General features: G+C 65.9%; 52 protein-coding genes. 24 read left to right on the top strand and 28 right to left on the bottom strand.

Going from position 1 to position 56,951, the window contains the following annotated elements:
* Positions 1–100 precede the first annotated feature (100 nt).
* From tolQ to VGV07_RS23825, 12 genes are all read left to right on the top strand, one after another.
* Positions 101–805, top strand: a complete 705-nt coding sequence (gene tolQ / locus VGV07_RS23770; RefSeq protein ID WP_326871262.1) for a protein TolQ — start codon at positions 101–103, stop codon at positions 803–805.
* Positions 805–1,272: a protein TolR gene (tolR, locus tag VGV07_RS23775; RefSeq protein ID WP_326871210.1), complete on the top strand. Its 468-nt coding sequence runs from the start codon at positions 805–807 to the stop codon at positions 1,270–1,272. Before tolQ ends, tolR begins: the two co-directional genes overlap by 1 nt.
* 4 nt (positions 1,273–1,276) lie before the next feature.
* Positions 1,277–2,359, top strand: coding sequence for a hypothetical protein (locus tag VGV07_RS23780; protein WP_326871211.1), 1,083 nt, complete (start codon positions 1,277–1,279; stop codon positions 2,357–2,359).
* Between the two features lie 35 nt (positions 2,360–2,394).
* Entirely contained in the window at positions 2,395–3,702 is a 1,308-nt protein-coding gene (gene tolB, locus VGV07_RS23785) for a Tol-Pal system beta propeller repeat protein TolB (protein WP_326871212.1), read from the top strand.
* 334 nt (positions 3,703–4,036) lie between these two features.
* Positions 4,037–4,528, top strand: a complete 492-nt coding sequence (gene pal, locus VGV07_RS23790; RefSeq protein WP_055999663.1) for a peptidoglycan-associated lipoprotein Pal — start codon at positions 4,037–4,039, stop codon at positions 4,526–4,528.
* Between the two features lie 210 nt (positions 4,529–4,738).
* On the top strand, positions 4,739–5,800 hold the full coding sequence (gene ybgF, locus VGV07_RS23795; RefSeq protein ID WP_326871213.1) for a tol-pal system protein YbgF: 1,062 nt from the start codon (positions 4,739–4,741) through the stop codon (positions 5,798–5,800).
* Positions 5,785–6,810 carry a tRNA lysidine(34) synthetase TilS gene (gene tilS / locus VGV07_RS23800; RefSeq protein ID WP_326871214.1) on the top strand — a complete coding sequence of 342 codons (1,026 nt, stop codon included), beginning with the start codon at positions 5,785–5,787 and terminating at the stop codon, positions 6,808–6,810. Before ybgF ends, tilS begins: the two co-directional genes overlap by 16 nt.
* Positions 6,811–6,954: 144 nt before the next feature.
* A complete protein-coding gene (gene ftsH / locus VGV07_RS23805) occupies positions 6,955–8,889 on the top strand; it encodes an ATP-dependent zinc metalloprotease FtsH (protein WP_326871215.1) in 1,935 nt (644 codons plus the stop codon).
* Positions 8,890–9,155: 266 nt separating this feature from the next.
* Positions 9,156–10,499, top strand: coding sequence for a phosphoglucosamine mutase (gene glmM / locus VGV07_RS23810; RefSeq protein WP_326871216.1), 1,344 nt, complete (start codon positions 9,156–9,158; stop codon positions 10,497–10,499).
* Positions 10,500–10,806: 307 nt separating this feature from the next.
* Positions 10,807–11,553 carry a hypothetical protein gene (locus VGV07_RS23815; protein ID WP_326871217.1) on the top strand — a complete coding sequence of 249 codons (747 nt, stop codon included), beginning with the start codon at positions 10,807–10,809 and terminating at the stop codon, positions 11,551–11,553.
* Between the two features lie 104 nt (positions 11,554–11,657).
* Positions 11,658–11,930 (top strand): hypothetical protein, encoded by a 273-nt coding sequence (locus VGV07_RS23820; RefSeq protein ID WP_326871218.1) that lies wholly within the window; start codon positions 11,658–11,660, stop codon positions 11,928–11,930.
* A 35-nt stretch (positions 11,931–11,965) separates the two neighbouring features.
* Entirely contained in the window at positions 11,966–12,658 is a 693-nt protein-coding gene (locus VGV07_RS23825; protein ID WP_326871219.1) for a pentapeptide repeat-containing protein, read from the top strand.
* A 212-nt stretch (positions 12,659–12,870) separates the two neighbouring features.
* On the opposite strand, the gene VGV07_RS23830 is transcribed toward VGV07_RS23825, so the two are convergent.
* From VGV07_RS23830 to VGV07_RS23840, 3 genes are all read right to left on the bottom strand, one after another.
* On the bottom strand, positions 12,871–14,007 hold the full coding sequence (locus tag VGV07_RS23830; protein ID WP_326871220.1) for a winged helix-turn-helix domain-containing protein: 1,137 nt from the start codon (positions 14,005–14,007) through the stop codon (positions 12,871–12,873).
* A 222-nt stretch (positions 14,008–14,229) separates the two neighbouring features.
* Positions 14,230–16,278, bottom strand: coding sequence for an ATP-dependent helicase (locus VGV07_RS23835; RefSeq protein ID WP_326871263.1), 2,049 nt, complete (start codon positions 16,276–16,278; stop codon positions 14,230–14,232).
* Between the two features lie 115 nt (positions 16,279–16,393).
* A complete protein-coding gene (locus VGV07_RS23840; RefSeq protein ID WP_326871221.1) occupies positions 16,394–17,143 on the bottom strand; it encodes an alpha/beta hydrolase in 750 nt (249 codons plus the stop codon).
* Between the two features lie 213 nt (positions 17,144–17,356).
* Between VGV07_RS23840 and VGV07_RS23845 the strand changes: the two genes are divergently transcribed.
* Positions 17,357–18,301, top strand: coding sequence for an AraC family transcriptional regulator (locus VGV07_RS23845; protein ID WP_326871222.1), 945 nt, complete (start codon positions 17,357–17,359; stop codon positions 18,299–18,301).
* Between the two features lie 31 nt (positions 18,302–18,332).
* On the opposite strand, the gene VGV07_RS23850 is transcribed toward VGV07_RS23845, so the two are convergent.
* The gene (locus VGV07_RS23850; RefSeq protein WP_326871223.1) at positions 18,333–18,557 is read right to left on the bottom strand and encodes a hypothetical protein; all 225 of its coding nucleotides are present in this window, start codon (positions 18,555–18,557) and stop codon (positions 18,333–18,335) included.
* A gap of 35 nt (positions 18,558–18,592) precedes the next feature.
* The gene (locus tag VGV07_RS23855; protein ID WP_326871224.1) at positions 18,593–18,967 is read right to left on the bottom strand and encodes an iron chaperone; all 375 of its coding nucleotides are present in this window, start codon (positions 18,965–18,967) and stop codon (positions 18,593–18,595) included.
* A 169-nt stretch (positions 18,968–19,136) separates the two neighbouring features.
* Here VGV07_RS23855 and VGV07_RS23860 point away from each other — a divergent pair, with 169 nt between their 5' ends.
* On the top strand, positions 19,137–19,406 hold the full coding sequence (locus VGV07_RS23860; RefSeq protein ID WP_326871225.1) for a protein usg: 270 nt from the start codon (positions 19,137–19,139) through the stop codon (positions 19,404–19,406).
* Here the strand turns inward: VGV07_RS23860 and VGV07_RS23865 are convergent.
* The 4 genes from VGV07_RS23865 to VGV07_RS23880 all read right to left on the bottom strand — a co-directional run bounded on the left by VGV07_RS23865 (position 19,403) and on the right by VGV07_RS23880 (position 23,521).
* A complete protein-coding gene (locus VGV07_RS23865; protein WP_326871226.1) occupies positions 19,403–20,116 on the bottom strand; it encodes a TfuA-like protein in 714 nt (237 codons plus the stop codon). The genes VGV07_RS23860 and VGV07_RS23865 overlap by 4 nt on opposite strands.
* Positions 20,113–21,231 carry a YcaO-like family protein gene (locus tag VGV07_RS23870; protein ID WP_326871227.1) on the bottom strand — a complete coding sequence of 373 codons (1,119 nt, stop codon included), beginning with the start codon at positions 21,229–21,231 and terminating at the stop codon, positions 20,113–20,115. Before VGV07_RS23870 ends, VGV07_RS23865 begins: the two co-directional genes overlap by 4 nt.
* Before the next feature lie 90 nt (positions 21,232–21,321).
* Positions 21,322–21,540, bottom strand: a complete 219-nt coding sequence (locus VGV07_RS23875; protein ID WP_326871228.1) for a hypothetical protein — start codon at positions 21,538–21,540, stop codon at positions 21,322–21,324.
* Between the two features lie 19 nt (positions 21,541–21,559).
* On the bottom strand, positions 21,560–23,521 hold the full coding sequence (locus tag VGV07_RS23880; RefSeq protein WP_326871229.1) for a BTAD domain-containing putative transcriptional regulator: 1,962 nt from the start codon (positions 23,519–23,521) through the stop codon (positions 21,560–21,562).
* 224 nt (positions 23,522–23,745) lie between these two features.
* On the opposite strand from VGV07_RS23880, the gene VGV07_RS23885 reads away from it, so the two are divergent.
* Positions 23,746–24,201, top strand: coding sequence for a MucR family transcriptional regulator (locus VGV07_RS23885; protein WP_326871230.1), 456 nt, complete (start codon positions 23,746–23,748; stop codon positions 24,199–24,201).
* Between the two features lie 225 nt (positions 24,202–24,426).
* On the opposite strand, the gene VGV07_RS23890 is transcribed toward VGV07_RS23885, so the two are convergent.
* The gene (locus VGV07_RS23890) at positions 24,427–25,602 is read right to left on the bottom strand and encodes an acetyl-CoA C-acetyltransferase (protein ID WP_326871231.1); all 1,176 of its coding nucleotides are present in this window, start codon (positions 25,600–25,602) and stop codon (positions 24,427–24,429) included.
* Positions 25,599–27,539 carry an acetoacetate--CoA ligase gene (locus VGV07_RS23895; protein WP_326871264.1) on the bottom strand — a complete coding sequence of 647 codons (1,941 nt, stop codon included), beginning with the start codon at positions 27,537–27,539 and terminating at the stop codon, positions 25,599–25,601. Before VGV07_RS23895 ends, VGV07_RS23890 begins: the two co-directional genes overlap by 4 nt.
* Before the next feature lie 68 nt (positions 27,540–27,607).
* Here VGV07_RS23895 and VGV07_RS23900 point away from each other — a divergent pair, with 68 nt between their 5' ends.
* Both VGV07_RS23900 and VGV07_RS23905 read left to right on the top strand, forming a co-directional pair.
* Complete coding sequence (locus VGV07_RS23900) at positions 27,608–28,198, top strand: helix-turn-helix transcriptional regulator (RefSeq protein WP_326871232.1); 591 nt, start codon at positions 27,608–27,610, stop codon at positions 28,196–28,198.
* On the top strand, positions 28,198–28,935 hold the full coding sequence (locus tag VGV07_RS23905) for a 3-hydroxybutyrate dehydrogenase (protein WP_326871233.1): 738 nt from the start codon (positions 28,198–28,200) through the stop codon (positions 28,933–28,935). The genes VGV07_RS23900 and VGV07_RS23905 overlap by 1 nt, the downstream gene beginning before the upstream one ends.
* A gap of 62 nt (positions 28,936–28,997) precedes the next feature.
* Here VGV07_RS23905 and VGV07_RS23910 read toward each other — a convergent pair whose 3' ends face one another.
* From VGV07_RS23910 to VGV07_RS23935, 6 genes are all read right to left on the bottom strand, one after another.
* Complete coding sequence (locus tag VGV07_RS23910; protein ID WP_326871234.1) at positions 28,998–29,423, bottom strand: DUF1284 domain-containing protein; 426 nt, start codon at positions 29,421–29,423, stop codon at positions 28,998–29,000.
* Positions 29,423–30,004 (bottom strand): biotin transporter BioY, encoded by a 582-nt coding sequence (locus tag VGV07_RS23915; RefSeq protein ID WP_326871235.1) that lies wholly within the window; start codon positions 30,002–30,004, stop codon positions 29,423–29,425. Before VGV07_RS23915 ends, VGV07_RS23910 begins: the two co-directional genes overlap by 1 nt.
* 369 nt (positions 30,005–30,373) lie before the next feature.
* The gene (locus VGV07_RS23920) at positions 30,374–31,006 is read right to left on the bottom strand and encodes a GntR family transcriptional regulator (RefSeq protein WP_326871236.1); all 633 of its coding nucleotides are present in this window, start codon (positions 31,004–31,006) and stop codon (positions 30,374–30,376) included.
* A 161-nt stretch (positions 31,007–31,167) separates the two neighbouring features.
* The gene (locus VGV07_RS23925) at positions 31,168–31,980 is read right to left on the bottom strand and encodes an ATP-binding cassette domain-containing protein (RefSeq protein ID WP_326871237.1); all 813 of its coding nucleotides are present in this window, start codon (positions 31,978–31,980) and stop codon (positions 31,168–31,170) included.
* A gap of 10 nt (positions 31,981–31,990) precedes the next feature.
* On the bottom strand, positions 31,991–33,394 hold the full coding sequence (locus VGV07_RS23930; protein WP_326871238.1) for a sugar ABC transporter permease: 1,404 nt from the start codon (positions 33,392–33,394) through the stop codon (positions 31,991–31,993).
* Positions 33,395–33,541: 147 nt separating this feature from the next.
* Positions 33,542–34,585, bottom strand: a complete 1,044-nt coding sequence (locus tag VGV07_RS23935; protein ID WP_326871239.1) for a substrate-binding domain-containing protein — start codon at positions 34,583–34,585, stop codon at positions 33,542–33,544.
* Between the two features lie 301 nt (positions 34,586–34,886).
* Between VGV07_RS23935 and VGV07_RS23940 the strand changes: the two genes are divergently transcribed.
* From VGV07_RS23940 to VGV07_RS23950, 3 genes are read left to right on the top strand one after another with little or no spacing between them, the layout of a single operon-like run.
* The gene (locus VGV07_RS23940) at positions 34,887–36,203 is read left to right on the top strand and encodes a vanadium-dependent haloperoxidase (RefSeq protein WP_326871240.1); all 1,317 of its coding nucleotides are present in this window, start codon (positions 34,887–34,889) and stop codon (positions 36,201–36,203) included.
* Between the two features lie 4 nt (positions 36,204–36,207).
* Positions 36,208–37,803, top strand: coding sequence for a CRTAC1 family protein (locus VGV07_RS23945; RefSeq protein ID WP_326871241.1), 1,596 nt, complete (start codon positions 36,208–36,210; stop codon positions 37,801–37,803).
* 14 nt (positions 37,804–37,817) lie between these two features.
* On the top strand, positions 37,818–38,954 hold the full coding sequence (locus tag VGV07_RS23950) for an SEL1-like repeat protein (RefSeq protein WP_326871242.1): 1,137 nt from the start codon (positions 37,818–37,820) through the stop codon (positions 38,952–38,954).
* 294 nt (positions 38,955–39,248) lie between these two features.
* On the opposite strand, the gene VGV07_RS23955 is transcribed toward VGV07_RS23950, so the two are convergent.
* Genes VGV07_RS23955 through phnA form a run of 6 tightly spaced genes read right to left on the bottom strand, consistent with a single transcriptional unit; the run spans position 39,249 to position 46,720 of the window.
* Entirely contained in the window at positions 39,249–40,862 is a 1,614-nt protein-coding gene (locus VGV07_RS23955; protein WP_326871243.1) for an ABC transporter ATP-binding protein, read from the bottom strand.
* Positions 40,859–41,788 (bottom strand): ABC transporter permease, encoded by a 930-nt coding sequence (locus VGV07_RS23960; protein WP_326871244.1) that lies wholly within the window; start codon positions 41,786–41,788, stop codon positions 40,859–40,861. Before VGV07_RS23960 ends, VGV07_RS23955 begins: the two co-directional genes overlap by 4 nt.
* A complete protein-coding gene (locus tag VGV07_RS23965; protein WP_326871245.1) occupies positions 41,785–42,642 on the bottom strand; it encodes an ABC transporter permease in 858 nt (285 codons plus the stop codon). Before VGV07_RS23965 ends, VGV07_RS23960 begins: the two co-directional genes overlap by 4 nt.
* 24 nt (positions 42,643–42,666) lie before the next feature.
* Positions 42,667–44,178, bottom strand: a complete 1,512-nt coding sequence (locus tag VGV07_RS23970; protein WP_326871246.1) for an ABC transporter substrate-binding protein — start codon at positions 44,176–44,178, stop codon at positions 42,667–42,669.
* A 17-nt stretch (positions 44,179–44,195) separates the two neighbouring features.
* Positions 44,196–45,470: an alkaline phosphatase family protein gene (locus tag VGV07_RS23975; RefSeq protein WP_326871247.1), complete on the bottom strand. Its 1,275-nt coding sequence runs from the start codon at positions 45,468–45,470 to the stop codon at positions 44,196–44,198.
* Complete coding sequence (gene phnA / locus VGV07_RS23980; RefSeq protein ID WP_326871248.1) at positions 45,467–46,720, bottom strand: phosphonoacetate hydrolase; 1,254 nt, start codon at positions 46,718–46,720, stop codon at positions 45,467–45,469. The genes VGV07_RS23975 and phnA overlap by 4 nt, the downstream gene beginning before the upstream one ends.
* A gap of 96 nt (positions 46,721–46,816) precedes the next feature.
* Between phnA and VGV07_RS23985 the strand changes: the two genes are divergently transcribed.
* From VGV07_RS23985 to serA, 3 genes are all read left to right on the top strand, one after another.
* Positions 46,817–47,737, top strand: coding sequence for a LysR substrate-binding domain-containing protein (locus tag VGV07_RS23985; RefSeq protein WP_326871249.1), 921 nt, complete (start codon positions 46,817–46,819; stop codon positions 47,735–47,737).
* A 117-nt stretch (positions 47,738–47,854) separates the two neighbouring features.
* Entirely contained in the window at positions 47,855–49,039 is a 1,185-nt protein-coding gene (locus VGV07_RS23990) for a phosphoserine transaminase (protein ID WP_326871250.1), read from the top strand.
* A 110-nt stretch (positions 49,040–49,149) separates the two neighbouring features.
* A complete protein-coding gene (serA, locus tag VGV07_RS23995; RefSeq protein ID WP_326871251.1) occupies positions 49,150–50,736 on the top strand; it encodes a phosphoglycerate dehydrogenase in 1,587 nt (528 codons plus the stop codon).
* Between the two features lie 188 nt (positions 50,737–50,924).
* Here the strand turns inward: serA and VGV07_RS24000 are convergent, their stop codons facing one another.
* The gene (locus VGV07_RS24000) at positions 50,925–52,073 is read right to left on the bottom strand and encodes an epoxide hydrolase (RefSeq protein ID WP_326871252.1); all 1,149 of its coding nucleotides are present in this window, start codon (positions 52,071–52,073) and stop codon (positions 50,925–50,927) included.
* Positions 52,074–52,289: 216 nt separating this feature from the next.
* Complete coding sequence (locus VGV07_RS24005; RefSeq protein WP_326871253.1) at positions 52,290–52,670, bottom strand: hypothetical protein; 381 nt, start codon at positions 52,668–52,670, stop codon at positions 52,290–52,292.
* Between the two features lie 118 nt (positions 52,671–52,788).
* On the opposite strand from VGV07_RS24005, the gene VGV07_RS24010 reads away from it, so the two are divergent.
* Positions 52,789–53,595: a helix-turn-helix transcriptional regulator gene (locus VGV07_RS24010; protein WP_326871254.1), complete on the top strand. Its 807-nt coding sequence runs from the start codon at positions 52,789–52,791 to the stop codon at positions 53,593–53,595.
* Between the two features lie 188 nt (positions 53,596–53,783).
* Here the strand turns inward: VGV07_RS24010 and VGV07_RS24015 are convergent, their stop codons facing one another.
* The 3 genes from VGV07_RS24015 to VGV07_RS24025 form a co-directional block, all read right to left on the bottom strand.
* Entirely contained in the window at positions 53,784–54,233 is a 450-nt protein-coding gene (locus tag VGV07_RS24015; protein ID WP_326871255.1) for a GNAT family N-acetyltransferase, read from the bottom strand.
* A complete protein-coding gene (locus tag VGV07_RS24020) occupies positions 54,233–55,180 on the bottom strand; it encodes a DMT family transporter (RefSeq protein WP_326871256.1) in 948 nt (315 codons plus the stop codon). The genes VGV07_RS24015 and VGV07_RS24020 overlap by 1 nt, the downstream gene beginning before the upstream one ends.
* Before the next feature lie 95 nt (positions 55,181–55,275).
* Positions 55,276–56,661, bottom strand: coding sequence for an FAD-binding oxidoreductase (locus tag VGV07_RS24025; protein WP_326871257.1), 1,386 nt, complete (start codon positions 56,659–56,661; stop codon positions 55,276–55,278).
* Positions 56,662–56,951: the final 290 nt, after the last annotated feature.

Below are 56,951 nucleotides of genomic sequence, written 5' to 3' on the forward strand. Positions count from 1 at the left end.
CGGGCTTTTCTCTTAAATTTGACAAATTTGAACCGCATCGACCCGACGATCAGGTTTCGGTCGTCGGGGCCGGACTGAGAAGGACCCTTACATGGAAGCCATGGATGCAGTCGGCACGGTCGCTCCGCATGCCGACCTCTCGATCTGGGCGCTGTTCTGGCAGGCTGACCTCGTCGTCAAGACGGTGATGATCGGGCTGCTCGCCGCGTCGGTCTGGTGCTGGGCGATCATCGTCGACAAGTCCATGCTGTATGCGCGCGCCAAGAACGAGATGAATCGTTTTGAGCGGGTATTCTGGTCGGGCCAGTCGCTCGAAGAGCTTTACCAGCAGATGAGCGAGAAGCCCTCGATGGGGCTGGGCGCCGTGTTCGTGGCGGCGATGAAAGAGTGGAAGCGCAGCCACGAGCAGAACGCATCGTCGTTCGTCGGCGTACAGGGCCGTCTCGACAAGGTGCTGGACGTGGCGATCAGCCGCGAGAGCGAAAACCTCGAGAAGCGCCTCGGTTTCCTCGCCACCGTCGGGTCCGCCTCGCCCTTCATTGGCCTCTTTGGTACGGTATGGGGCATCATGAACGCATTTACGGCCATCTCGGCCGCGTCGAGCACCAATCTCAGCGTCGTCGCCGGGCCGATCGCCGAAGCGCTGTTCGCCACGGCGCTGGGCCTGCTCGCCGCCATTCCGGCGGTGATCGCCTACAACAAGCTTTCGGGTGATGCGAACAAGCTGATCGGCCGACTGGAAGGCTTTGCCGACGAGTTCTCCACCATTCTCAGCCGGCAGCTCGAAGCGCGGGGTGCCCGCTGATGGCAATGGCAGTATCCAGCGGCGGGGGCGGTGGCGGGCGCCGTCGCGGCCGGCGGCGGGGCGGTGGCTCCAAGCCGATGAGCGAAATCAACGTCACGCCGATGGTCGACGTGATGCTGGTGCTGTTGATCATCTTCATGGTGGCGGCGCCGCTGATGACGGTCGGGGTGCCGATCGAGCTGCCGCAGACGCAGGCCAAGCAACTCAACACCGAGCAGAAGCCGATCACCATTTCGGTCACCAACGAGGGCGCGATCTTTCTCGGCGACAACCCGGTGACGCTCGAGGACCTGACCACACAGGTCGCCGCGGTTGCCGTCAACGGCACCGAGGACCGCATCTATGTGCGCGGCGATCTGGCAGCAAACTACGGGTCGGTGATGCAGGTGATGGGGGCGCTGTCGGGCGCCGGCTACGCCAAGATCGGCCTCATCACGGAACAGGCCGCGCAGCAACAGGACCAGTGAGCTGATGCGCACCGGGTTCACGGTTTCCACCATCGGGCATGTCGGACTGATCGTTCTCGCGGTCGTCGGCATCGGCATGGGGCGACCGATGGATCCGACGCCGGTGGATTCGATTGCCGTCGACCTGATCTCGGTCACCGACTTCGCCAATATCCGCATGGGTACGCTCGACAGCAAGGTGGTCGAAACCGAAGCGCCGTCGATCGTCGAGGCCGAGAAGCCGCCCGAACTGGCGCAACCGACCGGCAACACCGAAGAAGACCAGCCGACCCCGATGGACAATCCGGACCCAACGCCGGCGCCGACCGAGCAAACTGCTCCGGCCCCCGAGGCGGCTGCCGAACCTGTGGTCGAGCCGGAGCCTGAAGTTGCGCCGACCCCGGCGCCGCGTCCGGTGGTCGAGCCGCAGCCCGAGCCGGTGCCGGAACCGGTCGAAGAACCGACACCGGCGGAGCCCGCTCCGGTCGCGACCCCCGAAACGCCCGATCCGGCCGAGAGCGCGCCCAAGCCCAGGACGCACACGGCTTCGCTCGACCAGAAGCGCGCCGAGTTCAAGAAGCAGCAGCAGGCCGAAAAGCAGAAGCAGGCGGACGAAAAGGCCAAGGCCGAAGCCGACAAGAAGAAGGCCGAGGACGAAAAAAAGCGCAAGGCCGCAGAAGAGAAAAAGCGGATCGAACAGGCCAAGGCCGACGAGGCGAAGCAGCTTGCCGACGAGGTCGCCAACCTCATCAACAACGAGGAGTCGCGCGGTGCCACCACCGGCACGGGCGGCCAGCCGACGCTCGGGCGCGAGGATGGCCGCTCGGCGACGCTGAGCCAGTCCGAGATCGGTGCGCTGGTGGCACAGATCCGCTCCTGCATCACGCTACCGGCCGGCGCCGAGGATGCCGATGCGCGTGCCGAATTCACCTTCTCGATCGGCGCTGACGGCATGGTCAGCGGGCGCCCGCAGATGATGAGTTCGCCGACCAATCCGATCGAAGATGCCTATGCCCGTGCGGTGTCGCGTGCGCTGCAACGTTGCGGCCCGTTCACCGTGGCCGCCGGGCAGGATGTCCGAGCCCAGTTTGCAGCGCGGGAGTTCTGAGTGACCCCGACGCCCGAGAAAGATGGAGACGTAAGATGACCCTGATCACCCGGCGCAACGCGCTCAAACTCGGCCTTGCGGGCGGCGCAGTCGCGCTTGCCACCCCGTCGCAGGCGCTGGTCGAGATCGTCGTCACCGGCGGCAATTTCACGCCGCTGCCGATCGCCATTCCGGATTTCGCCTCGTCCGATCCGGCGTTCGGCGCCGAGATTGCACAGATCGTGCGCGACAACCTGAAGCGCTCGGGATTGTTCGTACCGCTCGATCCCGCATCGCTGCCGATCCGCGTCGGCGACGTCACCAACGAGCCGGATTTCGCCGCCTGGCGCGCCGCCACCGTCGACGCCCTGGTGATGGGCTCGGTGGAGCGCGGGGCGGAAGTCGCCTCGCAGGTGCGCGTCTGGGATACGCAGGCCGCTGCCCAGGTGGTCGGCAAGTCGTACAAGACCGACGCGCAGAACTATCGCCGCATTGCCCATATCGTGTCGGACGCCATCTATGCCTCGCTGTCCGGCGGCACCGGCTACTTCGATACCCGCATTCTCTACGTCGCCGAGAGCGGCCCCAAGGCCAACCGGGTGAAGCGCCTCGCCATCATGGACCAGGATGGCTTCAACGTGCAGTACCTGAGTTCGGGCAAGGCGCTCACCCTGTCGCCGCGGCTGTCGCCGGATGGCGCCTCGGTCACCTTCACCTCTTATGAGGATGGCAACCCGCAGGTCTATGTCGCCGGGCTCGGCGGCGCCTCGAGGAAGCTCATCAACGGTGCGCCCATGTCGTTCGCGCCACGCTACTCGCCCGATGGCGGCACCGTGGTGTTCTCGGTGTCGAATGGCGGCACCACCAACATCTACGCGGCCGGCGCCGGCGGCGGTAACCCGACGCAGCTGACCAGCGGTGCGGCGATCGATACCTCGCCGTGCTACTCGCCGGATGGCTCGCGCATCGTATTCGAGAGCGATCGCGGTGGCAGCCCGCAGCTCTACATCATGGGGGCCGGCGGCGGTGGCGCACAGCGCATCTCGTATGGCGAGGGCAGCTATTCGACCCCCGTATGGTCGCCGGCCGGTGACCTGATCGCCTATACAAGGCAGTCCGGCGGGCAGTTCCATATCGGCATCATGAAGCCCGATGGGTCGGGCGAGCGGATCCTGTCGTCCTCCGGGCAGGTGCAGGAAGGCCCGACCTGGGCGCCCAACAGCCGCGTCATCGGCTTCTTCCGCGATCCGGGCGGCGACGCCGGCCCGAGCCTCCACTCGATCGACATCTGGGGCCGGAACGAGCTCAACCTCAAGACTGAGAGCTTTGCTTCCGACCCGGCATGGTCGCCGCTGAGGGGGTAGTTTCACCCAAATGGAGAACGTGGTGCGGGAAGAATACCCCCGCTCCTGTCCCCTCCCCGCAAGGGGGAGGGAGACGCTCCAACCAGCGGCAGTGTTTTGGTCGCCTCCCCCTTGCGGGGGAGGGGACAGGGGTCGGGGTATTCTTCCCGCACCGATCTATTGGTCGAATACGCCTCCCCCTGCCGTGTCTTCACGGCAACACCACGGAAAAGCCCGGTTTCCGGCCACATTCGCGCCTGAATGACCAACAATTAACCACTGACGACAACCCCGCCTTAAGATTACCAACGGTAAAAAAGGCGTCTCAAATCATTCCTATCAGGAGTCAACCCGGATGCGTTCAGTTACGCCCCTTCTCGCCGTGCTGCGTGCTGCCGCGCTGGTGGTTCTCGTGGTCGCCGTGGCGGCCTGTTCGCGCAATGGCGCCGGTGGCACCGGGGTCGGCAATCTCGGGCCGGGCGGCGGAGCTCCGGGCAGCCAGCAGGAATTCCTGGTGAGCGTCGGCGACCGCGTGTTCTTCGAGACCGACTCCTCGAACCTGACGCCGACCGCGATAGCGACCCTCGACAAGCAGGCGGCCTGGCTCAACCAGTACCGCAACTACCGCATCCTGATCGAAGGCCATGCCGACGAGCGCGGTACCCGCGAATACAACATCGCGCTGGGCGCCCGCCGCGGTTCGATCGTGGTGAACTACCTGGTGTCGAAGGGCGTCGACCAGCGCCGCATCACCACCAAGTCGTTCGGCAAGGAACGTCCTGTGGCCATCTGCAACGATATTTCGTGCTGGTCACAAAACCGCCGTGCTGTGACGGTGGTACAGTAAGCGTCGAGCGGGTTTCGGGGCGGAGGCCGCGGCTACGCGGTGTCTCGCGCGTAATCCCCGAAGCTTTATCGACTGGAGGCATAAGCGCCGGGCGCCGCGTAATTGGGCCCGGCGCTTTCTTTTTGTCGAAATCCTGCGCTAATCCAACATCGTGCGGCTGACGGCCGCTGGTGATCCCACTGAACCTCTCCCGGACCCGACGGAGCTTTGATGGTGAAACTGCCCCCCATTCGTGGATCGGCCTACCGACCCGCGATCTATGCCGCCCTTGTCGCCGCGGTGCTGGCCGCGCCGGCGCTTGCTGCCACCAGCCCGCTGCCGGCCGAGGTGCTGATGCCGGCAACGGCCATGGCCGAGACGCGCATCCATGTGGCCCAGAACCAGCAGTCGAGCGCGCAGCTGCTGGTGCGCATCCAGGAGCTCGAGGACCTGATCCGCACGCTGACCGGTCGGGTCGAAGGACTTGAGTTCCAGCTGACGCAGATGCAGACGCAACTTGCCAAGCAGGCCGAGGACAACGAGTTCCGCTTCCAGGAACTGGAAGGCGGTGCTGGGGGAAAACCGCAGGCGGCAGCGCCAACTGACGGCGTGACGCCGTCCGATACGCTGCCGCAGTCTCCGGCCCAGGAGGCGCCTGCCGTCGCCGCAACACCCGATGCATCGGTCGCGGCCCCACCGGCGGATGATCTGCCGTTGGCCGATCTCGACGGTGAGCCGATGGAGGGCGAGCCGATGGACGCCCTCGGCGATTCCTCCGACCCGTTGCTGAGGGGGGGCATCGACCAGCTCGGCACCCTCCCTGAGGGCGCCGACACGCTCGGCCTCGATGGTGGGCGACCGCTGGATCTGACGCTCGGCAGTGGCGGTGAGATCTCCAGTGGCGACGCCAAGGCGCAGTACGACGCCGGCTATGACGCGATGACCCGCGGCGACTATGCCTTTGCCGCCGACCAGTTCCAGCAGTTCGTCGCGCTCTATCCCGACGATCCAAAGATGCCCGACGCCATCAACTGGCTGGGGGAGGCGCTGATTCAGCAGGGTCAGTTCACCGATGCGGCGCAGGCGCTGGCCGACGGCTACACCAGGTACAAGGACAGCAACCGCGCTCCGGACATGATGCTGAAGCTCGGCGTGGCGCTGGTCGGCGCTGACCAGGTGGATGTCGGTTGCCGCACCTTCTACACGCTGAAGCAGCGCTATACGCAGCTTACCCCCGCCTTCACGCAGCGCCTCGAGCAGGAAGCGCAGAAGGCGAAATGCCCGGTGAGCTGATCGACAGCGAGGCGATCTTTGCCCCGCTCGCCGCGTTTCGGCGAGTGGGGCTTGCCGTCTCCGGTGGACCCGACAGCCTGGGGCTGATGTTGCTGGCGGCCGAATTCGCCGGCCGGCATGCCGTGCATGATCGCTTCATCGTCTATTCCGTCGATCATGGCCTGCGGCCTGAGGCGGCAGGCGAGGTGGCTTACGTTACCGAAGCTGCCGGCAAGCTGGGGTTCGCCGCCCGCGCGCTGCGTTGGGAGGGGCCGAAACCGACGACCGGTGTGCAGCAGGCGGCGCGCCGGGCGCGCTACGGGCTGATTGCCGATGCGATGCTTGCCGATGGCGCCGAGATCCTCGTTACGGCACATCATCTGGCGGACCAGGCCGAGACGGTGCTGATGCGGCTGGCGCATGGCAGCGGCCTCGAGGGGCTGCGTGGCATGGACTACTTCGCCGATGTGGCCGGGTTGGTGGTGGTGCGGCCGCTGCTCGACATCGATCCGGCAGATCTCGCCAGGCTGGTCGCGGGCTCGGCGTTCCGGCCCGCGCACGACCCCAGCAATCTCGATACGGACTACGAGCGGGTGCGCTGGCGCCAGCTGTTGCCGCAACTGTCGGCCCTCGGGCTCGATAGCCGCCGGCTTTCGCGTTTCGCCGAGCGGATGCGCGATGCCGACCAGGCGCTGGCGCAGCTTGCCGCAGCCACGGCAACGAGCCTCGATCCGGCAACCGGCACCCGAAAGATCGCCCGCGCCGTGCTGGCGCGATTGCCGCGCGCGGTGGCGACCCGGGTGGTCGCGGGGTTGCTGGACGACGTGGGCGGCAGGCAGAAGCCGCACGACCTGCAGCCGGTGGAAGCGCTGACCGATCGATTGCGCATGGAACCAGCCCTGAAGCGGACAAGTTTGCATGGTTGTCTCGTCAGCAGCGATGGCGTGACAATTGTCGTTGTGCGGGAGGCCGGCCGGAAGGCGGCGCGTAACTCTCGAGTGAGGACCGAACCACCCGTGACGCGGAATTAACCGGAAAAGCGCAAGCTCTCTCGACTTTTCGGCCAAACCGCCGCACCAGTTTCGGCCCGCCGATACCTTGTAAGGCCCAGGAGCGAGGCCTACATTCGCCCCAACTATCCGGCCTTTCCCGTGCCGGACTTCAGGACAGGATTGATGAACGTCAATTTCCGGAATTTCGCCATCTGGCTGGTGATTCTGTTCATGCTGATGGGCCTGTTTCAGGTCTTTCAGTCGTCGACCAAGTCTATTTCGACGACGGACAAGAGCTACAGTCAGTTCGTCTCCGACGTGGATGCAGGCAGCGTCCAGTCGGTGACCATCACCAATGACGTGGTCTCGGGCGTGCTGAACAACGGCACGAAGTTCCAGACTGTGTTGCCGCCGCAGGGCTCGGACATCATCTCGCGGCTCGAGCAGCGCGGCGTGCAGATCACCGCGCAGCAGCCGGAATCCAGCCCGTTCTGGGGCATGCTGCTGACCTCGTGGCTGCCGTTCCTCGTCATCATCGGGGTGTGGTTCTTCTTCATCCGGCAGATGCAGGGTGGGGGACGTGGCGGCGCCATGGGCTTCGGCAAGTCGCGCGCCAAGCTCCTGACCGAGACGCAGGGCAAGATCACCTTCGAGGATGTCGCCGGTGTCGACGAGGCCAAGCAGGACCTCGAAGAGATTGTCGAGTTCCTGCGCGATCCGGGCAAGTTCCAGCGGCTGGGCGGCAAGATTCCGCGCGGCGTGCTGCTGGTCGGCCCGCCGGGTACCGGTAAGACGCTCATCGCGCGCGCCGTCGCCGGCGAAGCCAATGTGCCGTTCTTCACCATCTCGGGCTCGGACTTCGTCGAAATGTTCGTCGGCGTGGGTGCCTCGCGTGTCCGCGACATGTTCGAGCAGGCCAAGAAGAACGCCCCGTGCATCATTTTCATCGACGAAATCGACGCCGTCGGCCGGCACCGTGGCGCTGGCCTCGGCGGTGGTAACGACGAGCGCGAGCAGACGCTGAACCAGCTGCTGGTCGAGATGGACGGCTTCGAAGCGAACGAGGGCATCATCCTCATCGCCGCGACCAACCGCCCCGACGTGCTCGATCCGGCGCTGCTGCGTCCCGGCCGCTTCGATCGCCAGGTCGTGGTGCCGAACCCGGATGTGCAGGGTCGCGAGAAGATCCTCAAGGTGCATGTGCGCAAGGTGCCGCTGGCGCCCGACGTGGACCTCAAGGTGCTGGCTCGCGGTACGCCCGGTTTCTCCGGTGCGGACCTGATGAACCTCGTCAACGAGGGGGCGCTCCTGGCGGCTCGCCGCAACAAGCGCTTCGTCACGATGAGCGAATTCGAGGATGCCAAGGACAAGCTGATGATGGGCGCCGAACGCCGCACCCTCAGCCTCACCGAGGAAGACAAGAAGCTCACTGCCTATCACGAAGCCGGGCACGCGCTGCTCGCCATCAAGATGGACGCGTCCGATCCGATCCATAAGGCCACCATCATCCCGCGCGGTCGCGCGCTGGGCATGGTGATGCGCCTGCCGGAGCGCGATCAGGTGTCGCTGACCCGCCGCAAGGCCTATGCCGACCTCGCGGTCGCCATGGGTGGCCGCGTCGCCGAGGAAGAAATCTTCGGCTATGAGAAGGTGACTTCGGGCGCTTCCGCCGACATCAAGATGGCAACGGGCCTCGCCCGCGCCATGGCGACCGAGTGGGGCATGTCCGACAAGCTCGGCCCGCTGCTCTATGGCGACGCACAGGACGAGGTGTTCCTCGGCCGCTCGATGATGCAGCGCAACACCCACATGTCGGACGAGACCCAGCAGGTGGTCGATGCCGAAGTGAAGCGCTTCGTCGACGAGGGGTACCAGACGGCGCAGAAGGTGATCCGCGACAATATCGACGATCTGCACACCATCGCCCAGGCGCTGATCGAGTACGAGACGCTGACCGGTGACGAGATCCGCGGCCTGATGGAGGGCAAGATGCCGCTCCGTCCGTCCGACACCGATCCGCCGGTGAAATCGACCGGCGTGCCGACCGCCGGCAAATCGGGCAAGAAGCGCCCCGATGCCGAGCCGGGCGCCGCGCCCGAGCCGCAGCCGGGCAGCTGACGTCTCCCAAGTCCACTGCGGGGCCGCTCTTCGGAGCGGCCCTTTTGTTTATGGTTGTTTCAAGATTGTGGTTGGGGGACCCGCTGGCTTGCGGCGTGGAAGGACGCTGATCGAGATCTGCTCGGGTATTGCGGCAACACTCTCCGCCCATCCGCCGCCCAGCCGCATATCCGCCCCGATTGGCCGGTTAACGAAACGGCACCAATCTCTTTCGTATGCTTGGTGCTTGGCGCTAGATTGGCGCCATCCCAATTCGAGGGCTTCTCATGGCGCGCAGGTATTTCGGCACGGACGGTATTCGCGGGCTGGCGAACGGCGAAAAGCTGACGCCGGAGCTGGCGATGAAAGTCGGCATGGCGGCGGGCCTGAAGTTCGTCAATGGCGACCATCGCAACCGCGTCGTGATCGGCAAGGATACCCGCCGCTCCGGCTACATGATCGAGAGTGCGCTCACTGCCGGCTTCACCGCCGTGGGTATGGACGTCTACCTGCTCGGCCCGATGCCGACGCCTGCCGTCGCCATGCTGACCCGCTCGCTGCGCGCCGACCTGGGCGTGATGATCTCGGCTTCACACAACCCGTTCGACGACAACGGCATCAAGCTGTTCCGTCATGATGGCTACAAGCTTTCCGATGCGCTCGAAGACGATATCGAGCAGCTGATGGATTCCAACATGCTGAGCCAGCTCAGCACCGGCCGGGACATCGGCCGCGCGCATCGCGATGAGGCGGCCCAGACCCGCTATATCGAGTACGCCAAGCGCACCATGCCCAAGGGCATCGATCTGACGGGCCTGCGCGTGGTGCTCGACTGCGCAAATGGCGCCGCCTACAAGGTGGCGCCGACGGCGCTGTGGGAACTGGGCGCCGAAGTGTTCGTCATCGGCAACGAACCCGATGGCTTCAACATCAACGACAAGGTCGGTTCGACCGCCCCCGAGGCGCTGATCGCCAAGGTGAAGGAACTGCGCGCCGATATCGGCATCGCGCTCGATGGCGACGCCGACCGGGTGATCATCGTCGACGAGAAAGGCGAGATTGTCGATGGCGACCAGTTCATGGCGGTGATCGCGCAATCCTGGCACGCACGCGGCGAACTCAAGGGCGGCGGCCTCGTCGCCACGGTGATGAGCAATCTGGGGCTCGAGCGTTACCTCGGCGGCATCGGGCTCAACCTCGAGCGCACCCAGGTGGGTGACCGCTACGTGCTCGAAGCGATGCGCGCCAAAGGCTTCAATGTCGGCGGCGAGCAGAGCGGGCACATCATCCTCACCGATTTCACCACCACGGGCGACGGCCTCATCGCCGGACTGCAACTGCTGGCGGTGGCCAAGCAGGCAGGGCGAGCCGTGTCCGAGATCTGCAAGCGCTTCGACAAGGTGCCGCAACTGCTGCAGTCGGTGCGCTATAAGGAGGGCAAGCCGCTCGAGCACAAGCTGGTGCAGCAGGCAATCAAGGAGAGCCAGGCCCGCCTCGGTGATGCCGGCCGCCTGGTGATCCGCCCTTCCGGCACCGAACCGGTGATCCGGGTCATGGCCGAGAGCGACGACGAGGGCCTGGTGCTGGCGGTGGTCAACGAGATCGCCGCGACGATCAAGAAGGTGGCGTAGCTCTAACCGCTCACAGCCGGCCCCCTCCCATCCTCCCCCACGAAGGGGAAGGTGCCCCACCGGTGCATTAGGCACGATCGAAGACACAAGCTCGACTCTTCACCTCCCCCTTCATGGGGGCGGCCGGGAGGGGGCCGTCTCTGTCAGTCGGCGTACAAGTAAACCGTCCACCCCCGCAAAGACTTCGTTAACGCATCTCCTTCACCGGGCATTAGGGTTATCCGTTAGGGTTAAGTGGGTTTTAAGAAAAGGCAGGCAAGGTGGAGTCAGTCGACTGGTGTCGTCGTGGCAACAAGGACCCTGCATTATGCGTAGATATCTTGCTTCAGCGGCTGCGGTAGGAACCGCCCTGCTGCTCGCCGGCCCCGTGATGGCGGCCGATATGCCTGAATATCCCGAGATCCCGGAAGTCGATTACGACATCGGCGGCTCGTTCTACCTGCGCGGCTCGGCCGCGCTGAATATCCATTGGGCGCCGGAAGTGAAGCACCCGTGGGATCCCGCCGACATCGATCCGATCGTCGAGTATGGCTACGGCTATAGCTGGGGCGCCGGCTTCGGTTATGAAACCGGCACAGGGCTGCGCTTCGACGGTACGATCGACTCGGTCGAAACCAAGGGCCTGAAGATCACTAAAGATGACGGTGGTCTCGACGATGGCGATTACACGCTGATGCTGCGTTCCACCGTCGCGCTGGCCAACATCTACTACGATTTCGGCCTTGGCGGCGACTTCAGCTATTCGTCGGGGGCTGGTGGCGCCTTCGGCTATGTCGGCGCCGGCGCCGGTCTCGCCTGGAATCACGCGGAAACCAACTCGCCGTGGGGCGTTCCCACCCCGGTTCCGACCGGCGGCAATGTCAGCGCTGCGGCGGCCGTCATGGTCGGTGTCGGCTACGACATGGGCAGCTGGGTGGCGGATGTCGGCTATCGCGGCCTCTACATCAACCAGATCAACAATGCTCCGACCGACCCGACGCAAGAAGGGTACTTCGAGATCGACAACAACTGGATCCACGAGCTGCGCGGCACGGTCCGCTACCGCTTCAACTAAGCAGCCGTTGGACGACACCAGTCCGACCCGGAACGGCGCCCAGAAGGGCGCCGTTCTTGTTTGTTGTCAGCGAACTGTCAGGTTCGATTGCATAGCTTTTCGCTATGCAAATCAACGGTATCGGCAAACTCCACGCGAATGGCGAAGCGCTCGCGGAGGCGGAGTTCACTCTGTTCACCACACCGGGGTTCCCGACAGGGCGAGGAGAACTGCGCTGCGCAAGATCGGCGCTGCACGAGGCCTATGGTGCGGCCCGGGCGGCCCTATCGTTCGCCAGCCATGGCGACCCGATCGAGATCATGATCGTCGGATCGCCAGACGGCGAGGTAGCGGATTTCGTTGCCATCGGTCAGTCGCCGCGCCTCTGGGGTAACTAGCGCCGGCCCGGTCCGACTCGGGTACACTCGGCAGTATGAATCCTCCCGCCATCACCATCGAAGACCGCACCCTCGCCCGGGCTGACGTCACCGCGCTGCAGGGCGATGATCCGGTGCGTCTCGTCGGCTGTACTCTCGACGAAGCCAAGCTCGCCGATCTTGATCTGACCGGTTGGGTGTTCGAGCGCTGCAGCTTCGCCCGCACCGATTTCGGCAAGGCGGAACTCGAGCTCGCACGCTTCCTCAACTGCCGCGGCGCCTTCGCGCTGTTCCGGGGCGCCAACCTCGAGGATGCGGCGTTCCGCTCGTCGGATTTCAACAATGCGAGCTTTCGCGGCGCGACGCTGTCAGCGGTCTCGTTCGAGGATTGCAAACTCACCGGCTGCGACATGGCCGACGCCAGGTCGATGGGCGTGCGCTTCACCAACACGCTGCTGGTCTCGGCCAAGCTCCCCGGCTTCAATTTTCGCAAGGACACGCTGGTCGGAGTGGATCTGAGCTCGGCCGACCTCGCCAGATGCGATTTCCGCGAGGCGAGCTTCGAGAACTGCTCTCTCCGTGAAGCCAATATCGAAGAGGCGCGGTTCCAGGATGCGGACCTCAGGGGTGCTGATCTCGGCGGGCTGTCGATCCTCGCACAAGCCGGTCGCTTCAAGGGCGCGGTGGTGTCGGCGGCGCAGGCGGAACTGATCCTGAGCCAGACCGGACTCAAGGTGCGGGCGCGGTAGAGTGGAGAGCAGCTTGGACGGCATGGGCTGAGCAACGCCGTCCCCTCGCCCCTCTGGGGAGAGGGTTAGGGTGAGGGGCAGCCAAGCACACCGGACGTGCTGTTGTCGCCTGCCTAACCGCACTGAACGAGCGCTTGGCGCCCCTCACCCCGACCCTCTCCCCAGAGGGGCGAGGGGGGCGCTGTCCGTGGTTCGCGGAAGGCGTGAGATGCCTATTCCCCCAGCTGGAACCGCTCGAACCGCCCCAGTTCTTCCTCCAGCATGGCCTTGTGTTCGGCTGCGTTGCCCTTGCCAACCCAGTGCCAGGCTTGGATCAGGACCTTGCCGGCGGCCCGGTCGGTCTTCAGGTCGAGGGCTGCGACGATCTCGTCGCCGGCCAGCACCGGCAGGGTGAAGTAGCCGAACTTGCGCTTCTGCTTGGGCACATAGGCTTCAAATACATGATCGTAGCCGAAGAACAGGCTGGTGCGGCGGCGCTGGATGGCCAGCGGGTCGAACGGCGAAAGGATGTGCACCAGCGGCGGTCCCTCGGGCTGCGGCGTGTCCAGCGCTTCGGGTGTTGCATAGTGCAGCGTCGGATCATCGCCGATGGTCACCGGGACCAGCGTTTTCTTCCGCCGGCGGGTCTCGATCTGTTTGCTGAGTTCCGGCGTGAAGCGAAGTTTTGGATGCATCACCGAGGGACCGCTGATCAGCCCCTGCGACGTCAGCGCGCGGTCGAGCAGGTAGGCGTCGATCTGCCGCGATGTCGCCGCCCTGGGCAGCTTGCCGAAGTGCCGGCCCATCAACTCGTAGGTCTTCACCATGCCGATGCGTTCGGAAATGGTCAGCTCGCCCGAAAAGAAGCCGTATTGCAGCACGCGCTTACTTGGTTTGCGGCTGCCCCAGGGGTGGTCTTTTTCCACCAGCTCGTCGGTATCGATATCACGGATCGAGATGGCGCCGTCCTTCCTGATCTGGCGCAGCAGCTTTTTCAGATCGTTCGGATCGGCATCAGCGTACCAGCGCATCGGTTCGCTGCGGTGGTGCTTCATCTCGTCGAGGTAGAACGGCAGATCGCGCACCGGCACATAGGCCAGGGCGTGCGTCCAGTACTCGAACACCGATTTGTCGACCGACTGGGCGTGCGCGAGGTCGCTGCGCCGATAGTTCGGGATGCGGGTGAACAGGATGTGGTGGTGCGCCCGCTCGATCACGTTGATGGTGTCGATCTGCACGTAGCCGAGGTGTTCCACGGCCTTGCGCGTCGCCTCGGGTCCGGCGCCGAACGGTGCGCGGCTATCGAGCCGCTGGGCATGCAGCCAGATGTGGCGGGCCTGGGGCGGGGTGAGGTTGAGCGGCTTTTTCACTTCTTCACCTCTCCCTTGGGGGACGCGGTAGCGCCCCGAGGGGAGAGGTCGGCGCGCAACGCCGGGTCAGGGGGCCTTGCGTCGGGTGCGGGGCGTGGGGCAAGGCCCCCTCACCCCAACCCTCTCCCCCACAGGGAGAGGGGGCGCTGTTGCTCTGTCGGTGCTCGAATTCGCTCATGCCTGACACACTAAGCCAAAGCTCTGCCAGCGCATGTCAGGGTTTCATTTCTTCCACATCGCCAGCAGCCCCGCGCCGACGTCGATGCGCGGCGCCGCAGGCGCAAGGCCGCTGATGGCGGCCGGTTTCACCGCCGGCCAGAACATGTCGTCGAACAAGGGCAGCATGGCTTTGGTGATGAAGCGGCTGCGCTGGGCATAGACGTGCTTGTCGCCATAGGGCGTCTGCTGGTGCACGTAGAAGCGCTGCGGCACCATCAGGTGCAACTCGTCGCGGGCGCGAGTCATTGCCACATAGAGCAGGCGACGCTCCTCCTCCAGCTCATGGGTTGAGCCGGTGCCGAGGTCTGACGGGATGGCGCCGTCGACGACGTTCAGCACATGTACGTTCTTCCATTCCTGCCCCTTGGCCGAATGGATGGTAGAGAGGATCAGAAAATCCTCGTCGAGCAGCGGTACGCCAGCCTGGTCCGAGGTGGCATCGGGCGGGTCGAGCGTCAGCTCGGTGATGAAGCGCTCGCGGCTGGGGTAGCCGGCAGCGATCTGCTCGAGCTGGTAGAGATCTTCCTTCCGGACCTCTGCATCCTCGTACACCGCCTCCATCAGTGGCTCGTACCACATGCGGGCCCGCAGCAACTCGGCCGGCCAGCCGCCACCGCCCTTGCCCAGATGCTCGACCACTTCGAGCAGCGCCGGCCAGGCCTCGGAGCCGCGCGGCGGGGGAGGAGCGTTCAGCAGTTCGACCAGCGGGTCCGCCGCTTCGGCCATGCGATCGAGCACCTTGCCCGCGGCGCCCGGGCCGATGCCCGGCAGCAGCTGCAGCACGCGGAAGCCGGCGACGCGGTCGCGCGGATTGTCGACGAAGCGCAGCAGCGCCAGCATGTCCTTGACGTGGGCGCTGTCGAGAAACTTCAGTCCGCCATATTTGACGAACGGGATGTTGCGCCGGGTCAGCTCGATCTCGAGCTCTGCCGAGTGCGAGGAGGTGCGGAACAGCACGGCCTGCTGCTTCAGCGCCGTGCCGCCCTCCCGGCAGGCGAGCACGCTCTCGACCACGTAGCGGGCCTGGCTCGGCTCATCCTTCACCGTCACCAGCCGCGGCCTTTCGGTCGCGACGCGCTCGGTCCAGAGGTTCTTGGTGAAGCGCTCCTTGCTCTCCGAAATCACCGCATTGGCAGCCGCGAGGATCGGCTGGGTCGAACGGTAGTTGCGGTCGAGCGTCACCATGCGGGCCGGCGGAGTGAAGGCGGCGGGAAAATCGAGGATGTTGCGCACCGTCGCGGCGCGGAACGAGTAGATCGACTGCGCGTCGTCGCCGACCACCGTCAGCCCCTCGCCCGATGGCTTCAGTGCCAGCAGGATCGAGGCCTGCAGCCGGTTGGTATCCTGATACTCGTCGACCAGCACGTGGTCGAACCGCCCGCCGAGATCTTCGGCAATCGTGGGCTCGCGCATCATGGCGGCCCAGTAGAGCAGCAGGTCGTCGTAATCGAGCACCTGCTGGCGCTGCTTTGATTCCACATAGGCGGCGAACAGCTCGCGCAGCTGCGGCCCCCACATAGCGACCCAGGGGAAGGCCTCCTTCAGCACCGCATCGAGATCGTCCTGCGCGTTGACCACGCGCGAGTAGATGGCGAGACAGGTCCCCTTGGTCGGGAAGCGCTTCTTCGCCTCCGAGAACCCCATCTCGTGCCGGATAATGTTGATCAGGTCGCCGGAGTCTTCGCGATCGTGGATCGAGAAGCCCGGGGTGAGCCCGATCTGCTCGGCGTGTTCGCGCAGCAGCCGGGCGCCGATGCCGTGGAAGGTGCCGGCCCAGCTCAGGGCATCGGTGATGACGCCGGACTTGGCGCCCATCACCTGCGCCACCAGCCGCTCCACCCGGCGCTGCATTTCGCTGGCGGCGCGGCGCGAGAAGGTCATCAACAGGATACGACGCGGATCGGCGCCGTTGACGATCAGGTGCGCCACCCGGTGGGCCAGGGTGTTGGTCTTGCCCGAACCGGCGCCGGCAATCACCAGCAAGGGCCCGCCCAGGTGCTCCGCCGCCTGTCGCTGCTCGGGGTTGAGCTTGTCGAGATAGTGGGGGGCAATGGCAGTCTGCACGCGAATCGATCCGGAAAGAGTTCCGGATCAGGAAGCATCATTCCTGCTTTGTTCGCAATTGACGAGGCGCCGGAGCTGGTACCGGCGCCTCGTGGTGCGATCGTCACTGCGCGGCAGCTTCGATCACTTTGGCAACGTCCTCGGCTTTCGAGATGAGGCCCGAGTGGCTGGCGACGATCTCGGTGGCCTCGGCCTTGAGGCGGCCGGCGAAGAAGCGCTGCGCGTCGGCCGGCAGCATCAGGTCCTCGGTGGTGACGACGTAGAAGTTGGGCTTGTCGTGCCAGGCCGCGACTTCGGCCACGGCCTCGAAGTTCGCCGGATTCGAGGGCAGCTGCTGTGCCGCCATCGCCTCGGCTTCCGCCACCGGTACGTCGCCGGCGAACAGCTTGGGGAACTGAAGGGGATCGAGGATCAGGCCGCCCTCAGCGTTCGGGCGGATGGCCTTGACGCCTTCGCTCGGCTCGCCGCCGGCCAGCAGCTTGGTCAGCGTCTCGCCCTGATCCGGCGCGAAGGCCGAAACATAGACCAGTGCCTTGACCTTGGGATCAGCACCGGCCTCGCCGATCACCACCCCGCCCCAGGAATGGCCGACCAGCACGGTCGGGCCGTCCTGGGCATCGAGAGCCGCCCGGGTCGCCGCGACGTCATCGGCGAGCGAAGTGAGCGGGTTGGCCACCTGGGTCACATGATAGCCTTTGGCCGACAGGATCTGGGCCACCTTGTCCCAGCTGGTTTCGTCGGCGAAGGCACCGTGAACGAGGACGACATTTTTCGCGGGTTCAGCGGCAAGGGCGGCGCTACCGGCACCGACAGCAGCGGCGCCAAACACCAGGGCGGACAGTACGGACTTCATTTTTCATCTCCATTTTTGCGGGCGAGGTTGGACGATCGGCAAAGTCGAGTTGCCGCCGGACGATGCCGAGCAGGGAAAACTGGATCTTGCGTTTCGGCCGAGGATTGTTGAGCTTCCTCGCCAAGTGATGCGAGAGAGATAGAGGTTGAGGCGGTGAACGACCATGATCGGGTCTCCGAAACACATGCCCTAGAATCCGGTGTCGCCTTTCCAATGCTGGCGTCGCGCGTCGACCTGCTGTCGCAGGTGCTGACGTTGATCCGGCTGCGTGGCGAACTGATCTTTTCAGCCGAGCTGACTGCGCCCTGGGGGCTCGCGTTCGATGCGGGCTCGGCCTATTTCCACGTGGTGCTGGAGGGGGCGGTGGAGGTTACGGCCAGCGACGGCAGGCGGGTCCTGGCTGAAGCCGGTGACCTGCTGGTGCTGCCACAAGGCAGCGGCCACAATATCGGGATCGGTGGCGTACCGCCGGTGCCGATCCGCGAAGTGCTGGAGGCGCAGATGCGAGACGAGCAGCTTGCCATCCGGCTCGGCGGCAACGGTGCGACGACCCACCTGATCACCGGCGCCTTTCGCTTCGAAGGCGACAATATGCCGACGATGCTCGCGGTGCTCCCGGCGCTGATCCACATTTCGAAGGCGCTGCGCAGCCAAGAAGAGGCCTGGGTCGAAGGCATCGCGCATTTCCTCCTCGCCGAAGCCCGGGAGCCGCACCCAGGCGCGTCGCTGATGATCTCGCGGCTGATCGACATTCTGGTGATCCGAGCGATGCGTACCTGGGTGCGCACAGCGCCGCCGGAGAAACGCGGCTGGCTCGGCGCGCTGGCCGATGCACGGATCAGCCGGGCGCTGAAAGCCATCCACGACGAGCCGTTCCGCCGCCGCACCGTGGCCGAGCTCGCCGGCATTGCCGGGATGTCGCGCTCGAGCTTTGCCGAGCGCTTCGCTACGCTGATCGGCGCCGCGCCACTGCATTACCAGACGCGCTGGCGGCTGCTGATGGCCAACGAGATGCTGAAGGCACCGGACACACGGGTCAGCGAGGTCGGACGTCGGGTCGGCTACGATTCCGACGCGGCCTTCAGCCGGGCGTTCAAGGCGCAGTTCGGCTATCCGCCGGCGCAGGCCATGCGCGGTGGGTTCGCCGGTTCGCCGTGACAACCTTCGGTCGCCAGCTGGCCCTTGTTGTTCAGCCCGAAAGGTCCTCGGAGCGTCCGAGTTCGCGCTGCTTGAGGATGAACGCGACGCCTTCGGTGTAGCGGTCATGCAGTTTGGCAAAGCGGCTGAGCGTGTCCTTAGGGATGCCGATCTCGATCAGCTCCTCATGCATGTCCTTGAGCCGCTTTTCCATTTCCTCCATGCCGACAATCAGGCGTTCGATCTGTTCCTCGGTCAATCGCACCAGAGTTGCCATTGCTGCCTCCTTTGAGGGCTGGCCGCGGATCCAGTCTATCGCTTCTTCGCCTTGCGCGCTGCATTCTCGGCAAGCCGCGCCTGTACCAGCCGGATCACCAACTCGTCGGGGAGCGGACGCTCCGGCGCGAAGCGCACCGTGCCCTTCGAGGTATCGAGCCCGGCCAGTTCGGTCGCATAGGCCTCCATCACTGCCGGGCTCTGTACATAGAAAGCGCAATGCGCCTTGGCGGCGCCGAACGATACCAGCGCCCCATCCTGCCGAAACGCCGGGATGCCATAGCCGACATACTCTTCGGCGTTCGGCGCTGCGGCGATGATCACCTGCCGCAGGTGTTCCAGCGCCTGCCGCTGCGCCACGGGCAGGGCAGTGAGGAAGGCACTTGTGGTCTCGGGCATTGGCGATGTCATGGCTGTTCCCCCTCGCACCATAGCCTCGCACGGCGGCAAGAGCGCTGTCAGCACTCTCTGGTGGTTGCTGCTATGCGATTGAAATCGTTAAACTATTCGTGTCACGCTGTTGGCATGCGGGCGATTTCGCCTCATGCTCATCCGGTCGCCCGCCCATCGGAGGTGCCTGATGTCGCTGTTGACCCGCCCCGAGACCGACACGGAAGGTTTCGGCCTCACGACCGCACAGATCATCTATCGCGTGCCTGATCATCTCGAGCTGCTGCAGGATTTCGTCTGGCAGCAATATGACGTGTTCCCGCAGTTCCCGAGCCTCAGAAAGTTCCTGGCTTTCTGGGAAGCAAAGATCGAAGGGCCGCTGCACTCGGTGACCGTGGCGCATGCCCGGCTGATCCACCCGGTGGAACTGCGGGGGCTCGGCAGCGCCCGGATCCACTAGGCTGCGGTTTCGGCCCGGCCTGCCGCCTGGTGGAGTTCGCCCAGATAGAGGCGCCAGGGTTCGGACTCGACGAACGCCCACTCGGGGATCGGGTCGCGACCCGGTGGCAAGGACCGGAGCCGTTCGACCAGCAGCAGCGCGTCGGCAGTCTTGGCCCGGACGCGCGCCATGCGGTAGCGGTCGGCAAAAGTTGGGTCGAGACCGGCGGCGGCGACCATTGCATCGACTGTGCGATCGGCGAAATAGAGCGCATTGGCGGCGAGCCGCAGGGCGATGGCCTCGGCGGGCGTCAGGTCCATGACAGCGATCGTCGCCTCGGCATCGACCAGCGGCTCGCTCAGCGGCATGAAGTCGAGCTCCGCCGGGGCGTGTGCCAGGCAGACATCGGCATCCTCGCCACGGGCGCCGGTTGCATAGCTCTCGGCGATCGGCCCTACCGGCACCATGCCATAGGCCGCGCATTCCGCCGCGCGCAGCGCCCCGATCGAGGCGGCGCCGAGCACCGGGATGCCCTGCTTCAGCGCGAACAGGATCTCCTTGTGCCAGACCGAGGCCACGAACCCGAACACCCCATCGACCAGCCCGATGGCATCGGCGCCATCGCATACCGCGCGGTAGAGGTCGCCCTTCCGGGCCGGCGGGCGGACCTCGATCCCGCTGCGATCATAGTCTTGCCCGGAGAGCGAGGGGCCGGCGAACAGGACTTTCACAGGAACCCCAGCATGGCAGCCGTGGCGCGCGGACCCGGGCGCCAGTTGGCATTGGTGAGCCGGTCTTCGAGACCGGGAACATAGATTTTGGCAACCTCGATGCCGAACTGCTGGCCACCGAGCGGAATGACCACGACGCGCTTGAGGCCGGCTTTGGCAAGCCCGGCTTCGAGCGCCGCGATCAGGGCGTCCTCGCTGCTGTCCGCCGGCAGGCCGCCGGGGGCTGCGCGAGTGGCCGGCATATCCTCAGTCAGTACCGCGATGCTGCGACCGAGGGCCTGATCGTACTCGTCGTCGACAATATCGTCGCGGGCGCCGGCAATATTGGTGATGCGCGTCTGCGCCGCCTCGACGATGGCACGGCGGGCCGCGATAGCGGCCACCGGGTGGCAACTGGCGCCGGTAGTCAGGTCGAAATGCTTGTCCGCGCCATCGGCGGGAAACAAGGCGGCGTAGATCACCGGCACACCGATATTGGTGGTCTGGTCGAACAGCCGCAGCCTGAAGCCGGCGCGGGTGATCTTGTCGACGAGCGCATCGATCGTGGGATCGGCAAAGTCCGCCGGGGCGACGGCGCTGGCCTGGGCAGCGGCATCGGGCTTGTAGCTCCACAGGCACACCGCATCGCGCTCGATCACTTCACACAAGCCGTGGAGGATGGCGCCGGAGAGGTCCGTGCCGGCGGCGATGCCGTTGGTCGATTGCTGCAGGCCGACGAAATCGCGGGGCGCGGTGCCAAGCACCACGGCATCATAGGGCACCAGCACCGGCGCGCCGGTGGCGAGCGCATATCCCTCGACCCAGCGCAGCGACGCGGTCTCGTCGATCACTGCGCCGCGCGGCAGCAGGTGGGTGACGTCGAGCAGTTCGAAGCCCAGGGATCGCGCCTCGGCGACGCTTAGAACTCGCTGCGGCGTTTGCGGCGCCTCGGCGATGGCGTATTCGGCGGCTTCCATCACCGCGGAGATCTGTGCCGACAGGTCGTCGATGCCTTTGCCCTGGTGTGTGGCGAGCGTCGCCGAGTTGGGCCGGATCGCCGCGTAGCAGGGGATGCCGAGGCGATCGAGGCCGGTCTGGCGCGCCAGTCGGGTGATGCCGAGATCGGCAAAATGCAACGACAAATCCCGCAGCAGGGCCGCGGGATTTCGAGTGCCGCCTGGAGCCGGGTCGGCCGCCGGGCGGAGCTGGGCTCCGAGAAGCAAGATTTATTTGGAGGTGTAGAACCAGGCGCCGCTGCCATCGGCGCGATTGCCGGCAGCCACGGCGATATCGATACCGTCAACGAGAGCGTTGCCGGACTGCAGTGCGGAGCGAACGTTGGCCGGAACCACACTGTCCTGGTCAACGGGGGTCACAGTCATCAGCTGGGTGTCGACAACCAGCAGCTGCTCAGAGTCTTTCTGTCCGATGATCACGTAACGCATAAGTACATCTCCTTGCGGCCTACTTGAAACCGGCCTTGTGCAATGCGTCTATATACAGATCGACATCAGAGGGATCGCGCTGTGGCACTCGGGATAGCCAACGAGAGGTTGTGAAATCCGGTTGCAATCTAAGCGCTTGCAACCGATAGCGGCGAGCCAGCTCCATTTGCCCGGCCATGGCCGCGGCGGCGGCCATCAGGCGATAGGCAGGTTCCGGATTGCGCATCTGGCCGAGGTTGACCAGCGCCTCCTCGAAGCGCCCGCGAAAGAAGTTAATGCCGCCCAGCGTCCACAGGTACTCGTCGGGAGGGATCGGATTGAGCCGCATGGCCGCCTCGATCTTGTCCTGGGCCTCGCGGTGGTTGGAGTTGTGGGCCAGGGTGTCGGCATAGTCGGCGAGGATGTCGGCATGGTTCGGCGCCAGTTCGGCGGCCGTCGACATGTGGACGAGCGCCTGGTCGAGGTCACGGTCGAACAGCGCGACGCGGCCCAGCTCGCGATAGGCCGTGCCGTCATTGGGGTCGATCGACACGGCGCGCTCGGCATGCAGCTTCGCCTTGTCGAGCAGGGCCTTGTCCGAGCCTGAGCGCAGCACCCATTCCACCACATAGGAGCGGGCCAGCGCACTCTCGATCGATGCCTGTTCGGGTTCGATATCACGGGCGATGCGCAGCGACTTGCGGCCGCGCCGGATCTTGGGCAGATCGAAAGTCCTGAGGTTCTGCCGCCCGGCGAGGTAATGCGAATAGGCATTGGCATCGCGCAGGGTGCGCTCGCGCTGCAGCTCGGCCGTCTCGATCGATTCGGCGAGAGCGCGCGCCACGCCGTTGGTGAAGTCCCAATAGCGCTCCGGGGCGGTCAGCGCCGAAAAGGCGAACTTGTCGGCCCAGACGATCTCGCGTCCGGCGGCACGCACCAGGCGGATGGCGAGAGACAGCCCGTCGCCGGCGAAATGCGGGGCGATGCGGCTTTCGACGGCGTAATCGATCTGGTGCGCCCGCACCTCATCGAGCGCGGTGAACGGATCGAGCTGCCAGGCGGTGTGCGGGGCGATCACCGACAGCGTCTTCAGCCGGGACAGGCCGATGGTCACGTCCTCCACCAGCGCCGGCGCCAGGTGCTTGGGAATGCTCGCTTGCTTGAAATCCTGCAGCGGCGGCAGCAGTACGACGCGCGGCACGAAGCTCACGCGGGCGCGGTCTTCGTCGCCGGTCGGCCGACGGCGCTCTATGCCCCTCGGCTGTGCGGGAGTTGCGGCATCTCCTTCGGCCCCGAACAGGTCGGCGGTTTCCGCCGCCGGCTCCATGCCAAGGCCATGTCGCAGCCGGTTGCGGAACGCCGCGAAGGCGGCGCGGGCGCCGCTCTCGTTGTTCTCGGAGCGGAACAGTTCGACCGTGGCGCGGCACACCACGTCGGAATAGGGCAGGCGCTCGGCGAGGCGGAACAGCGCCGCATGGGCGCCGCGACCGCCGATGCGCAGCGCAGCTTCGGTCGCCTGGGTGGCGAACTGATTCTCGATGCGAGTGCGTTCGAGCGCCACCCATTGATCGAACTCGTTGCCGACGCCGCTGATGCCCGCCAAGAGTTCGCCGCGATAAAGTCCGATCAGCCGCTCGAGTTCTGACGCGTCTTCGGCACTGCGGACCCGGCCGATCTCGCGCAGATCGAGCACCACGTCTCGATTGAGCTCTATTTCAGTGGCGTCGGCGTCGAACAAGTCGAACCCGTATTTGCCCTCGAGTTCACGCGTATGCAGCAGGGTTTGCCGCAAATTGGTCATCGCCTGTTCGGCGGTGCTGCTTTCCCAGGTCCGCTCTGCCAAAGCCGACCGTCGCGCCCGGTTGGAAAAGTCAAGATACAGCACAGCTGCAAGGGCATAGGCCTTTTGGCGCAGCTTTACTGCCGAACCATCCGCCAAGCGGAGGACCGGGGTCCCCAAAAGCTGCAGGGTGACCGTTTCACGCATAGAAGTGATCGGCATTGCTCAGTTGATCCGACGAAATTGGTGGAAGTTTACTTGACGAAGTAAAGGGCAAAGCGTAGCGACGTAACGGCTAGATAACGCGTTGAAGTAAGCTACCCATGCGCGAAGCGCTAGCATAATAACTGCGAGGAGGCGCGGAGGGTGGGCCGCAGTGTCCCGCATATAGGACCCGAAACCTAGGCAACAATATCGAGGGACGAATGGAATCAGGAACATCGAACTTGGCTGCAGCAGCAATCGCGGACGCCAGAGGTTCCCAACTCATCGAACTGAGCGCCGACATCGTCAGCGCCTATGTGAGTCATAACGCACTGAGCGCCAGCGACATTCCCAAGTTGATCGCTACCGTGCATGCAACGCTGAGTGGCCTGGGCGGTGCGCCCGAGCCGGAAGCAGTGGTGGAGCTCAGGCCGGCAGTTCCGGTGAAGAAATCGATTACGCCGGACTACTTGATCTGCCTGGAAGATGGTAAGAAATTCAAGTCGTTGAAGCGGCACCTCAGGACCGAATACGACATGTCGCCGGAGGAGTATCGGGCGAAGTGGGGTCTGCCGGTGGATTATCCGATGGTGGCGCCGACCTACTCGGAGGCGCGTTCGCGCCTCGCCAAGACCATTGGTCTCGGCCGCAAGCCCAAAGCGACGGCAGCCCGCGGGCGCGCCAAGATCGTTTCCTGACATCACCGGCGAGAGACTACACAAAACCGGCGCTTTGTGCGCCGGTTTTCGTTCCGTGGATTCGCGTTGGCGCGAACCCCCGGCAATCAAAAACTGCCCCCTCCGCTTGGTGGGGGAGGGGGCAGCAGGGCACAGGACCCGAATTTCCTATGCATCATACCTTTTAGGCCCGGCTTCGTGACGCCGGCGTTATGCACGCTGTCAGCCAGATGTCAGCCGGCGCCCTTATCGTTCGATGCAGATGGCGACGCCCTGGCCGCCACCGATACAAAGCGTGGCGAGGCCGCGCCGGGCATTGCGCCGCTGCATCTCGTGCAGCAGCGTGACCACGACGCGGCAGCCGGAAGCGCCGATCGGGTGGCCGAGCGCAATGGCGCCGCCATTGACGTTGAGCCGCTCGAGGTCCCAATCCATCACCTTGATCACAGCAAGCGCCTGCGCTGCGAAGGCTTCGTTGAGCTCGATCAGATCGAGATCGGCCGAGCGCCAGCCGACCTTGTCCAGCGCGCGCTGCGCTGCCGTCGCGGCGCCCAGCCCCATCTCCATCGGCTCCAGCGCAGCCGAGGCGCAGGCGGCGATGCGTCCAAGTGAGGTGAGCCCCAGTTGAACCGCCCTCGCCTCCGAGGCCAGCAGCACCGAGGCCGCGCCGTCGTTGAGGCTGGCAGCGTTGCCGGCGGTCACGCTGCCCGCGGCGTCGAAGGCCGGCTTCAGCTTCGTGAGCGCCGCCAGGGTGCTGTCGGCGCGGGGCTGCTCGTCGACGCCAACGTGCCGGGTCTGGGGTCGCTCAGTGATGGTCACCGGTGCGATCTCGCGCTCGAACCGGCCGGCGGCGGCCGCAGCGACGGCCTTCTGGTGCGAGGCCAGCGCGAAGCTGTCCTGCGCCTCACGACTGATGCCGAACCTTGTCGCCAGCCGCTCGGCGGTGATCCCCATGGCGACGTGGTTGAAGGCGTCGACGAGACCATCGACCATGATGCTGTCGACGGCCGCGATGTCGCCCAGCTTGCTGGCGCGGCGTCCGGCGAGCAGGTGCGGTGCCTGCGTCATGCTTTCCTGGCCACCGGCGACGATCAACTCGGCATCGTCCGCGCCGATCGCCTGTGCACCCAGGTGAATGGCCTTCAGCCCGGAACCGCAGACCTTGTTGACGGTGAAGGCCGGCACGCCGATCGGCAGGCCAGCTTCGAGTGCCGTCTGGCGGGCCGGGTTCATGCCGGCGCCTGCCGTCAGCACCTGGCCGATGATCACCTCATCGATGGCGGCAGGATCGACGCCGCTGTCGGCCAGCAATCGCCGCACGGCGACGGCGCCCAGTTCGGTCGCGCTGAGCTCGGCGAAGCTGCCGACGAAGCGTCCGATCGGGGTACGGCGGGCCGCGACGATGTGAACGGGGTTGGTCATGTGCTGAGCTCCGCGAGGTTCTCGAACAGCTTCAGGGCTTCTGGGTTGGCGAGCCCCTCGACATTGCGGACCGGACGACCATGCACCACGTCGCGCACCGCCAGTTCGGTCAGCTTGCCTGAACGGGTACGGGGCAGGTCGGCCACGGCAATCAGCTTGGCCGGCACATGGCGTGGACTGGCGCCGCTGCGGATGGCGTGGCGGATCCTGAGCCTGAGGGCCTCGTCGAGTACTGTCCCAGGCGCCAGCTTGACGAACAGCACCACCCGAGTGTCGTTTTCCCATTCCTGGCCAATGCAGAGCGCGCTGTCGACTTCGGGCAGTTCTTCCACAACCGCATAGATTTCGGCGGTGCCGATGCGCACGCCGCCGGGGTTGAGCGTCGCATCGGAGCGGCCATGGATCATGATGCCCTGGTGCGCGGTCGGTTCGGCATAATCGCCATGGGCCCAAACGCCCGGAAACCGCGAGAAATAGGCGGCGCGATAGCGCGAGCCGTCCGGATCGTTCCAGAAGCCGAGCGGCATCGAGGGGAAGGGCGCCCGGCATACCAGCTCGCCTTTGCCGGTGGCTATCTGCACCCCGTTCTCGTCGAACACGTCGACGGCGAGGCCGAGCCCCGGTGCCTGGATCTCGCCGCGCCATACCGGCAGGGTCGGCACGCCGAGCACAAAGCACGAGACGATGTCGGTGCCGCCCGAGATCGAGGCGAGATGCACGTCGGCCTTCACGTTGGCATAGACGTAGTCGAAGCAATCCGCCGCCAGCGGCGAACCGGTGGAGAGGATGGCGCGTACCGAGGTGAGATCATGCGTCTCGATCGGCTTCAGCGCGAGCTTGCGCACTGAGTCGAGGTAGCGCGCCGACGTGCCGAACAGGGTGAAGCGCTCCTGTTCCGCATAATCGAACAGTTGCACCGGTGCGGGGTGGAAGGGCGAGCCATCATAGAGGCAAAGCGTTGCGCCGCAGGCCAGCGCCGAGGCCAGCCAGTTCCACATCATCCAGCCGCAGGTGGTGAAGTAGAATACCCGGTCGCCCTCGTGCACGTCGCAGTGCAGCCGGTGTTCCTTCAAATGCTGCAGCAGCGTGCCGCCGGCCGAGTGGACGATGCATTTTGGTTTGCCGGTGGTGCCGGACGAGAACAGGATGAACAGCGGGTGGTTGAATGGCAGTCGCGCGAAGCGCACCGGTTCGGCGGAGAAGGGCGCGAGGAAGGATTCCAGCGTCACGCCTCCATCGATGCGCGCCGCGCTGTCGGTGGCACGGCCGAGCAGGTCGATCACCACGGTCCGGGCCGGCGCCAGTGCCGCCGCCACCTCGGCAATGGTCGGGCCGATATCGATGAGCTTGCCGTTATATTTGTAGCCATCAACCGTGACGAACAGCTTTGGGCTGATCTGGGCGAAGCGGTCGAGCACGCCGCGCGGCCCGAAATCCGGAGAGCAGGACGACCACACCGCGCCGATCGATGCGGTTGCCAGCATCATCGCCACGGTCTCGGGCATGTTGGGCAACATCCCGGCGACGCGGTCGCCCTGGCCGATGCCGAGCCCCAGCAGCGCCTGCTGCATGCGGGACACCGTCTGGTGCAGCTCGTCCCAGCTCCAGCTCCGGCGCGCGCCGGCCTCGTCACGGAAGACAACGGCATCGGTCCGCCCCTCGAGCCGCAGCAGGTTCTCGGCGAAGTTCAGCGTCGCATCGGGCAGGAACCGCGCACCGGGCATCAGCTCGCCATCGATGACCTGCCGCTCGCCCTTGTCGCCGATTACGCCGCAGAAATCCCACACGGCGCTCCAGAACGCACCGCGCTCGGTAATCGACCAGCGGTGCAGCCCCCGGTAATCGTCGGGCGCGCAGCCGTGGCTGGCGCGGGTCCGTTCACTGAACTGCCACAGCAAGGTGGCGCGCTGGCGCGCCGGATCCATCTGCCAGAGAATTTCACCCTCCCGTTTTGAGGCGACGCTATTGCTTGTGCCGTCTCGACAAGGAGTCGTATTTCTACTCTATGCACCCTCTCCCTCCCCGTCTTGGCAAGGTCGACCCCGGTGCGGCAGGCTTCGGCTACTCGCTCGCCGATATTCCGGTGCCCATCGTGTTCGCCGCCCATCGCATCATCAGGGACTGCAACGCCCCGTTCGCGGCGCTGTTCGGCTATGACCGCGCCGAGATGCTCGGCGCCAGTTTCCGGCAGCTGTACCAGGATGTCGGCGACTTCGTGCGAGTGGGCGAGCTGTGGCGCAGCCACCTCGCCGCGGGAGCCATCTATTTCGACGAGCGGGTAATGCGCCGCAAGGATGGCAGCACGCTGTGGTGCCGCGTGCATGGCCGCTCCAATACGCCGGACGACCCGTTTGCCGAGGCGATCTACTGCTTCGAGCCGATGCAGCGCGGCATCCTGCCGACCGAGCACGTGCTCACCGGCCGGCAGCGCCAGATCCTGATGCTGGTGGCGCAGGGCCGCACCAGCGGCGAAATCGCCGTCGAGCTAACGCTGTCGCGACGGACGGTCGAGGCGCATCGCGCCCGGCTGATGAAGACCATCGGGGTGCGTAACGGCGCCGAGCTGATGGCGTGGTTCAACGAGAGGGAAGGCTGATGGCCGAACAGAAGACGGCGCTGGTCACCGGCGCATTGGGCGGCATCGGCTCGGCCATCTCGGCGCGGCTCAGTGCCGACGGGTTCCGCGTCGCCCGGCACGACGTGGTCGAGCGCGTGGCCGATGACTATTTCCGCACCGATCTCACAGAGGAGGGGGCTGGGGAGCAACTGGTTGCCGAGGTCGTCGCCCGTTATGGCCGGCTCGACGTGCTGGTCAATAATGCCGGCGCGCAGAAGGTTTCCGCCATCGCCGAGTTTGCCCGCGCCGACTGGGATCTGGTGCGCAGCCTCAGCCTCGATGCCTCGTTCGAGTGCATCAAGGCGGCAGTGCCGGGCATGGTCAAGCGCGGCTGGGGCCGCATCATCAACATTGCCTCGGCACACGGGCTGGTCGCCTCGCCATTCAAATCCGCCTACGTCGCCGCCAAGCACGGCCTCGTCGGCCTGACCAAGAGCGTGGCGCTGGAAGTGGCGGAAGCCGGCGTCACCGCCAACGCCATCTGCCCCGGCTATGTCCGTACCCCACTGGTCGAAAAGCAGATCGAGGATCAGATGCAGGTGCACGGCCTCGGCCGCGACGCAGTGATCCGCGAGATCATGCTGGCTTCGCAGCCGACGCGCCGGTTCGTCGAGGCGGAGGAAGTGGCGGGGTTGGCGGGGTATCTGGCCAGCGATGCGGCGCGCTCGATCACGGGGACGACGATTGCGATCGATGGCGGGTGGACGGCGCGGTAGGCGCAGATGGTGCAGTCGGATTCCCTCCCCCGCAAGCGGGAGAGGGTGCGCCGACTGCGCGCTCATTTGGACGAGATCACCACCCCGGCATAGCTGCGTGCCGCGATGCCGGTACACAGCCCGTGCCACTCGCAGCCGATACAGGCGGCGCGGGTGCGGCCGGTGGTGAAAGCTTCGCGCATCTGCTTCAGGACCGCTGGCTCGAGCACCACCGACCTGCCCAACTGCGGCGGCGTCTCGAGCAACTCGCCGAGATCGCGCAGCGCCAGCCGGTCGCGTTCGATGACGCTGTCGCGGTGGCAGTGCGGATCGGCATCAGCAAGCAGCGGGGCGCAGATATCGTCCGGCCCGGCGACGATCAGCAAGTCTTCGCCAGCGCCGATGCGGGCGGCGATGGCGTCGTAGTTGGCGGTGAACGCCGCATTGTACCCCTTGCCGACATAGGTCAGCAGGCAGAGCAGGTGATGCGGGCGCAGCCTGATCGTCATCAGGCAGCACGGGTCTTGCCGCGCGCCAGCAGCGCCAGCAGAGCGGCGCCGAGTACCGATTTCAGCACGCCGCCGACGAGGAACGGCGCGACGCCGCTGGTCCAGGCGACTTCGGCGCCGAACAGCGTGGCGAGCCACGCGGCGCCGAGCCCGAGGCAAAGCGCATTGCCGAGCAGCATGCTGACAAAGGCCAGTGCCGGACGGCGGCCGTTCCAGCCGCGTTCGGCCAGCCAGCCGACGACTGCTCCAGCCACCGGGAAGGCGAACAGGTAACCGGCGGTCGGGCCGACGAAGTGATGTGCGCCCGCTGCGCCGCCCGACAGCACCGGCAGCCCGACGGCGGCCTCGGCGAGCCAGGCGATGATGGTGATGGCGCCGAGCCGCCAGCCATAGAGCGCACCGACCAGCATCACGGCGAAGGTCTGCATGGTCACCGGCACCGGCACCATCGGCACTTCGACATAGGACGAAAGGGTCAGGAACAGCGTGCCAAGCACCACCGCCCCGACCCGCCAGGCGAGCGGACGGCTCTGGAGGTCGAGCGGGCTGAAGGCAGAGGTCAGGGAGGCGGCATTGGACACGAAGGAGCTCCTTGCGAGAAATTATAGATAATCTGTGTTATCTATCGCTAAAGGAGTCCACAGCTCGGCGGGATTTGCAAGGGGCGACGCGCTAAGTTGAGCGGTTCATCCTGCTTTGAGGCAGCGCCCATTGGTGAGTTCGTCACCGCACAGCACCCCAAACCCGTTGTCATCCAGGCGAAGGCCGGGACCCATCCTGTGATGTGGCGGCTCTTGCGCAAGTCCCTCGCCATCTCAGGATGGGCCCCGGCCTCCGCCGGGGTGACACCGTGGGTGGGGAAGCACCTGTGACTGAGCCACCGAAGCAGTGGACCGTCCCCCAGCCAACGACGAGAGAGATCTAGGGCCGAGCAAATGCGGCCACTTTCCTCAGCGCCGGTTTCCGGGCTCCTGGCCGCTCCAGCGGACGTGGCGCGCCAGCACCGAGGCCGCGGTTTCGATCTCGCCGCCGCGCAAGGCGGCGAGGATCGCCATGTGATCGCGATCGGTGGGCGCCTCCCATTCGGCGCGCCAGCCAGAGAACAGGAAGCGGGCGCTGGCGCTGTGCAGATCGTCGATGGTCTTGAGCAGGCGCGGCATGCCGCAAGGACTGATGATCAGCCGGTGAAAGGCCCGGTTCGCCTCCTCCCAGGCCTGCACGTCGCTGGCTTTGTCGCCGGCCTTGCTGATGGCTTCGGCCTCTGCGAGGATCGCCTTGGTCAAATGCGGGCCGGCCTGACGAAGCGCCAGCACTTCGAGCGCCGCGCGCATCTCGGCGACTTCCCGCACTTCCTCGAGGCTGAAACCGGCAACGCGTACGCCGCGTCGCGGTTCGCTCACCACCAACCCCTGTGCCTCGAGCAGGCGGAAGGCCTCGCGCACCGGCACGTGGCTGGCGCCGAATTCTTCGGCGATATGGTCCTGCCGCAGGCGGGTGCCGGGCTCAATGGCGCCAGCGATGATCCGCTCGGCCAGCGCGCGGCTGATCCGGACCGAAACGGGATCGTCTTTGGCGGTGGTCATGATTTTATAGATAATTGATTGGCCGGGGGATGGCTACCGTGCGGATGCCGCTGGAGCCTCAGCGGAGAGCCGAAGCATCCCACCCGGGTTGCCGCCTACGCGGGAATGCTATCGGTAGGTGCCGAAACACCATGTCTCACCGTCACGGAAACCATGAAACCCTACGCGCTGTTGATCGCCCCCGGGCCGGGAATAGCGCCGGGCGGACATTTGCCGAGTATGATCATGCCCAGCACCTCGTCCTTGGTGACGTCGGCGACCCGCGCCGTGCCGACCACCCGGCCGTTCTTCATCACCGTCACGCGGTCGGCGAGGTCGAACACGTCGTGGATGTCGTGGCTGATCAGGAAGATGCCGATGCCCTGGGCCTTGAGCTGCTTGATCAGTTCGCCGACCTGCGCGGTCTCCTGCGGGCCCAGCGCCGCGGTAGGCTCGTCCATGATCAGGATTCGGGCATTGAAGTGGATCGCCCGGGCGATGGCGACCGACTGTCGCTGGCCGCCGGAGAGCGATTTCACCGGTTCCTTGAAGCGGCGGAAATTGGGGTTCAGCCGGCCCATCACCTTGCGGCATTCGGCCTCCATGGCGATGTCGTCGAGCGTGCCCCAGCGGGTGCGCAACTCGCGCCCCAGATAGAGGTTCGCGGCGGCGTCGACGTTATCGGCCAGCGCCAGGGTCTGGTAGATGGTCTCGATGCCGAAGGCCTTGGCGTCGCGCGGATTGGCAATGTCGGCGTCCCGCCCGTCGATGCGGATGGCGCCCGAATCGCGCTTGTAAGCGCCCGACAGCACCTTGATCAGCGTCGATTTGCCGGCGCCGTTGTGGCCGAGCAGGCCTACCACCTCGCCCGGATAGAGATCGATCGAGGCATGGTCGACCGCCTTGATGCCGCCGAAGGCGATCGAGATATCGTCCATCTCGACCAGCGGAGCGGCATGGGAGGCGGTGTCGGCGGAGATGGGCTCGGTGGTCATCTATGCCTCCTTACTTGACGCGACGACGATAGATCTGGTCGACAAATACGGCGAGCACCAGCACGATGCCGACCACGATGTTGGTATAGGCGGAGTCGACGTTGAGCAGCGCCATGCCCGACTGCAGCGACTGCATCAGCAACGCGCCGAGGATCGCGCCATAGATGGTGCCGATGCCGCCGGCCAGCGAGGTGCCGCCGATCACCGCCGCAGCAATCACATAGAGTTCGTTGAGCGTGCCGAGCGCGGTGGTGGCGGCATCGAGGCGGGCCGAAGCGATGATCGCCGAAATGCCGACCAGTGCGCCCATCAGGGTGAACACCATGACGGTGAGCCGCTTGGTGTTGACGCCGGCGAGTTCGGCTGCCTCGGGGTTGCCGCCGGTAGCGAAGACGTAGCGGCCGAAACGGGTGCGGCGGGCGACGAAGGTCATCACCAGGCCCACTGCGAGCATGACCAGCACCGGGATCGGATAGCCGGTCTGGAAGGTCAGGCCGTCCACGCAGCTGACAACCTTGTCCGCCGCCTGGCAGATCGCTTGCCCGGCCTTGTCCTCGACCCCGGGCGGAATGGGAATCTTGTTGTCGAGCGCGAAGCGCTCGGCAACGCGGGGTGGGTAGAGGTAGGAGTTGACCACGGCGGTGGTGCCGAGCACTGCGGCGCAGCCGACGACGACGCTGAGGATTTCGGCCCAGACCGGCTTGGGCTTGAAGTTGAAAGTCAGCCGGCGCCGCCGGCCGGCGACCACCGCAAGGCCGATGCCGATGCAGGCGACGGCGGCCAGCGCCCAACTCCAGACCGGACCGATAGAAGCCGCCGGACCGTTGCCGCCGATCAGCTTGAAGGTCTTGTCCATCGGCGCGACGGTAACGCCGCTGGCAATGAGGAAAGCGGCGCCGCTGAAGGCGATCAACCCGCCCAGCGTGACGATGAAGCTCGGAATCTGGCCGTAGGCGATCAGTACGCCATTGAAGGCGCCGATGGCGGCGCCAAGGACGATGGCGAACACCACCGCGATGATCCAGATGGCGGGATGGCCGACGCCGAGCATGGGGCCCAGTTCGAATACCTGCAGCACGCCGGTCGCCACCGCGACGACGCTCAGCATCGAACCCACCGACAGGTCGATCTGACGCAGGACGATGACCAGCACCATGCCGGTGGTCATCACCGCGATCACCGAGGTCTGGACCAGGAGGATCCAGAGGTTGCGCGAGGTGAGGAAGGAGCCGCCGAACAGGCCGCCGCCGCCGGGCCGGAGGATCGAACTGATGATGTCGAAGCCGACCCAGATCACCAGCATGGCGGCAAGCATGCCGAGCATGCGCGTATCGATCTCGGCGGCGCGGATCAGCCGCGTCAGCAGGCCTTCATTGCTGGCCGCGGGGCCGCCGGTGTTTGATTGCTCAGTCATGCCCCATCCTCCAGCCGATCGTTGCGGCCGCGGTCAGCGAGGCCTGGCCCCGCCATAAATCCCGGCGCCATTCGCATGCGCCGAACGAGAAGGCCGCGCCACCGATGAGGCGACGCGGCCGGTAAGCATCAGGTCAGGTCCGACCGATCAGTTGCAGGCCGGGACCGTGCCGGCGGCGACGCCGGCGCAGGCCTGTTCCTTGGTGATGTGGCCGGCATCGATCGCCACTTGGATGTTTTCCTTGGTGATCGGGGTCGGGGCGAGCAGGATGGCATTCATCTCGACGCCATTCTTGCCGCCGCTGAACTTGGCAACGCCCTGGATCGCCGTCGGGTCGGTGCCGTCGGCCAAGGCGATCGCCGCATTGGCGGCAGTGGTGCCGAGGTCGATTGAGTTCTTCCAGATCGACACCAGCTGGGTGCCGAGCGCCACGCGGTTGATGGCGGCGAGGTCGCCATCCTGGCCGGTGACCGGAACCGAGCCGGCCATGCCCTGCGCATCAAGGGCGGCGACGACACCCGAAGCCATGCCGTCGTTCTCGGACAGCACGGCATCGACGCCGTTATTGGTGGAGGTCAGGCACTGCTCCATGTTCTTTTGGGCATTGTCCGGCTTCCAGCCATCGGTGAAGGTCTCGCAGACATTGGTGACCTTGCCGCTGGCGAGGGCGTCCTTGAGTACTTCCTGCATTCCCTGGAACAGGAAAGTAGCGTTTGGATCGCCCTTGTCGCCCTTGATGAAGGCGTAGCGGCCCTCGGGTTTCACCTTCAGCGTTTCCTCGGCCATGATGCGGCCGACGCCGACATTGTCGAAGGTGATGTAAAGCGCGTTCGGATCCTCGAACTGCACGTCATAGGCGATCGACTTGATGCCGGCGTCGCTGATCTTCTGGATCGAGGGCAGGATCGCGTCGGAGTCGTAGGCGACCACGAGGATCACGTCCGGCTTCTGCGAGATCAGGCTCTCGATATCGGCGGCCTGCTTCTGCGCCGAGCCCTGCGCGTCGGTCGACAGGTAGGTGTCGCCGGCGGCCTCGACCACCTTCTTGATCGCCGCTTCGTCGGTCTTCCAGCGCTCTTCCTGGAAGGTCTTCCAGGACACGGCGATGGTCTTGCCTGCGGCCATGACCGCAGTAGAGCTGGCGCTGATCAGCACAGCACCGGCAAGCAGCGTTAGAATCTTGAATTTCATTGCAGAGCCCTCCCAGACCCCGTGCGGAACCCTCGGCGCACTTTGCGACCACTGACCAGACAAACCACGCCGTCGTTCCGCAGCTTGTTGTGTCGATTTGCCTGTGAGGTACGCACACGGACGCTGCATCAGCCTCACGGGCAAGTCAATCTGCATCCCGCCGGTCGCGGATATTTATGCAGCTTTCCGTCAATCCCGACTTTTGGCTGAGGCATTGACCAACAGGCATTTGCCAGTTGAAATAGAACGCACAGGAGGACGGCACGGCGAGGGAACAGCCGGCCGGAACTTTGGGGGAATCATGCGAGGTCACCGGCTTGCCGCGTTTGGCGCGGCGGTGCTGTTGTGGTGCGCGGCGAGCCTGGGGGCGCTCGCCGAAGCGCGCCCGGCGCCCGGCGCCATCCTCAGGGATTGGTACTATCTGATGAACGAACTGGTCCGGCATACGGCGACCTACTCGCCGCCGGTCGCCAGCCGGTCGTTCGCCTATCTGGGGATCACTGCCTTCGAAGCGGCAGTGGGCGGTTCGGACAAGCTCACGTCGCTGGTCGGCCAGTTGCATGGCCTCGAGCAGTTGCCACAGCGTGAAGCCGGGGTCAGTTACGACGAAACGGTGGTGATCAGCGCCGCCATGTCGGACGCCATCGTCTTCTATTTCGGCAATACCGGGCCCACCGGCCAGCGGGCGATCAACCGGGCGCAGAGCAAGTGGCGGGCGCTGGCCGTCGAAGGCGTGCCCGAGGACGTGGTCATGCGCAGCGAGGCGTTCGGCAAGGCGATGGCGGCGGCGATCTTTGCCTGGTCGCAGAACGACGGCGGCGCCACCGTGCCGAACATGGGGTTCCCTTACGAGTACGAATTGCCCAAGGGCGACGACAAATGGGTTCCCACCAACGTGATCAGCCAGCAACAGCTGCCGTTGTTGCCGCAATGGGGCAACAACCGCACTTTTGCGACGCCTGACGGCGCCGCCTGCCCGACTGCCGGCAACCCGGCTTACAGTACCGACCCCGGTTCGGAGTTCTACAAGGAGGCTGACGAAGTCTACCAGGTGGTGAGGAACGCCACGCCGGAACAGGCGGCGATCGCCCGTTTCTGGTCGGATGACCCGATGCTGTCGATGACCCCGCCCGGGCACTGGATTTCGATCGCGCTGCAGGTGGCCGAGCGCGCCGACCTGTCGCTGGACGACAATGTCGACCTGCTTGCCCGCATGGGAATTGCCATGTCCGATGCCTTTGTCGGGTGCTGGCACGCCAAGTTCGTCTACAATCTGGTGCGGCCGATCACCTACATCAAAAAGGTGATCGATCCGAAGTGGGAGCCGATCCTCAACACGCCGCCTTTTCCGGAATATCCCAGCGGGCACAGCACGGTGTCCGGCGCCATGGACGCTGTGATGACCGCCTTTTTCGGCGAGAACTATGCGTTCGAGGACAAGACCGGGTCGCCCGACGGCCGGAACCCCCGCAAATACGCCAGCTTCCACGAGGCGGCCGAAGAGGCCGGCATCTCACGCCTCTATGGCGGCATTCACTTCCGCTCCGCCATCGCCGACGGCCTGGTGCAGGGCCGCTGCATTGCCGCCTACACCATCGCGCTCAAGACGAGGAAGTAGGACCATGCGCACCACGCACAGTTTTGCTGTCGCCCTGCTGCTCGGCGGCTTCGGCCTCGCTCAGCCGGGACTGGCGCAGGCGCCGGCAGTGCCGCTGTTCGTCGACGAAACCGCCGCCTCGGGGATTACCACCAGCTATGATGGCGACTGGTTCTACATCGTCGGCGGCGGCGTCGCCGCGTTCGACTGCAACGATGACAGCTATGCCGACATCGTGCTGCCGGGCGGCGAGTCCAAGGCGCAGCTCTATGTCAACACCAGCAGCAAAGGCGGCAGCCTGAGCTTTGTGCCGCAGGAGAGCGGGCTGGAACTCGACAGCGTCAGCGGGCTCTACCCGGCCGACATCGACAGCGACGGCATCACTGATCTCGTGGTGTTGCGGGTCGGCGAGAACGTGGTGATGCGCGGACTGGGCGCCTGCAAATTCGAGCGCGCCAACGAGGCCTGGGGCTTTGACGGCGGCGACGCCTGGACCGCTTCAGCGGCGCTGAGCTTCGAACGCGGATCGAGTTGGCCGACCATCGCAGTGGGCAACTATATCGACCGCAACGAGGATATCTCGCCCTGGGGATCGTGCACCGACAACTGGCTGCATCGACCGGGAGGGGCCGGCAAGTTCGCCGCGCCCTTGCCGCTGAAACCGAGCTTCTGCGCCCTTTCGATGCTGTTCACCGACTGGGACAAATCGGGGACACCGAGCCTGCGCGTCTCCAATGATCGCGAGTATTACGAGGGTGGCCAGGAGCAGATGTGGCGGATCCTGCCCGGCGCCGAGCCCAGGCTGCTGACCCCGGCCGATGGCTGGAAGGTGCTGCGCATCTGGGGCATGGGGATTGCCAGCTACGACCTCGATGGTGACGGCTACCCCGAATACTTCCTCACCAGCATGGCCGACAACAAACTGCAGGCGCTGGCCACACCGGGACCGAAGGCGGACTACAAGGATCTCGCCTATGCCAAGGGGGTGACGGCGCATCGGCCCTATACCGGCGACGACCTGCGGCCGAGCACGGCCTGGCACCCGCAATTCGACGACGTCAACAATGACGGTCTGGCCGATCTGTTCGTTGCCAAGGGCAATGTCGACCAGATGCCGGATTTCGCCATGCACGACCCAAACAACCTGCTGCTGCAGGGGGGCGACGGCAAGTTCGTCGAGGCGGGCGACAAGGCAGGCATTGCCAACAATGGCAATTCCCGCGGCGCGGCCCTGGTCGATTTCAACATGGATGGGCTGCTCGACCTCGCGGTGGTCAACCGCCGCAGCGGTGCGCAGGTCTGGCGCAATACCGGCACCGAGGGTGGGGGTAACTGGATCGAGCTGGAGGTGAGACAGGCGGCGCCCAATGAGGATGCGATCGGCGGTTGGCTCGAGGTGAAGCATGGCGACAAGGTGATGCGCCGTGAACTCACGGTGGGCGGTGGCCATGCCGGCGGCCAGCTCGGCTGGGTGCATTTCGGCCTCGGCGGCGAAACCACAACCACTGTCGCGGTGGTCTGGCCCGATGGGACACGCAGCGAATGGCCCAACCTCGCCGCCGGCGGCTTTTACGTGCTGGAGCGCGACAAGCCCGCCAGCCCGTTCAGTCCGCGCGATTGAGCCCGGCGGCGATCATGGTCTTCGCCAGATGGCTCGCGGCAGCGGCCCTGATGTTCGGGCTGCTCGCCACCGGAGCAGTGGCCGGTGAGGCGGAGGGGATGCTCGCCTATCAGCGGGGTGAGTTTGACGCCGCGATGCGCGAACTGAAGCCTGCCGCGGCGGCCGGCAGCGTGCGGGCGCAAACGACTGTCGGGTTCATGTATGCGACGGGCAAAGGGGTGGCGCAGGATGCCGCGGAGGCGATGCGGTGGCTCGGCCTCGCCGCGGCCAGGGGCGATGCCGAAGCGCAGTACAATCTCGGCTACCTCCACGACGCCGGCCTCGGGGTGACGAGAAACCCGGCCGAAGCGGTCAAATGGTACCGGCTGGCAGCGGAACAGGGCCGCGCCGATGCCCGCTACAATCTCGGCGCCATCCTCAAGGATGGTGGTGAAGGCGTGCCGCGGGATCATACCGAGGCGGCCAAGTGGTTCCGGCTCGCCGCCGATCAGGGCGATGCCTATGCCCAGCTGGCGCTCGGGCTGCTCTACCTCAGCGGCAACGGCGTGGCGCAGGATTTTGCCGCGGCAGTGCACTGGGTGCGCCAGGCCGCCGACCAGGGCTATCCGGCGGCCCAGTTCAACCTCGCGCGCATGTATTTCGAGGGGCACGGAGTGGCGCGCGACGAGGCCGAGGCGGTGCGGTTGTTCGAGCTGGCGGCCGGGCAGGGCTATGCCCCGGCGCAGTTCAATGTCGGCATCTCCTACCACACCGGGCGCGGCGTCGCCCCAGACGACGTCGAGGCGGCCAAATGGTTCAAGCTGGCCGCCGACCAGGGCCATGCCGCGGCACAGGCCAATCTCGCGATGCTCTACGACCACGGCCAGGGCCTGCCGCAGGACGACCAGCAGGCGGTGTTCTGGTACGGGCTGGCCGCCAACCAGGGCGATGTCTACGGTCAGTACGGGCTCGGCGCCATGTATCGGAACGGCTACGGCGTCGGGCAGGACGATGTCATGGCCTATATGTGGACCAGTCTCGCGGCGCAGTATGGCCTGCCGATCGCGGTGAAGGACCTCGACACCCTGACGGCGCGGATGAGCCCGGCCGAAATCGAACAGGCCCGGGCCCTCGCCATCGCCTGGGTGCGGCGCTCGCGGGCTTCGCCCTGACGACTGCGGGTCAGAACGAAGAACCGCCGGTGGCCGAGCGGCAGGAAGTGGAAGTTGGGCGCCAGCATGTTGTTGGCGAAACAGCCGTTGCCGTAATGGGCCGCCTGCTCGGCGATTTCGGGAGTGCGGATCGAACCGTGCCAGACGAAGGGGGCAGGTCGTCGAGCAGTCGCGGGATGGCGATTAAGCCCCGCGAACGCGCCGTGCCGTTGCCGGCGGGGCCGCGCCAACGCTGCTGCGAAACGACGCCCTTCCCCGCGCGAGCCCTCGCATCGAGGGTTGCGGGGGCAGTGGCTACGCCGGCATGGCCATCGCGATGTCGGGCAAGCCATGTTCGAGCGCCAGCGCCGCCTCTATGAGGCTGCGGGTGTAGGCATGAGCTGGCGCCCGGAAAACGTCGCGGGTCGCGCCGGTTTCCACCGCCTCGCCGTCTTTCATGACGACGACGCGCTGGCACAGGCCCGCCACCACCGCCAGGTCGTGACTGATGAAGATGAGGCTGAGGCCGCGCCGCTTCTGCAGCTGGCGCAGCAACTCCAGCACCTGGGCCTGGATCGTCACATCCAGCGCCGAGACGATCTCGTCGCAGATCAGCAGTTCCGGCGATACCGCCAGGGCTCGCGCGATGTTGATCCGTTGCCGCTGCCCGCCCGACAGTTCGCGCGGCAGCCGGTTGCGATGCTCCTCGTCGAGGCCCACCTCCTCGAGCAGGGCGGCGACCCGTTTCCGCCGCTCGCCGGCGGGCAAGCCGGCAATCGCCATCGGTTCGCCCACGGCCTGTGCCACGGTCATCCGCGGGTTCAACGCGCCGTAGGAATCCTGGAAGATGTACTGGATGCGGGCCCGCTCGGCACGTCCCATCCGCCAGGGGTCGAGCGGCGCCGCGCCGAAACTGAAGCGGCCCGCCTCGTGCCGCAACAACCCGACAAGGGTCTTTGCCAGCGTGCTCTTGCCGCTGCCGCTCTCGCCGAGGATGCCGAGCGCCTCGCCCTTGGTCACGCTGAGGTCGATGCCGCGCACCGCCATGATGCGCGGACTGAACAGCCGTGGGCCGGGATAGCTGACACTCAGCGCCTTAACCTCCAGCAACGGGCTGGCGGGCGGCAGCAGCGCAACGCTGTCGGACAGCAGCGGTCGGCTCTCGATCAGCGCCCGGGAGTAATCGGTACGGGGCCGCCGCAGCACCTCCGCCGTCGGCCCGGCCTCGACCATCCGCCCGTGCCGCAGCACCACCACATCGTCGGCCTGGCGCGCCACCACCCCCAGATCATGGGTAATCAGCAGCATGGCGAGGTCGCGCGTACGGCGCAGTCGGTCGAGCAGATCGAGGATCTGCCGCTGCACGGTCATGTCGAGCGCCGTCGTCGGCTCATCGGCGATGATCAGTTCAGGATCGCCGGCCAGGGCCGTGGCGATCACCACGCGCTGCTGCTGCCCGCCGGACAGTTCGTGGGGAAAGCGATGCTCGGCATCCGCGACGGCGTCGAGCCCGACCTCACCCAGCAACCGTTGCACCCGCACAGCGCGCGCCGGACCATCCAGCCCGCGGGGCAAGGCTTCGCGCAACTGGTCACCGATACTCATCAGCGGATCGAGCGCCGCCGCAGGGTCCTGGAACACCACGCCGATGCGGCGGCCGCGCAACTGCCGCAGGCCTGCCTCGCCCTGCGCCAAGAAGTCGATGCCGTCAAAGCTGGCGCGGCCGGCGACGGTGATGTTGGCCCCGGCCGGCGCCAGGCCGATCAGCGACATTGCCGTCATCGACTTGCCCGACCCGGACTCGCCGACGAGGCCGAGCGTCCGGCCGCGCGCGATGCCGAACGACACGCCGGACACGGCGCGGACCTCGCCGGCGCGCGTCGAGATCGTCACGTGCAGGTTTTCGACGCTGAGCAGGGGAATGGTCATGTCGTCCTCAGGCGGGGGTTGACGAGTTTGCGCAGGATGTCGGTGACGAAGTTGGCGAAGATCACCGCAAAGCCCAGCCAGATGATCACCGCCTGGACCACCGCGTAGTCGCGCCCCTGGATGGCCTGGAGCGTCAGGGTGCCGAGGCCGGGCAGGCCGAACACCACTTCCATGGTGATGGCCCCGGTGAACACGCCTGCCAGCATCAGGCCGATGAGGGCGATCGACACGGTCAGCGCATTGGGCAGGATGTGACGCAGGATGATGCGGGTGCGCGACAGGCCCTTGGCGCGCGCCGCGCGGACGAACTCGGCGGACTCGTTCTCCCGCATGTCCTCGTACAGAGCCTTGGCGAGCGAGCCGGCGGTGTCGATGCCGAGGATCAATGCCGGCACGAAGAAGTTGCCGATCGCCGGTATCCAGTCGAGCCACACGGCAAACACGATCAGCGACATGATGCCGATCGAAAAGGTCGGCACGGTGATCGACCAGATGGTGATCACCTCCACCACACCCCTCCAAAGCGAGCGTGGGTAGAGCATAGCGAGGACGGGGATGCTTACGCCGAGCACGATGCCAATCCCGAGCGCCGTGGCGCCCAGCAGCATCGTCGAGGGCAGCACGGCGCTCAACAGCTCCCAGATCGGCCGGGCGAAACGGGCTGACTGGCCCAGATCGCCCGAGAGGATCATCAGCGACCAGTCGGCGAACTGCGTCAGCCATGGCTTGTCGAGGCCGAGCTCGGCGCGCATCGCCGATTGCTGCGAGTAAGTCAGCGACCCCTCGATGCCGCGCACGTCGACCACGTCGCCGGGGATCATGCGGATGACGAAGAAGGTGAACACCACGATGCCCAGCGCGATGCCGAGCGCCCGCAGCAGGTCGAGCACGATGCTGCCGGAAAGCCGCAACAGCCGGGAGTTCATGGCAGGGTCCTCTGGTCTGTACGCGACAGGCGCTGGCGCTGGTCGTTGCCGATGACGGCGAGAGCGAAGGTGACGACCGAAAGCGCGATGATCGGGGCGAGGGCGGCGTGAGGCGCCTCCTCGATGTAAGGGGTGGAACTGGCGATCATCCGGCCCCAGCTCGGCAACTCGGACGAGACACCGAGGCCGAGAAAACTCAGCACAGATTCCGAGACGATGCAGCGCGGCAGGATGATGGCGAACTGGGTGATCAGCGCGCCGGCAATATTGGGCAGCACGTGCACGGCGGCGATCCTCAGGCGACCGGCGCCCAGGACCTTGGCGGCCTGCGTATAGGGCTGCGCCATCTGCTGCTGGTAGGTGGCGTGGGTGATCATCGCGAAATTGGGCGCGAACGAAACGCCGAGCGCCAGGATCACCGAGAAGGGCCCGGGCTCGAAGGCGATGATGAAGGCCAGTGCGAACAGGATGCCGGGCAGGGCGCGGATCAGGTCGACGATCCCGAACAGGACGATTTCTGCGGGCCGGCCGATGGCCATGGCGAGGAGCGCCGCGAAGGCTCCGGCGCACAGCGCCACCAGCGCCGCACAGGCACCGTAGAGCAGGCTCAGGCCGGTACCGACCACCAGTCGTGAATAGACGTCCCGGCCGGCATCGTCCGTGCCCAGCAGGTGTCCATCGCCTGGCGGCTCGTTCATTGCCGCGCTGAACATCATCGGGTCATGCGTGGCGATGAAGGGGCCCGCGATGGCGATGGCGAGGGCCACGCCGGCGATGATCCAGGCGCAAAGGGAAAGCGGGCGAAGACCCAGCATGCGCTGGCTGATGGGCCGTGGAATGGCATCGACCGACATGCTGGGTCTCCCGGGACTGTGGTCTTACTTCTCGATCCAGGCGAAGGCGACGCCGCCATCGACGCGGTGGGCCGAGTTGTTGAAGCCGATCGTCATGTCATGCAGCTTGGGGCTGGAGGCATAGGCGGAGGGCTTCTGGCCGAGGCTGAAGGTATAGAGCTTGTCCATCACCCGATTCCACGCCTCGAGGTAGAAGGCGCGGCTCTCATCCAGATTGCCGGTCGAGATCGCCGAGTTGATCAGCGCATCGAGTTCGGGATCCTGGATGCCGCCCCAGAGGCCGGGGTTCGGGCCGTCGCTCATCAGCCGGACGTAACGCAGGAAGATGTCGTTGCGCGCACCCGAGCCGCCCGGGAAGATGTCCCAGTCATATTCCGACAGGGCGCGCTGGTAGCCCAGGTCATCGTATTCCTTCATGTCGACCTTGAAGCCCAGGCCGCGCAGCACCTGCGACAGCATCGGGCCCGAGCGGCTGCCGACCGTCGACACCATGTGCAGGGTGTAGTCCGCCGGGTTGACGCCCGCTTCGGCGAGCAGCGCCTTGGCCTTGTCGACATCGGACTTGTTGTGCGGATCGTCGGCATCGAGGGTCGCGTCGTAAAAGAAGTTGCCCTCACCGACCGGCTGGTTGCCCGGCTTGCCGTAGGAGCCGGCCATGATGGTGCTGAACTCGGCGCGGTCGACGGCCCAGGCCACGGCTTCGCGGGCCTTCACGTTGTCGAAGGGCGGGCGCGGGTTGCGGTTGTTGAACGAAATGAAGTCCCAGCTGGTGCCGCCCTGGAACTCGATGTTAAAGCCTTCCTTCTCCAGCGTTTCGATCTTGTTGAGCGGCACTCCGGCGATCTCGTAGTCGCCGGCACGCAGCGCCAGCGCGGCGTCGGCGACCTCGCGCACATCGAACTCGATGGCGTCGACGTAGGGCTTGCCCTCCATCCAGTAGTCCGGGAACTTCTTGCCGTTGAGCGTCAGCTGCGGCGTCCAGCTGTCGAAGGTAAACGGGCCTGTGCCGATCGGCTGGGTGATGTTGCTGTCCCAACCGGGCGACTCCGGCGCGAGAATCCAGGCCTCGGCGATCAGGTTGAGGAAGGGCGCGAACGGCGTCTTGAGCTTGACGATGAAGGTCTTGTCGTCAGGGGTCTCGAAGCTTTCGACCTTTTCCATGGCGGTGGTCAGCCAGCCAGCTTCCACGGTGTCGCGGATGCGCTCGAAATTGGCGCGCACGTCGCCCGAGGTCATCACCCGACCATTGTGGAATTTCACGCCCTGCCGGATGGCGAACGTGTAGGTCAGGGCATCGTCCGAGACAGTCCAGCTCTCGGCGAGCAGGCCTTTGGGACTGCCGTCCTTGGAGATCGAGGTCAGGGTCTCGGCGAAGGGATGCGGCAGCGAGATGGTGCCGGTATGGCGATGGAAGTCGGTGGTGTCGAGCGTGCCCCACTTGAGGTGCAGCGTGCCGCCATATTCCTGCGCGAAGGCAGGCAGGGCGGCCTGGCCGAGCATCAGCGCGGCAGCAAGCGATAGAAGCAGACGTTTCATCGGAGGGACTCCTGGGTTCAGTCCTGGGGAAGGGGCAGTCCGTCCATGCCGTCCCGGGGGAGGCCCAGGAAGCGCATGACGGTGGGCGCGATGTCGATCAGGCGGCTGACGCCGTGCTCGAGGGTGCCGGCGGCGAACCCGCCGCCATTGGCGATAAGGAAGGGGTGGCACTCGAAATCGCCGAGGCCGCCATGGCTGCCATGGCCCTCCGGCTTGCCCGGCTTCTCATCGCTGACGCACAGCGTCATCAGCCCGGGTACGCCGAAAGGGTTCGGCTCCGCGCTGCGCGCCATGGCGAAGACGATGGCGAGGCCGTTGCCCGGGCGCTGGCCGATCGCCAGCATCTCGTTGCCGGTGAACACCTCCTCGATATAGGGCTGCGCCTCGAGGAAGGCGGCGATGGCGGGGATGCGGCCCCGCGCCCGGTCGGCAACGTAGAGCAGCCCGCTGCCGCCCTGCGGCGCGATCACCACGTCGGTGCTGTCGGGGCCATCCTTGAGGCCAGCTTCGACCAGCCGCGCAGCGACGGCGACGCGCTCGCGCACCGACTCCTGGCCGTGGTCGGAGCCGACGAGAAACAGCACATCTTCGCCCTCGGACCTGAGCGCCTCGACGGCCGCCTCGACCCGCGCGAAGGCGCGGTCGGCGCAGGCAATGGCCTCGAGATGGGTGGGCGAGCCAAGCGGGGCAGCGTGCATGCCAAGGTCGGGATTGGCCAGCCACAGCACAGACAAGCGCGGCCGGCGGCGGGTCAGCACTTCGGTAGCGAACCACTCAGCCAGCGCTTCGTCGCCGGCATAGTCGTGGCTCACCACCGGCGCCTCGTCGAGGCCCAGCACGCTGCCGCCCGGCCCGAACGAGCCGGCGCGGTGCACCACGTGGCCGTAGTGGTCGGGATCCTGGAAATAGGCGGCGCCCGGCGACACGTTCGAGGCGATCACCGCGCCGCCATGCGCGGCCAGCCGCTGCGCCATGGTCGGCACCTCCAGCGTCCGCCCGAAGGCGCTGCGCAGCTTGCCCACGAAAGCCGGATCACCCACGTCGTGCACGCGATGACCGTCGCCGTCGGGCAGACCCATGGTGTTGCCGTGGAGGCCATGGTTGGCCGGCCAGCAACCGGTGGCGATGCTGGTGGCGCTGGCCCGCGTGGCCGACGGGAAGATGGCGCGGTGCCGCATGAAGCGGCGCGAGCGCTGGCCGAAGGCATGGATGTTGGGGCAGGTGTCGGGCCGCACGAAATCGTTGCGATGCCCATCGCAGATCATCAGCACGACACGGCGTTCGGCGCTCACGGTTGCACCCCGTTGATGGTGAAGTCGAAGATGTCGAAGTTGCGCAGCCTCTCGGCCGCCCGCGCCGCGTATGCGGCGGTGAGCGGTCGCGACACGATGAACGGCACGGGCTGCTCGGCCGTGCCGCCATGCGAGCGCAGCCGCCGCCCGGCAAGCGCCGTGAGGTCGTGTTCGGTCGCGGTGGCGCCGAGCGCCACGCCGAGATCGGCCACCACCACCACGTCGGCCTCGCCTTCGGCCGGCAACTCGAAGCGGCTGCAGGCCGCCTCGGCGAGCAGCGCCTCACCGACGCCGTCCAGCGCGGCGACGGCGGCCCGAACGGCCTCCGCATCGAGTGCGGCGTTCTTGATGTAGACCCGGACAAAGCCGCCCAGCGAGGCGTGGTGGCGGACAAACGGGTCGGTGATCGGGCAGATCACGCGGACCGAGCCTTGGCCGAACCGTGCCTCGAGCAGGTCCTGCACGTAGACGACGCGCGGCTTGCCCTCGGCATCGGCCATGTCGTGCATGCCGTGGTCGGCGACGATGCCGACGGTGGCGCCCGCAGCCAGCAAGCGGCCGATGCGGTGGTCCACCGCGGCCATGAACTCAAGGGCGCCAGCCTCTGCGGGAGCAAATTTGTGCTGCACAAAATCCGACAGCGACAGGTAAGCGATCTCAAACCGCGCCTGCTCGAGCAGCGCAACGCCCGCATCGAGCACGAACAGTGACAGATCGGCCGAGTATTTGTCGGGCGCCGTGAGTCCGGCGGCAGCGCCCACCACGTCGGCTGCATGCTCGGGCGCCTCAGCCGAGAGAGCGATGCCCTCATGGTTGCGCGCCAGTGCCCTGAGCAGCTTGTCCTTGGCCGTAACAATGGTCACCGGCACGCCGACGGCCGAAAAGCCGGCAAAGATGGTTTCGGCGCGCATCTGGTGGCCGTCGAGCACCATCACCTCGCGGCCGGTGGCGCGGTCGAGATAGTAGTTCCCGGCCACACCCGTCACGGCAGGCGGTGCGCCGCAGGCAATCGCCACATTGTTTGGGTTGGTGAAGGTCGGCATGGCCGCCTGGGCAACCGAATGGAAGCCTTCGTCCATCATTCGGACGAGGTTTGGAATGACTCCGGCCGCGCGACCGGCGCTCAGATACTCCGGATCGCAGCCATCGAAGCAGATGACCACCACTGGGCGCTGCGGCCGCCGATAGCTTCGCCCATTGACCAGCACGGCCTTTTCGTTGGCCTCCACTGCAAAATCTGTAACCTTCATCGGCGTGTCATTTGGCATGTATATGCTGTCTTGTTTTGATAAATCTTGGCAACGACTAAGTCGTACTAAGAGTATCCGTCATCGCTGCGTGCGAAAATGGAAATTAAAGCGCAGATATGTGAGGAAACGGAACAAGTGAATAGAAAACTGCCACCGCTGAAATCTCTGGTGGCGTTCGAAAGTGTAGTCCGTCTTCAAAGCGTTACACGCGCAGCTGAGGAGCTGTGCGTCACGCACGGAGCAGTCAGCAAGCAAATTGCGACGCTGGAGGCCTGGTTTGGCCGGCCGCTCTTCGACATCAACCGCAAGCAGATGCGGCCCACGGCGGCTGCCATCGACTTTGCCCACAGCGTGGGCGAAGCGCTGGAACAGCTGACGAGTGCCGCCGACACTGCGCGGCACAGCGTCAAGACCCGGCCGCTGCGGGTCATCGCGCCCTCGACCATGGCGACCCGCTGGCTGATCCCGCGCCTGTGGAGCTTTTCGGCCGAGCACCAGGACATCGCCATCCAGGTGCGTCACACCGACAGCAACGAGGAATGGCTGCAAATTCCCTTCGATGTGGCGATCCGCAGCGGCGGCACGCATCCGGCGCCCTACATCGTCCGGCCGCTGTTCGAGGAATCGCTCACCGTCGCCGTCGCCCCGTCGCTGATGGCGGCCACTCCACTATGGCGCCCGGCCGACCTCGGCACTGTGCGCGTCCTCAACGCGGCGACGCGGCCAGGCGAATTGGAACGCTGGCTCGAGCGCGCCGGTGTCGATAGCAGGAGCGTGCGGGTCACCAGCTTCCCGCATTTCTATCTGGCGCTGGAGGCGACCCTTGCTGGCGCGGGCGCCCTGGTCTGCCCACGCATCACGCTGGCCGATCTCGTCGCGCGGCAGAGCCTCGTGGAGCCATGGCCACACCTGACGGTGACGGGGTCGACCTACGCCGCTCTCTGCCGCAGTGAGCTGTCGGTCGATCCGGCGATCGCGTCGTTTCTGGATTGGCTGGAGCGGGTGTCGGGCATCTAGCGGCCGGATTTAGGAACCCCGACTTTAGGACGCTTGACGCGCCGCCGTGATGAGGAGTATCTGCCCGTCCCAGGACACCTTGCCCTAACGCAAGGCTTTCGACCTGGGAGGGTCGCCATGGCTGATATGCCCCTGACTGCGCCGGCAGTGAAACCGGCTAACCCCAATTTTTCGTCGGGTCCCTGCGCCAAACGTCCTGGCTGGACGGTGGATGTGCTCGCCAACGCGCTGGTTGGCCGTTCGCATCGCGCCAAGCCGGCCAAGCAGCGGATCGAGAAAGCCATCGCGCTGACCCGCGAGCTGCTTGAAGTCCCCGATAACTACCTGATCGGCATCGTCCCCGCTTCCGATACCGGCGCAGTCGAGATGGCTCTGTGGTCGATGCTCGGCGCCCGCGGCGTCGACATGCTGGCCTGGGAATCGTTCGGCGAGGGCTGGGTCACCGACGTGCAGAAGCAGCTGAAGCTCGACAATGTGCGGGTGCTGAAGGCGCCGTATGGCGAGCTGCCGAACCTTGCCGAAGTGAATTTCGACAATGACGTGGTGTTCACCTGGAACGGCACCACGTCGGGCGTCCGGGTGCCGAACGCCGACTGGATCCCGGCTGATCGGAAGGGCCTCACCATCTGCGACGCCACCTCGGCGGCGTTCGCGCAGAACCTCGATTTCAAGAAGCTCGATGTGGTGACCTTCTCGTGGCAGAAGGCGCTCGGCGGTGAAGCCGCACACGGCGTGCTGATCCTCTCGCCCCGCGCTGTCGAACGGCTCGAGACCTATAAGCCGGCCTGGCCGCTGCCCAAGCTCTTCCGCATGACCAAGGGCGGCAAGCTCATGGCCGATATCTTCGAGGGCGCCACCATCAACACCGTGTCGATGCTGTGCATCGAAGACGCGGTGGATGCGATGGAGTGGGGCAAGACCGTCGGTGGTTTGAAGGGCATGCAGGCCCGTGCCGATGCCAATGCCAAGGTACTGGCCGACTGGGTTGCCAAATCCGACTGGGCGGCATTCCTCGCCAGGAACGAGGCCGAGCGCTCGAACACCTCGATCTGCCTGGTGATCAAGGACCCCGAGATCACCGCGCTTTCCGATGACGCGCAGGCGGCCTTCGCCAAGGCGATCGTCTCGCGGCTCGACAAGGCCGGCGTCGCCTACGATATCGGCGGCTACCGCGACGCCCCGACGGGCCTTCGCATCTGGGCCGGCTCGACGGTCGACACCGCGAACCTCGCCGCGCTGACCCCGTGGCTCGACTACGCCTTCGCCGCCGAGAAGGCCGCGCTGGCGCAGGCAGCCGCCTAATACGGCAACCGGCAGTCGGCAGTCGGCAGTCGCGATGACTGCCTACGACTGCCGATTGCCGACCTACGACTGCCGTCCCCCGATATTTCCCCCATCACTGGAGCATCCCAATGCCCAAGGTTCTCGTTTCGGACAAGCTGTCGAAGACCGCGGTCCAGATCTTCAAGGACAACAATATCGACGTCGATTACCTGCCCGATCTCGGCAAGGACAAGGACAAGCTGTTCGAGGTGATCGGCCAGTATGATGGCCTTGCCATCCGTTCGGCCACCAAGGTCACCGACAAGATTCTCAGCGCCGCCAAGAATCTGAAGGTGATCGGCCGCGCCGGCATCGGCGTCGACAATGTCGATATCCCGGCCGCCACCAAGGCCGGTATCATCGTGATGAACACCCCGTTCGGCAACTCGATCACTACTGCCGAGCACGCCATCTCGCTGATGCTGTCGCTGGCCCGGCAGATCCCCGAGGCGGACGCCTCGACCAAGGCGTCGAAGTGGGAAAAGAACCGCTTCATGGGCGTCGAAGTCACCAACAAGACCCTCGGCCTGATCGGCGCCGGCAATATCGGCTCGATCGTTGCCGACCGGGCGCTGGGCCTCAGGATGAAGGTGGTGGCGTTCGATCCGTTCCTGACGCCGGAGCGCGCCCAGGCGATCGGGGTCGAGAAGGTGGAACTCGACGAGCTGTTGAAGCGCGCCGATTTCATCACGCTGCACACGCCGCTGATCGATGCAACGCGCAACATCATCAATGCCGAAGCCATCGCCAAGATGAAGGACGGGGTGCGCATCATCAACTGCGCGCGCGGCGGCCTCGTCGATGAGGCGGCGCTCTATGACGCGCTGAAGTCGGGCAAGGTGGCGGGTGCGGCGTTCGACGTGTTCGTCGAGGAGCCGGCGCAGAACAACCCGCTGTTCGAACTCGCCAACTTCATCGCCACGCCGCATCTCGGCGCCTCGACCACCGAAGCGCAGGAGAACGTGGCGCTGCAGGTGGCCGAGCAGATTTCGGCCTATCTCAACACCGGCGAGATCACCAACGCGCTGAACTTCCCTTCGATTTCGGCCGAGGAAGCGCCGCGGCTGACCCCTTGGGTGAAGCTCGCCGAAGCGCTCGGCTCGTTCGCCGGCCAGCTGACCGAGACTTCGATCAAGGGCATCCGGATCGAGTACGAAGGCAATGTCGCAGCGCTCAACACCAAGCCGATGACCGCGGCAGCGATCAACGGCGTGCTGAAGCCGCAGGTGGCAGAAGTGAACATGGTTTCGGCGCCGCAGATCGCCAAGGATCGCGGCATCAATGTCGAGATCATCACCCGCGACCAGCAGGGGGCATATGAAGGCTATATCCGCCTCACCGTGATCACCGAGCGGCAGGAGCGCGGCATTGCCGGCACCATCTTTGCCAACGGCAAGTCGCGCATCATCCAGGTCAAGGGCATCAACATGGATGCCGAGCTGACCCCGTCGATGCTCTATGTCACCAACGAAGACAGGCCGGGCCATATCGGCCGGCTCGGGACGCTCCTGGGCAACCTTGGCATCAACATCGCCAACTTCAACCTCGGCCGCGCCGAGGTGGGCGGTGACGCGATTGCGCTGCTGTCGATCGATGGCGAGGTGACGGCCGAGCAGCTCAAGGAAATCGCCGGGCTTCCCGGCGTGCGCCAGGCCAAGGCCGTGGCGTTCAACTAAGGCAAAGGCCGGGTTCCACGCCCGGCTAGTTGCTTTGACGCAGGTGCGGGCTGACCCCCACCCCTGTCCCCTCCCCGCAAGGGGGAGGGAGACCCTCGCACCAACATCGCGGTTCCAGCGTCTCCCTCCCCCTTGCGGGGAGGGATCAAGGGTGGGGGTCGGCAGCCACCGGCCGTTCGGAGTTGTCGCTAGCTGCGCAGCGAACGGAAGAACGTCCTGAGATCCCCGGCCAGGAGCTCCGGTTCTTCCATCGCCGGGAAGTGCCCGCCCTCCTTGAACTCGCTCCAGTGGCCGATCTGCTGCTGCGGGTCGAACAGCGGGCGAACCAGGTCGCTGGCGTTGAACACCGCGACGCCGCGCGGGGTGGCGCTGGGCGGGGCCCAGCCCATGGCCTTGAAGGCTTCCCACAGCGCATTGGCCGAGGCAGAACCGCCGCCGCCGAACCAGTAGAGGCTGACATTGGTGAGGAACTGGTCGATATCGACTGCCTCTTCGATCGTCCCCTTGCTCGGGTTGGTCCAGGCCTCGAACTTTTCGGCGATCCAGGCGAGCTGGCCGATCGGCGAGTCGTTCAGCGCATAGCCAAGCGTCTTGGGACGGGTCGACTGGATGGCGATGTAGCCGTTGCGGTCGGCTACCCTCGCCAACAGTGCGCCGGCCCGTTGCTTTTGTTCGTCGGTCAGGGCCGGATTCTGCGAGAGGTCCCCACCCATGAACGAGGCGACGGCGATGACGCTGTCGAGATCGGTGCCGAGATGGAGGCCAATGGCGCGCCCATTGGTGAGCACGTCGAGCTGGGCGGCGACGTCCGAGCCCATATCGGTGCCGTGAATGGCGAAGCGGTCGTAGCCGAACTGGTTGAGTAGCTCGACAATGGCGGCCGCAGTCTTCTTGGCCGTCCAGCCGGGCTGGCGCGGGGCAGGGGAGAGGCCGAAACCGGGAGCGGTCGGGATGATGAGGTGGAAGGCGTCTTTACCGTCCGCCGGGTTGGTCAGGGGCTCGACCAGCTTGAGGTATTCGATCCCCGAGCTCGGCCAGCCATGGCAGAGCACCAGCGGGGTGGCATCGGCGTGCCTGGAACGGATGTGAAAGGCGTGCACATGCTCGCCCTCGAACTCCAGCATCACCTGGTCGTAGCGGTTGAGTGCAGCCTCCTGGGCGCGCCAGTCGAACTCGGCCCAGCGCTCGGCCAACTGCCGGAGATAGCCGCCGGGAATGCCGTGTTCCCAGGTATCAGGGGCGACTTCCACCGGCCAGCGGGCCCCCTTGAGGCGGCTCTTGAGGTCTGCGACTTCGGCGTCGGGAATGGCGAGCTTGAACGGCTTGGCGGTGGTCATCCGGGTTTCTCCTCGAGCTGCGGAACTGGCGATGGCCGTGAGTGCCGGCGCCAGGGCTGCGGCGACGGCGGACTTGATGAGGGATCGACGGGTTACGGGCATTTTCGGGGTCGTCCTCGCTGTTTCGGCGCCGGTCTCCGCCGGCCCCAGAACAATGCGCCGGCGCTGCTGACAGAGCGTGTCAGCAGCGCCGGTGGTCCGCCGAGATGGGGGAGTTCAGGCGAGGGCGCGAGCCCGGCCGAGACCGACCCACTGCAGGGCGGCAAGGGCCGCCACCGCGATAGCCTGGGCGATGACGAAGGCAACCCCGAGGAGGGTCAGCGGGAACGTGCCAGCCAGGAGCACGATGAGGCTGCCGACCACCCAGGCGCTGTTGACGAGGACGATCAGCGTCGCGGCGCCGCGGGGCGTTTCACGCTGCATGCCGACCCAGCCGACAAAGGCGGCGAAGGCGATGAGAAACAGCCCGAGCGGCAGGGTGGCGGTCGCCGGCAGGCCGGTGAGGTCGGCGAGGAGGCTCCCGCCCACGGCAAGCAGCGCGCCAGTGGCAATGGTCGCGGCGGCATCGGCAACGAGGGCAAAGCGGATGAGGTTCATTTCGGTTTCTCCGTCGGGTTTCGTCAGGTGACGGCGACACATTTCTACCTCCCGCCTCCTCGCCTCAACTAACGCAGAGGTAATTGAACCCGTGCCGCGACCGGGTAGGGTCGTTGGCATGACCCACGCACAAGCCACGGCCTCCGACCGTTCCATCGGCGACTATATCCGCGACTGGCGACAGCACCGGCGCTTCAGCCAGCTGTCGCTGGCGCTCGAGATCGAACTCAGCCAGAAACACCTGAGTTTCATCGAGAGCGGGCGATCGATTCCGAGCCGCGAGGTGGTGCTGCGCATCGCCTCGGGCCTCGGGGTACCGCTGCGCATCCGCAACCTGATGCTGCTCGCGGCCGGCTATGCGCCGGTCTACCCGGAGCGGCGGCTCGACCACCCGGACCTGGCGCCGGCCCGCGCGGCGGTCGACCTGGTGCTCAAGGCCTATGAGCCCTATCTCGCCATCGCGGTGGACCGCGGCTGGAACCTCGTTTCGGCCAATGCCGCGGCGGCGCCGTTCCTCGCGCAGGTCACCAATCCGGAGCTGCTGCAGGGGCCGATCAACGTCTTGCGCCTCAGCCTGCGACAGGATGGGTTGGGGCGGCTGATCGTCAACTATGACGAGTGGGCTCGCGACATCCTGCGCCGGGTGGCGGCGCAACTCGAGGCGAGCGGCGATCCGGTGATTGCCGACCTGCTCGAGGAGCTGCGCGAGATCTCCGGCATTGCTCCTGGCCATGAGGGCCGCGACGAGCATGGCGGAGTGTTCGTGCCGATGAAGCTGCGCTTCGGCGATGCGGTGGCGAGCTTCATTTCGACCACCACGGTGTTCGGTACGCCGACCGAGATTACGCTGAGCGAGCTGGTGATCGAGGCGTTCCTGCCGGCAGACGCGGAGACGGCGGCGCTGCTGGCGGCGGTGGTTGGTTAGGGAGGCGGCAGCATCCGATTTGTGGCCCACCCCCACCCTTGATCCCTCCCCACAAGGGGAGGGAGATCCGACTGCAAACTCTCGGCTCCATCGTCTCCCTCCCCCTTGTGGGTGGGGAGGGTAGCGCAGCTAGGCGAAGCCGTAGCGAAGCTGGGTGGGGGTAGCCACCCGCACCGGCGGCAGCAGGCCTAACCCTGCCTCCACCCATACCAGACGATCGGATCGCCAAACACCGGATGCAGGTCATCGCGCAGATGCGTCAGCCCATGCTTCTCATAAAACCTTCGAGCTGGGGTATTGCCGGGGCGGGTGAACAAGGTGAAGCCTTGCGGCAGTTGCGCCTTGGCCGCATCGAGCAGGAGCAGGCCAAGTCCCATGCCGCGCGCCTCGGGGTGCATAAACAGCTGGTCGAGGATGGCGGCCTTCGGCTTGATGGCGAGAAAGCCGATGATCTCGCCGCCAGCCTCCGCTACCGTCACCTGCCAGCCCTCGGCGATTTCGACATCGACGCGGGCCCGCAAACGCTCAAGGCGCGGCAGTTTCGCCGGCCCGACACCGGGCAGGCCGGCGCTGGCGTGCCAGATGGCGGCAATGGCGTCGTAGTCGGCCGATGTCGCCGAGCGAAGTGCGATGTCCATCATACGGCGCGCCTGGCGCTCCACTCGGCCAGCACCAGGCCGGCAGCCACCATGATCGCGGCGACGATGTGGAACAGCTGCAGCACTTCGCCCAAGACGATCACCGAGCCGACCGTGCCGAACAGCGGGATCAGGTTGACGAACAGGCTGGCGCGGTTGGAGCCGATGAGTTCGACGCCGCGCACATAGAGCAACTGGGAGATCACCGAGGGGAAGATCACCGTATAGGCGGCGATCAGCCAGCCCTGCAGATCGATGGCAGCGAGGTTGGACGGCAGGTTCGCGGTGCCGTTGCCCAGTGTCGCCTGGTAGACCAGCGAAGCAAGGATGGCGCCGGTGCAGGTGGCGGCAAGGAAGCTGGTCCAATGGGTCTGCGGCCGCCAGCGCAGGGCGATGGAATAGATGGCGTAGGCGAGGCAGGCGAGGATGACGAGCAGGTCGCCGAGGTTCACTTCCAGCGTCAGGATACGGGTCAGGTCGCCATGGGTGGCGATGATGGCGACGCCGAGGATAGTGACCAGCACACCCAGCAGTTGCAGGCCGCGCACGCGGGTACGGAACAGGACGAAGTTGAAGATGATGACGAAGATGTTCACCGCCACCTGTTCGAGCGAGATGTTGACGCCCGAGGTGTAGTAGGCGGCGACATAGACCAGAACATTGAAGGTGGCAAAGCCGACGGCGCCATAGAACAGGTAGAGCCACCATTTGGCGCGGATTACCGGCCAGTCGCGCTTCAGCGGTGTGATGGCGAAGGGCAGCACCAGGAGCAGCGCGCCGGTCCAGCGCAGGATCATCAGCGAGTGCGCATCGATATGGCCGACGGCGAGCTTGCCGGCGACGACGTTTCCGCCCCAGAACAAGGTGGTGAGGACGAGGATCAGATAGGGGCGTTCCATCAGGGCGTGGAACGCGCGGTTGCCGGTCGTGGCGGGGGAACTGGTCATCAGGGCCGTGTGGTTCGAGCATCGGCCGCCACCCGAAGCGATGGCGGCCGAAGAAGGCGCGAACTTATGCGGCGTTGCTGCGTCGCGCCAGCCCGTCAGGCAGCGGGCGGGATGTTCTGGTTTAGCCGGAACAGGTTCTGCGGATCGTACTTGGCCTTGATCTGGCGCAGCCGATCCCAGGTCGAGCCGGGATAGGCGGCACGCAGCCCTTCGCCACCCTCGATGCCGAGAAAGTTGACATAGGCGACGGCGTTCTTCTGGCTGACGCTTTCGATCGCGTCGGTGGCCCAACGATCGAAATGCGCAGTGACGTCGGCGCCGCCTTCATACATGGCGAGGAAGCCGAGCATGACCTTGCCATGGCGGTGAGCGAAGGCCGTGGCGTCGGTCGGGACACGCGAATAGGCGCCGCCGAGCACGCGGACCTGCCCCATCTTCATCGGCGACGGGCAGGCCTCGAGCGCCGCCAGCATCTTGGTCGCGGTCTCTAGGGTAACCTGGTCGACAAAGCGCGAGCGGCACGAAACGGCCGGGCGCATTTCGGGCGGCGGGTCCATGGCATACATGGCGGAGTAGGGCGCCGGGCCGACGAGATCGGCGATCGGCGTAGCGATGGCGCGGAACGGCGCCAAGGCGGCGGTCGCTGCGTCGGCCGGGCCGGAGAAGGCCATCATGCCGATCAGTGCCAACCTGCCGTGGAACTCCGCCGGTACGAACGGCACCGGCGGGATCGGCATCACCATGGCGATGGTCGAAAGTGCTTCGGGGGCGGCATCGGCCAGCGCCGCGAACTTGACGATATTCTCGGCGGTGGCGGGCAGGACCAGCGGGCCGCCGACAAAGGCGGGCAGCGGGTGGAGCTTGAACTTCAGCCGGGTGACCACGCCGAAATTGCCGCCGCCGCCGCGCAAGGCCCAGAACAGGTCCGGGTGGTTGCCCGCATCGGCGATGACGATGTCGCCGGCCGCCGTCACCACCTCGGCGGCGAGCAGGCAGTCGATGGTGAGGCCGTGCTTGCGCACCATGTAGCCAATGCCACCGCCGAGCGTCAGGCCGCCGATGCCGACGGTGCCAGAATCGCCGAAGCCGACGATCAGGCCATGCTGCTCGACGGCGCGGGTGACTTCACCCGAGGTGAGGCCGGTGCCGGCCCAAACGGTGCTGGTCTCGCCGTCGATCTCGATGCTGTTGAGATCGCGCAGGTCGATGACCAGGCCACCTTCGGTGCCGCTGTGGCCGCCGACGCTGTGACCGCCGCTGCGCACTGCCAGTTCGAGATCGGTAGCACGGGCGAAGTTGATCACTGCCGCCACGTCGGAGACGTTGGCGACACGGATCACCGCCACCGGGCGCCGGTCGAAATTGCCGAGAGCGACGGTGCGCATCTCGTCATAGGTTGTGTCGCGGCGCGTTACGACGCGGCCGCGCAGGCTCGCGGCCAGCATGTCGATCTGGTCTTCGAGCGGAAAGCGTTTGTCCATATCCCTTGAACTCGCTGAGGTTGCGTTGAGAGCGCGGCCTCTAGGGGCAGTGATTTGAACGGCAAATGAATGTGCTGGTCAGCGCCGGATCAGGAATGGGGGCTGCGGAAGCGCAGGGATAGCTCGGCGCGGGAAGATACCCCCCACCCTGTCCCTCCCCCGCAAGGGGGGAGGAGACGCTCACACCGGCGTCAGTGTTTTGGTCTCCCTCCCCCTTGCGGGGAGGGGACAGGGGTGGGGGTACTCTTTCCGCACCGGCCCATAAGCCGGCTCCGGTGTGTGGGCCGAGG

It is taken from the genome of Devosia sp. (genome assembly GCF_035944845.1).
GTDB lineage: Bacteria > Pseudomonadota > Alphaproteobacteria > Rhizobiales > Devosiaceae > Devosia_A.

Coding starts and splice junctions, on each gene's coding strand:
- tolQ (WP_326871262.1), top strand. CDS start 101: ATGGATGCAGTCGGCACGGTCGCTCCGCATGCCGACCTCTCGATCTGG.
- tolR (WP_326871210.1), top strand. CDS start 805: ATGGCAATGGCAGTATCCAGCGGCGGGGGCGGTGGCGGGCGCCGTCGC.
- VGV07_RS23780 (WP_326871211.1), top strand. CDS start 1,277: ATGCGCACCGGGTTCACGGTTTCCACCATCGGGCATGTCGGACTGATC.
- tolB (WP_326871212.1), top strand. CDS start 2,395: ATGACCCTGATCACCCGGCGCAACGCGCTCAAACTCGGCCTTGCGGGC.
- pal (WP_055999663.1), top strand. CDS start 4,037: ATGCGTTCAGTTACGCCCCTTCTCGCCGTGCTGCGTGCTGCCGCGCTG.
- ybgF (WP_326871213.1), top strand. CDS start 4,739: ATGGTGAAACTGCCCCCCATTCGTGGATCGGCCTACCGACCCGCGATC.
- tilS (WP_326871214.1), top strand. CDS start 5,785: ATGCCCGGTGAGCTGATCGACAGCGAGGCGATCTTTGCCCCGCTCGCC.
- ftsH (WP_326871215.1), top strand. CDS start 6,955: ATGAACGTCAATTTCCGGAATTTCGCCATCTGGCTGGTGATTCTGTTC.
- glmM (WP_326871216.1), top strand. CDS start 9,156: ATGGCGCGCAGGTATTTCGGCACGGACGGTATTCGCGGGCTGGCGAAC.
- VGV07_RS23815 (WP_326871217.1), top strand. CDS start 10,807: ATGCGTAGATATCTTGCTTCAGCGGCTGCGGTAGGAACCGCCCTGCTG.
- VGV07_RS23820 (WP_326871218.1), top strand. CDS start 11,658: ATGCAAATCAACGGTATCGGCAAACTCCACGCGAATGGCGAAGCGCTC.
- VGV07_RS23825 (WP_326871219.1), top strand. CDS start 11,966: ATGAATCCTCCCGCCATCACCATCGAAGACCGCACCCTCGCCCGGGCT.
- VGV07_RS23840 (WP_326871221.1), bottom strand. CDS start 17,143: ATGAAGTCCGTACTGTCCGCCCTGGTGTTTGGCGCCGCTGCTGTCGGT.
- VGV07_RS23845 (WP_326871222.1), top strand. CDS start 17,357: ATGCTGGCGTCGCGCGTCGACCTGCTGTCGCAGGTGCTGACGTTGATC.
- VGV07_RS23850 (WP_326871223.1), bottom strand. CDS start 18,557: ATGGCAACTCTGGTGCGATTGACCGAGGAACAGATCGAACGCCTGATT.
- VGV07_RS23855 (WP_326871224.1), bottom strand. CDS start 18,967: ATGACATCGCCAATGCCCGAGACCACAAGTGCCTTCCTCACTGCCCTG.
- VGV07_RS23860 (WP_326871225.1), top strand. CDS start 19,137: ATGTCGCTGTTGACCCGCCCCGAGACCGACACGGAAGGTTTCGGCCTC.
- VGV07_RS23875 (WP_326871228.1), bottom strand. CDS start 21,540: ATGCGTTACGTGATCATCGGACAGAAAGACTCTGAGCAGCTGCTGGTT.
- VGV07_RS23880 (WP_326871229.1), bottom strand. CDS start 23,521: ATGCCGATCACTTCTATGCGTGAAACGGTCACCCTGCAGCTTTTGGGG.
- VGV07_RS23890 (WP_326871231.1), bottom strand. CDS start 25,602: ATGACCAACCCCGTTCACATCGTCGCGGCCCGCCGTACCCCGATCGGA.
- VGV07_RS23900 (WP_326871232.1), top strand. CDS start 27,608: ATGCACCCTCTCCCTCCCCGTCTTGGCAAGGTCGACCCCGGTGCGGCA.
- VGV07_RS23905 (WP_326871233.1), top strand. CDS start 28,198: ATGGCCGAACAGAAGACGGCGCTGGTCACCGGCGCATTGGGCGGCATC.
- VGV07_RS23910 (WP_326871234.1), bottom strand. CDS start 29,423: ATGACGATCAGGCTGCGCCCGCATCACCTGCTCTGCCTGCTGACCTAT.
- VGV07_RS23920 (WP_326871236.1), bottom strand. CDS start 31,006: ATGACCACCGCCAAAGACGATCCCGTTTCGGTCCGGATCAGCCGCGCG.
- VGV07_RS23925 (WP_326871237.1), bottom strand. CDS start 31,980: ATGACCACCGAGCCCATCTCCGCCGACACCGCCTCCCATGCCGCTCCG.
- VGV07_RS23930 (WP_326871238.1), bottom strand. CDS start 33,394: ATGACTGAGCAATCAAACACCGGCGGCCCCGCGGCCAGCAATGAAGGC.
- VGV07_RS23935 (WP_326871239.1), bottom strand. CDS start 34,585: ATGAAATTCAAGATTCTAACGCTGCTTGCCGGTGCTGTGCTGATCAGC.
- VGV07_RS23940 (WP_326871240.1), top strand. CDS start 34,887: ATGCGAGGTCACCGGCTTGCCGCGTTTGGCGCGGCGGTGCTGTTGTGG.
- VGV07_RS23945 (WP_326871241.1), top strand. CDS start 36,208: ATGCGCACCACGCACAGTTTTGCTGTCGCCCTGCTGCTCGGCGGCTTC.
- VGV07_RS23950 (WP_326871242.1), top strand. CDS start 37,818: ATGGTCTTCGCCAGATGGCTCGCGGCAGCGGCCCTGATGTTCGGGCTG.
- VGV07_RS23955 (WP_326871243.1), bottom strand. CDS start 40,862: ATGACCATTCCCCTGCTCAGCGTCGAAAACCTGCACGTGACGATCTCG.
- VGV07_RS23960 (WP_326871244.1), bottom strand. CDS start 41,788: ATGAACTCCCGGCTGTTGCGGCTTTCCGGCAGCATCGTGCTCGACCTG.
- VGV07_RS23965 (WP_326871245.1), bottom strand. CDS start 42,642: ATGTCGGTCGATGCCATTCCACGGCCCATCAGCCAGCGCATGCTGGGT.
- VGV07_RS23970 (WP_326871246.1), bottom strand. CDS start 44,178: ATGAAACGTCTGCTTCTATCGCTTGCTGCCGCGCTGATGCTCGGCCAG.
- phnA (WP_326871248.1), bottom strand. CDS start 46,720: ATGAAGGTTACAGATTTTGCAGTGGAGGCCAACGAAAAGGCCGTGCTG.
- VGV07_RS23985 (WP_326871249.1), top strand. CDS start 46,817: ATGGAAATTAAAGCGCAGATATGTGAGGAAACGGAACAAGTGAATAGA.
- VGV07_RS23990 (WP_326871250.1), top strand. CDS start 47,855: ATGGCTGATATGCCCCTGACTGCGCCGGCAGTGAAACCGGCTAACCCC.
- serA (WP_326871251.1), top strand. CDS start 49,150: ATGCCCAAGGTTCTCGTTTCGGACAAGCTGTCGAAGACCGCGGTCCAG.
- VGV07_RS24000 (WP_326871252.1), bottom strand. CDS start 52,073: ATGACCACCGCCAAGCCGTTCAAGCTCGCCATTCCCGACGCCGAAGTC.
- VGV07_RS24005 (WP_326871253.1), bottom strand. CDS start 52,670: ATGAACCTCATCCGCTTTGCCCTCGTTGCCGATGCCGCCGCGACCATT.
- VGV07_RS24010 (WP_326871254.1), top strand. CDS start 52,789: ATGACCCACGCACAAGCCACGGCCTCCGACCGTTCCATCGGCGACTAT.
- VGV07_RS24015 (WP_326871255.1), bottom strand. CDS start 54,233: ATGGACATCGCACTTCGCTCGGCGACATCGGCCGACTACGACGCCATT.
- VGV07_RS24020 (WP_326871256.1), bottom strand. CDS start 55,180: ATGACCAGTTCCCCCGCCACGACCGGCAACCGCGCGTTCCACGCCCTG.
- VGV07_RS24025 (WP_326871257.1), bottom strand. CDS start 56,661: ATGGACAAACGCTTTCCGCTCGAAGACCAGATCGACATGCTGGCCGCG.